Below are 49,727 nucleotides of genomic sequence, written 5' to 3'. Positions count from 1 at the left end.
CCGAGACCATGGCCACGGAACTCAGACCATTGCTCGTTGGGCTGGCGACGCTCTGCCAGCTCCCCTCGCTGTAGTGCAGGATCACACCACCGTATCCCACGGCCCAGCCCTCAGCGGCCGAGACCATGGCCACGGAATACAGCGTGTTGCCCGTTAGGCTGAGGACACTCCCCCAGCTCCCGCTGCTGTAGTGCAGGATCACGCCACCGTATCCCACAGCCCAGCCCTCAGCAGCCGAGACCATGGCCACGGCATGCAAATAACTGCGCGTTGGGCTGGGGACACTCCGCCACCTTCTATTACTGTAGTGCAGGATCCTGTCGCCGCTTGGATCACTCTGCCACGCGCCACCCTGGGCATCGTGCCCGCTGGCAGGCATCCCCCGAGGCAGGCCCCAGATAGGGCCTGCACCTGGGGGCGTGCCAGCCGGAGAAAGAGGGGGCGATTGGGCCACAGCGGATGGGGCACTGTTCGGCAGGAGAAGCGGCAAAGCGATGGTGATAACCAGCAGGGCTACGAGGGTCAACCGCGTCTTCATCATTGCGCTCCTTTAACCCCGGATAGCTTGGCGACATATTAGCACTCGGCGGCCATAGAATCAACACGTCGATATGACTCGGTTGCTGCTGGTGCCACACGCATCGAGACGAGCAGCACGGCGGCCTTCCTGGAGTAAGCCGCTCAGCGGGGATTTCCAGCACTCTGAGGGAGGTTCTCCCCGGCTATCCTGCCTGTTTGCTTTCACAGGCAGGGTCTGGGGTATCGCCAGCCTCCCTTTCCTCCTTCTCCTAAGCGTAGGGAGGTCAAGGAGAGGGCAAGAGGGGATGAGGGCCACCATCGACAGATACATAATTTATATGTTATATTCAACCCATACTACTATGACCGAGGTGGAAAATGAGTATCTTCGACCTTTTCTGGCTATTTATCATCATCGTCAGCCTGACGCCTATGCTCCAGCAACGCCTGCTCGCTATGGCCCGCATACGCCTGATGCAGAGGATAGAGCGGCAGAGACAAAGTCGGTTGATCACCCTGATTCACCGCCAGGAGTCCATCGCCTTTTTGGGCATCCCTCTTACCCGCTTCATCGACATCGATGATTCGGAGCAGCTACTGAGGGCTATCCGCTTCACACCGCCGGATATGCCCATCGACCTCATTGTCCATACCCCTGGTGGTCTGGTCCTGGCCGCCGAGCAGATAGCCCACGCCCTCATGCGTCACCCGGCAAAGGTGACCGTGTTCGTGCCCCATTACGCTATGTCCGGCGGCACCCTTATCGCTCTGGCCGCCGATGAGATCATTATGGATGAGAATGCTGTTTTGGGGCCAGTCGACCCCCAGCTCGGCGAATACCCGGCCGTCTCCCTGCTGGAGGTCCTGGCCAAAAAGCCGATCAAGGAGATAGAAGATAAAACCCTGATCCTGGCCGACGTGGCCAGGAAGGCCATGACTCAGGTGCATCAAGCGGTTAAGGAGATCCTGATAAGCAACAATATGCCCGAAGAGAAGGCGAACGAGGTAGCCCAAACGCTGAGCTCTGGTAAATGGACCCATGATTATCCTATTACCCTAGAAGAGGCCAGGGCTCTAGGGCTGCCGGTGAACAACGGCCTGCCTAAAGAGGTGTACGATTTGATGGACCTGTACCCACAACCAGCGCAACGACGCCCCTCCGTACAGTATATCCCTGTACCCTATCATCGGGAGCCAATTCCTCCCAGACCACCGCGCTAAGATGAAGGATATCCTCGAAGAGGGAACAGGACCGAAGCGAGCGTACCTTTGTTAGCGGAAGGGAGACCGTAGATGCCCAAAAGAAGGATGTCGTTGACCACGCATCGTACGGTCAGAGAGATACTGAAGCTTAAGGTGCTGTCGGAGGCCAGGGTGATCGCCGGCCACGCCGGCCTGGACAATAGGGTCACCTGGGTTAATATTATGGAGGTGCCAGAGGTGGCTGACTGGCTACGGGGTGGAGAGCTCCTGCTCACCGCGGCCTACGCCATCGCCAACGACCCCCATCTGAAGGACTGCCTCATCGAACACCTGGCCAGGAAACAGGTGGCCGCCCTGGGCTTCAAGCCCAGTAAATACCTTCAATCCATGCCCCCGGAGATGATCGCTCAGTCCAATCATTTTAACCTTCCGCTCATCCAGCTGCCACCCGACTTAGCCTACGCGGACATTATGGACCCCATTTTGATGGATATCTATAATCATAAGCTCTATCTTCTCCAGCGTTCCCAGGAGATTCACGAATATTTCACCACTATCGCCTTAAACGAAGAGAAGATTGATACCATCGTCGAGACCCTGTCCGAGCTGGTCGGCAATCCGGTCTGGGTCGAGAATAAGCTCAGTCAAGCCCTGTTCTACGCCTGCACGGCCGATGGCGAGAAGGGCAAGGAATATCGCCTGGCCGCCGAGTGCCCCGCCGAGATTATCCGCAAATACCAGGAGATAAAGACCTCCCTGCCCAAATCGATAGTGCGAGAGCCACTCATTCAGGAGGCGAATAGGGAGGGAAAGATAAGCCGTTATATTGCTTCGGAGCTATCGATTGGTACGGAGCCTTATGGCTATATCATCGTCGAGGAGAAGAGGCGACCCTTCGAAGAGCTGGACCTGATCGCCGTTCAACATGGGGCTACGCTGGCCTGCTTCGAGCTGCTGAAGCAGCGGGCCGTGGCCCAAGCCACCAGTAAGATAGAAGGGGACCTTCTCGAGGACCTGCTCATCGGCCGTTTCTCAGCCGCCCAGATGACCCATCGGGCCTCCCTTTTACAGTACGACCTCACCCAGCCCGGGGCCATTCTTATTATAGATATCGACGATCTGCAGCTACACCCCTGGCAGATGCAAAGCGAGAAAAGTATCCAACGGATGAAGGAGAGACTGTTCGCCCTCACCCGAAGATATTTCCGCTGGCGACGCCTACCCCATCTATCCCTCCAGAAAAGCGATAGCGTGATCATCCTGCTCCAGCTCTCTGGCCCAGACCCCGAGGATGAATTGCAGAAGACCACTAGGCAGCTTTTCCAGGAGATAAATAGTGACCTCCAGGAGATCTCCGTCTCCATCGGTGTAGGCCGGGTGTATAGGGAGCCCGAGCAACTGCTCAAGAGCTACCAGGAGGCCCAGATCGCCTTACACGCCAGCCAGAACATTTACGGCAATAATCGGCTCACCTTCTACGCCAATCTGGGCATAAACAGGATTCTCTGCGAGATCCCCTCCGTGGAGGCGATTGATGCCTTCGTCGAAGAGGTATTAGGCCCGCTCATACGTTACGATCAGGGAAGGGATAAGGATCTTCTCTGCACTCTGCAAAGCTACCTGGAGATGAACGGACATAAGGAAGCGACGGCCAAGAAGATGCATATCCATAGAAGTAGTCTCCTCTACCGGCTCAAACGCATCCAGGAGATCCTCGGCGTGAACCTGGAAGATCCAGAGGTGAGACTCAACCTGAGCCTCGCCCTAAGGATCAAACAGATGCTCGACCTGCGAGTGTCTTAATACATTATGTACTAAAATTACCCTCCTAAATCATCTATAATATCGATATATTTCCCCACAATTCTCTGCTATGCTTCTCTTTGCAGAACTCAATCAGCGTATCGTAGCACAGTCTATTTTTCGATGAACTCATAGGTGCAGTTGCGTGACTGGGATGGGGCACCGAAAATTTGAGGTGGTGGGCAAATCCCTCACCAGGAAAGATGGCCTGGCCAAGGTGAGTGGTAGGGAGATCTACACCTCCGATGTAATCTTGCCTGACATGATGTATGCCGCTGTTTTGCGCTCTCCTTACCCACACGCCGAAATCAGAAGCATCGACGTCAGCGCAGCTGAGGCGATGGGCGCTGTCTGTCTGACCTTCGACGACGTTCCGATGCTCACGTACAACGAGCGGACCGTCAGTATACCAGAAAAAACCTATAGGGACAGAACAGTCCTTCCCAAGAGGGTGCGACACGTGGGAGAGGCTGTGGCCGCAGCGGCCGCTGAGACCGAAGAAGAGGCTTTCGAGGCCTTACAGAGGATTCGGGTTGAGTATGAGGAGCTCCCCGCAGTATATGATCCAGTGGCAGCGATGCGACCTGATTCGGTCGACTTATATAAAACGGTGTTCCTAGGGGATGAAGAGATTGAGATCTTCGGTAACGTCGCTTGCACCAGAGACATCGCCAGAGGCGATGTAGACAAAGGTTTTGCCGAAGCCGATGTGACCGTGGAAAGAGATTTCAGCCTGCAACGAGTATATCATTTTCAAATGGAAACTAAATCGGCTGTCTGCTCCCCAGAGCCTGATGGGGGTATCACGGTCTGGACTACTACCCAAACAATCCACAACGTTCGCCAGCTGTTAGGTTGGCTTTTTGGGATTCCGCTACACAAGGTGAACGTTAAGCGAATTGCTATTGGAGGGTCATTCGGTTCTAGCATTCAAATGAATTCGATTACACCGATCTGTGTCGGTCTAGCCTTAAAAGCACGGCGTCCGGTCAAACTGGTCAGCAGTAGAGAAGATGATCTGTATGACCATGCCAAATATCCGGCCAGGATCAGGTTAAAATTGGGGGCACAGAAAGATGGCCGGCTTGTAGCTGGTCATATGAAGGTAATCATTGACATTGGTGCCCATAATGTTCAGGCTTATCCTCTCTTGGGGTGTATGGCCGGCTGGTTTGCCTCGTTATACAAGTACACCAACCTCAAGTTCGAAGGTAAAGCAGTTTACACCAACAAAGTGCCATCTTGTGCTATGCAGGGATATGGGAATCCCCAGGTCAATTTCGCCGTCGAGTGTCTGATGGATGAGTTGGCCGAAAAGCTTCACTTGGATCCCATAGAACTGAGACTAAGAAACTACGTTGGGGTGGGCGATGAATTCTGGGGGCAGGGGCCAACGGTTAGATCGATAATAAGAAGTTGCGGCGTTGAAGAGATGTTGAGCAGGGGAGCGGAGATCTTCGAGTGGGGCAAAAGGCCTGAGGCGAATTCCAGGGACACCTATATCAAACGAGGCGTTGGAGTGGCCAGGGGATTTCACACCTCCGGGACCGGAGGCCCCGAACCGGGTGAGGTGATCGACTATTCCGGCGCAACGGTCAAGATAAATGAGGATGGCTCAGTCGACCTCCTCACACCGCTTATGGACCACGGCGGTGGTACATGGGACGCTGCGGCGAAGATCGTGGCAGAGGTATTAAAAGTTCCTTACGATATGGTCGGTATCTCTCCGGCAGATACGCGCTCAACCCTTTACGATGTATGTACGCATGCTACCAGGGGCGTATACTGTGGGGGCGGAGCCATCTACCACGTGGCTCAGCAGGTTAAACAAAAGTTGCTCGAAGTTGCAGCCAGAATCTTTGAAGAGGCTCCGGAGAATTTGACCCTGGAGCGCAACGATGAGCTCGGCCAAGGAGTTATTTATCCTACGGGATTACCGCAAAAATACCTGACCATTGGTGAAGTGGCCAAGACTGCTCAAATTAAGAGTTGGGGAACTATAGCCTCAACAGACAGTTACCGGCAAAAGAATTGCCCACCCTGCTTTGTAACCCACTTTGTTGAAGTGGAGATAAATATAAAGACGGGTCATATCGACGTGGTGAGAGCCGCCCTTTTAGGTGATTGCGGCACCCCGATCAATCCAGACCTTATTGAAGGGCAGCTGATTGGCGGTCTGAGCCGAGGGCTGGGCTACGCTCTCTTGGAAGAAACGGCCTATGATAGCGACACAGGGATGCTGAAATGCGATGGGTTTATAACGGACTATAAGGTACCAACAGCGTGCGAGATGCCAAAGATGGGGAACATCAAGGTCTATCTGGCCGATACCTTTGAACCCACGGGGCCGCTGGGGGCGAAGGGTATAGGAGAAGCGGCCCTAAATTCTGTGGCCGCGGCGATAGCCAATGCCATCTATGATGCCATAGGGGTAAGATTTATGGAGCTTCCGATAACTCCCGAAAAGGTCCTCGAGGCACTAAGCGAAAAGGGAGTAGGGGCGAGGTGACCTCGCCCCTACCGAGGTTCTAGGGCTCTGCCCAAGCCAGATGAACTTCGGGAGGATCGACCAAAACAATGGGGGTTCCAAGGGGGCGCAGCCCCTTTGGCAAGGGTCTTTCAAATCCCCCTCTCGCCGGAGGGAGGGAGGAGGGGCGAGGCGACCTCGCCCCTACCTAGGTTCTAGGGCTCTGCCCGCCGCAGGCGGGGGTTTGAAGAAGATATTGAACACTTGTTATCTGGTGAGGCGAGGAGAGTTGCCAACAAATACAAGAATCCTTGCTAATGGGTTCGACTATTTTGCGCCGGCGTCGCTTGCGCAGACACTTCAATTATTGGATGAGTATCCCCAAATGAGAGTCCTGGCCGGTGGGACAGACCTTTTGGTTAAAATGAAAGCTGGGAAATTGGATGCCGCATATCTCATGGATATCAAAAGAGTAGAGGGGATGAGCGGGATCTTCGACGAAGGCAGTTTGGTGATCGCCGCAGCAACGCCTCTTTCAGCAATCGAGAAATCAACGAAGGTCAAGGAAGAATACGTGGCCCTCTTTGAAGCCGTGCGGTCGATGGCTGCACCGGCGATCAAGAACATGGGCACCATCGGGGGAAACATTTGCAACGCCTCACCCGCCGCCGATACAGCGCCACCACTCATCGCCTTCGGTGCCGAGTTCACACTGAGGAGCATTAACGGAGAGAGGTCCGTTCCGGCAGAAGAGTTCTTCATCGGGCCGGGAGTAACAGTTCTATCGCCAAAGGAATTGCTGATAGAGATCAATATACCCCCTTTGTCGACCAATACAGGAAGCAGCTTCCTGAAAATCGGCCGGGTGAGCGCTGATATAGCCAAGATTAACGTGGCTGTTGTCCTAAGACGGCAAGGGGATATGTGCCAATCTTGCCGGATAGTATTTGGTTCGGTTGCGGCGAAGCCCATCAAAGTTAAAGGGGCAGAGGAGGTTCTTGAGGGAAAGAAGTTAAATAGCCATACTCTCAAAGAAACAGCCGACAGGGCCTCAGAAGAGATCGATCCCATTACAGATATCCGGTCTAGCGCTGAGTACAGAAGGGAGCTTTGCCGGTACTTAACGGAAGAAGCTGTGCAGCTAGCCTGGGAAAGAGCAGGGGCAGGCCGATAGGATGAAGGAACACCTTATCGAGCTTACAGTCAATGGCAAGGGGCGAAGGCTAAGGGTGAAGCCCAATGAGTTGTTATTGAACGTTCTGAGAAACGACCTCAATCTGACCGGAACAAAATATGGTTGCGGGATCGGCGAATGTGGAGCCTGCACGGTTCTTATCGAGGGTAGGCCAATGCTGTCATGCTTGACCCTGGCCGTCTCGGTCGACGGTCAAAATATAACCACCATCGAAGGCATCGGTGGCACGAAGCTTGACCCCATTCAGGAATCTTTTCTGGAGCACGGCGCTGTCCAATGCGGATTCTGTACCCCCGGGATGATCCTCACGACCAAGGCACTATTGGAGGAAAACCCATCACCTACCGAAGACGAAATACGAGAATACATAAGAGGCAACATCTGCCGTTGCACAGGATATACCAGCATAGTCAAGGCAATCGCAGAGTGTAATCGCGAGAAATGCTAGGCGCAAGCAGGTGCTTCGAACCAGGGGGAACTCGAGTGAGCCAATTTAGATACCTGGCTCCACAAACAAAGCAGAAGGCCCTTGAAATTTTAGGAGAGGGAAGGGCTGGGGTGCACATCGTTGCCGGCGGTACGAACGTAATTCCAGATATGAGAACGAAAAAGATTAGCGGCGGGTTCCTGTTGGACATCAGCAACTTAAAGGAGCTAAGCTACATCGCTGAAGATGAGCACAGCGTTCTAGTCGGAGCAGTCACGACTATTGCAGAGATTGCCGGATCCGATGTAGTAAGGAAATCCGCTGGGATTTTATTTCAAGCCTGCAATCAGATGGCCGGCCCTTTGATTCGCAATCGGGCGACTATCGGAGGGAACCTAGCTGACGCCTCCCCGGCGGCTGATACAGCTGTCCCACTACTGGCGTTAGAGGCGATCTTGAGGTTGGAAAGCATCTATGGGGAAAGGGAGATCCCTATCCGGGAGTTCTTCGTTGGACCGAACGCTACAGTCCTGAAAGAATACGAGCTTATCTCCGCCATAGAATTTAAAAAATCTCCAATCAATGCCGACGGATCCTTTATCAAACTGGGTTTGCGAAAGGCGATGGCCGTATCGGTGGCAAGTGTTGCACTTACACTGGAAAAGAGAGGTTCGAAACTATATGACATCAGGATTGCGCTGGGTTCAGTTGCACCCAAGCCGATAAGAGCCACTACGGTAGAGCAATTCCTGATCATGAAGGATCTTACTGATGAACTGGTTGAAGAGGCAGCAAGAAAGGTATCAGAAACGGTTAGCCCGATTAGCGATATTCGGGCTTCAGCCGACTATCGTCGGCATGTAGCGGGGGTTTTATTTAAGAGGGCGCTGAGGCAGACTCTATCAGCCTAAGCCCCTTTTTGACGTGACGAGGTTCCTGGGTGGCTACTTATAGAGTGAGGCTTGTTGTCAACGGAGAGACAGTCAGAGCAAACGTAGAACCGCAAGAGACCCTCCTGAGGTTCTTGCGCAACCGTCTGGGGCTGACTGAGGTCAAAAGCGGGTGTGAACAGGGGGATTGTGGTACGTGCGCTGTTATTCTAGAGGGCAAAGCCGTTAATTCCTGCTTGACGCTGGCTGTGCAGGCCGATGGCAAACAGGTTCTTACTTTGAAGGGCATAGAAAAACAAGAGATAGGGAAACTCCTCCAGGAAAGCTTTGTTGCTCATGGTGCGGTGCAGTGTGGTTTTTGCACACCGGGTATGATTGTATCAGCAGCCAATTTCTTAGAAAAATACCCAAATCCCAGCCGGAATGAGATAAGGAAAGCTATCTCTGGGAATCTGTGCCGCTGCACCGGGTACAAGAAAATTGTGGATGCGATAGCTGATGTGGCTTCCAGAGTCAGCAAGAATCAATGAGGATGCTTCGATTCAAGACGCTGTAGATGTCGAGGGGGTATCACTACGTCGGCCTATGAAAGTAGTCGGGAAACCTGTGCCACGGCATGACGCCTGGGAAAAGGTTCGAGGAAACACACTATACGCCGCTGATTTTTCGATGCCCGGAATGCTATATGGGAAGGTTCTCAGAAGTAGCCATCCAGCGGCAAGGATATTGTCGATTGATACAAGCAAAGCGGAGGCGTTAGCGGGGGTGAGGGCTGTCATCACGGCCAAGGACGTACCACGGAACGAAAGCGTGATTAGGTTTGGCCAAAGTCGCGATTTGGGCAGCGGGTTTGAAGGCCTGTATCGGGTTTTGGCCAGCAATAAGGTCAGATCTATGGGCGAAGCGGTGGCTTTGGTGGCTGCGGAAACGGAGGAGCTGGCCGAAATGGCCCTGAGGTTGATCCGAGTTGACTATGAGCCACTACCGGGTGTATTCGATCCGTTGGAGGGCATGAAGCCAGGAGCCTATCTGGTGGGCGAAAGCGAAAGCAACATTGTGGCCCAATATAAAGTTAGTAAAGGGGATGTCGATAAAGGGTTCGCTCAGGCGGATGTGATCATAGAAAATACCTACTGGGTTCCATTTGTTGATCACGCCTATTTGGAGCCAGAAGCAGGGGTGGCCTGGATTGATCAGGACGACGTTATTACGATTAGGGTGGCGACCCAGGTGGTTGAACATTTCCGAGAGATAGCCAATGTTCTGGGAGTGCCCCACAACAAGGTCAGAGTTATTGGAACGATGCTGGGTGGTGGGTTTGGTGGAAAGGAAGATATCACCGTAGAAAACTACCTTGCTTTACTCGCCTGGAAGACCAGGAGACCAGTCAAGCTCACTTATACGCGCGAGGAATCAATCCTGTCGCACAGCAAAAGACATCCCTATGTAATGAGATATAAGACTGGGGCAACCAGGGATGGGAAGCTGGTGGCCTTAGAGGTCGAACTGATCTCCGATGCAGGAGCGTACACGTATCTGACACCGTGGGTACTGTTATACTCAACAGTCGGCGCCACAGGTCCCTACGATATTCCGAACGTGAAGGTGGATGCGATTGCGGTCCTGACCAACAATACCTTCACCAGCGCCAATCGTGGGTTTGGTGCCCCTCAGGTTAACTTTGCCTATGAATCTCAAATGGACGAGTTAGCTCACAAGCTAGGTATAGATCCCCTTGAAATAAGGAGGATGAACTGCCTCAAGCAAGGCGAAGCGTTGGCTACGGGGCAAGTCCTGGAACAGTATGTTGCCCTCCCTGAGGTAGTCGAAGGGGCATGGGAGGCTCTCGGAGCACCTACCCTGTCTTCAGACCCAAATAAGAAAATTGGCCGCGGTCTGGCTATAAGTATGACGAGCTATGGCCGGCTGGTCTTTCTCCATGACACTTCATCTTCGTATGTCAAGGTGGAAATGGATGGAAGTGCGATAATCAAGTGTGGTGTTCCGGATCTCGGCGGTGGTCAAGCCTCCTCTCTCTGTCAGATCGTGTCTGAGGTATTGGGTATTCCTCTGTCAAAAATAAAAATCTACATTAGCGACACAGCATTCACTCCTTTGGCCGGAACTACTACGGCCACACGGCAGCTCTATATGTCCGGAAACGCCACACTCAAGGCATCAAGGGAATTGAGGTCCACGCTTATAGCCAAAGCAGCCGAGATTATGGGGGCGCGTCCTCAAGCCCTGGACCTTGAAAATGAAATGGTCGTTGAACGTACATCGGCAAAACGTTCCCTGCCTTTAGCGGAGGTCATAGCAAAGTGTGCCGCTGACGGTGCCCCACTGTATGCTGAGGCCCAATTCAATGCTCCTTTTGGTGAGGTACCGGTTCTGTCGGATATAAAGGGGCAGGTTCTACCCGACTTCACTTTTGGGGCCCACGCTGTTGAGGTTTCCGTTGATGTAGAAACGGGAGAAGTTGAAGTGTCGAAGATTTTTTCTTCGTATGACGTAGGGAAAGCTATTAATCCGCTAAGTGTTGAGGGACAAATGGAAGGGGGAGCTATTTATAACCTGGGTTATGCCCTCAATGAGGAGATAATTCTAGAAAAGGGCATCACCAAAACCCCTTCGCTTACTGAGTATATATTGCCCACATCTCTGGATGTTCCAGACGTAGAGACCATAATCCTGGAATCTGGGGGCGGGCTGGGCCCGTTTGGCGCAAAAGGCATAGGAGAACCTGCTTGCAATTCTATCGCACCGGCTATCACCAATGCTATCTACGATGCCGTAGGAGTACGAATTCGCAGTCTGCCGGCTACGCCGGAAAAGATATCGGGCTTCACGAATTAGGGAGGGATTTTCAACATTTATAAACATAATCCATCGAACAAATGAGACACACTACTATTGCAAGGGATAAGGAGAAACGAATGGTTCAAGAAATAGCCGAGGTGAAGACTGTGGAGCGTAAACTTAAGGATGAAAGATTGAAGGTAAACTTTGGCGGTGTCATCCTGGATAACCCGATCATCGTTGGTTCAGCGACGCCTAGCTGGGATGGGGAGACCGCACAACGGGCCATCGCCGCTGGCGCGGCCGCCGTAGTGCCCAAATCAATTGGGGCGCCCCAACGCTTCGCCCAGCACCCCCGTTGTGGGCGGATGCGTCTGGTACGTCTGGACAAGGGGCGACCCTTCGGGATGATCAACCTGGAGCTATACACGACAATGGACACTGTGGCCTGGCTCAGCAAAGAGCTCGAGGTGGCCGCAGCGGGAGGGGCCAAAATAATATGCAGCATCGTCGCTCAGCCAGATCCGGCCGATACGGCCAAACTGGCTCGTCTCCTAGAATCCACCGGACTTATAGCTTTGATCGAAATCAATGCCTCTTGCCCAATGCCAGATGCCCAGGTTGGCTTCCGTATGGGGCAAGACCCCCAACTGGTGCACAACGAGGTGTTAGCCGTCAAAGAAGAGATTGAAACCATCCCTGTGGGCATAAAGCTCACCCCCAATGTGGGTGATCTGGTACCTGTAGCGAAGGCCGCTAAGAGTGCCGGCGCCGACTTCCTCACCATCAGCAACTCTGTGCGTTCCTTCGCCGGCGTAGATATCGAAACGGGGCTACCAAAATTACCCGCCTATGGTGGCTACACCGGCCCGGCCATCAAGCCCATCATTCAGCGCCACGTCTCCGAGGTGGCCAGAGCTGTTGATATACCCATCTCGGCCGTCGGTGGAGTGATGAATTGGAGCGATGTAGTGGAGTACATCATGCTCGGGGCCACCACAGTGCAGACGGTCACCGCCGTCATGTGGAATGGCTATGAGAAGCTGGGGCAGCTCGTCGCTGGTCTGCGGGACTTTATGGTGCGCAAGGGCTACCAGAGCATCGAGGAGTTCCGGGGCATCGCCCTTCCGCACATCATGACCATTGATGAGTACGCCAAACGACTGCCAAAGCGCGTCGCCATCGACCGCGACCTCTGTACCAAATGTCTGTTATGCGTCAGATCGTGCTTCTACAGCGCCCTGGCCTTCACCACTGAGATGGTACTGACCCCAGAGAACTGCGATGGGTGCGGGCTCTGCGTGGAAGTATGCCCGCCTAAGGCCTTGAGATTGGAGTGATTCAAGTGTCACTAATAAGCATCCGAGGGGCCATTGACCTGCATATGCACCCTTATCCCGACCTCTTCCCTCGCCTGGCGGATGACCGAGAGGTAGCCCAGGCAGCTGTGCAAGCTGGATTAAGGGCCATTTTGCTCAAGTGCCACGTGGAAAGCACGGCCAGCCGAGCCTACCTGTTGCGAGCCGAGTTTCCGGACATCAGTATCTTTGGGGGCATCGTCCTCAACACCTATGTGGGTGGCATCAACCCTGCCGCCGTAGAGGCATGTTTGCAGCTTGGCGGCAAAGAGGTCTGGATGCCGACCATCGATTCCCATTATCATGCCCAAATTCACGGCTCCACCGGTCGCTACGACGTCCAGGCAGGAGCCTCCACCTCTAAAGAGGGTATAACCATTCTGTACGATGGGCGACTCGTACCAGAAGTCCATGAGGTGCTGGAGCTGATCGCCCAACACGAGGCTATTCTTGGCACAGCCCACCTCTCCCCGGCTGAGATCCAGGCCCTGGTGAGGGCAGCCAGAGAACACAAGGTCGAACGGATCTTAATCACCCACCCCTATTTCAAGGTACCCAATCTTGACCTTCCTTTCCTGCAAGAGATGGTCAGGTTGGGGGCCAAGGCGGAGTTCGGCTATTGCACCGTCTCCAGCATGTGGGCCTATGCCTCGGTGGATAAGATAAAGAGCTCGATTCAAGCCCTGGGGGCAAGCAACTGTGTGTTGATGAGCGACGCCGGTCAGACGCACAATCCGCTGCCTCCAGAGGCCCTGCGCCTATTCGCCCAAATGCTTTATGAAAAGGGCATCGCTGAAGCCGAGCTGGAGACTATGCTGATCAAAAATCCCAGCTGGCTGCTTAATCTACGATAGGAGCGAAGATGCTCTGGGAACGATACCTTCTGCCCCAATCTGTGGAGGAGGCCCTAGCCATCCTGGCCGAATATCGAGGCCAGGCCAGGATTGTGGCCGGTGGCACCGATCTCATCGTCGAGCTCAAACAACGCCAACGCCGCCTGCGGGCCCTGGTCGATATCACCCATATTCGCTCCCTACACTATCTGGAAGCGAACAATGGGCTGGTAAGGATAGGGGCCACGATCACTCACGCCGAGGCAGCCGCTTCCCAGATGCTGCAAGAGTACGCTCCAGTGCTTTCGCAAGCATGCGCCCAGGTTGGCGGACCTCAAATTCGTAATATGGGGACGCTGGTGGGTAACGTGGTAAACGCCCAACCAGCGGCCGATGGGGCTTTAGCCCTGGTGGCTCTCGAGGCGATGGCTTCTATCTCCTCCCTGGAGGGGGAGCGCAAGGTGCCCATACGGGAGCTCTACCGGGGAGTAGGGCTCTCAGCCGTGGACCCCAGCCGTGAAATAGTCACCGCATTGGAGTTCCACCTTCCCGAACCAGCCAGGGGGAGCGCCTTCCAGCGTTTGGCCAGGCGCCGTGCCCTGGCCCTACCCATCCTGAACGCGGCTGTGGTGCTCTCGGCTGACCTGGCCGCACAACGATTCCGCTGGGTGCGCATCGCCCTGGGTCCGGTAGCTGTAGTGCCATTCCGCCCAGAACAAACAGAGAGGCTACTCCATGGTGGCCGCCTCGGCGATGAGGCGTTGATTAATGAGGTCGCCGAGCTCATTTCTCTCGAATCTAATCCCCGAGACAGCATCAGAGGCGGAAGGGAATACCGCAAAGAGATGGTGAAGGTGCTGGTGAAGCGGGCTATCAAAGGGGCTTTGCATGTAGCGGGGGTCGGGCATGACTAAAGAGAGGATCAAAATGATACTGAACGGCTCCCCAACGGTGATTGAGGTAGAGCCGGATATGCTTTTGGTGGATGTACTGCGCGATCATTTGGGGCTGAAGGGAACCAAGATTGGCTGTGGCAAGGGCGATTGTGGCGCCTGTACGGTCATCATGGACGGCAAGGCCGTTGCCTCCTGCCTGATACCGGTCGGCAAAGCGAAGGGAACTCATATAATGACCGTAGAAGGGCTAGGGACAGCGGAAAGGCTGCATCCCCTCCAGAAGGCCTTCATCGAGGAGGGGGCGGTCCAGTGTGGCTTCTGCACGCCGGGGATGTTGATGACGGCGAAGGCGCTTCTCGATGAGAACTCTCGCCCCACGCGGCCGGAGATCAGGCTGGCCATCTCCGGTAACCTCTGCCGTTGTACCGGCTACCAGAAGATCATCAAGGCCATAGAGGCAGCCGCAGAGGTGCTGTCTGTTCAGGCGAAGAAGGAGTGAGGAAGGGGATGAGTGGTGCTGGATCAGCCAAAATCGAGCAAGGCATTCCCGAGTTTCACGTAATCGGTCAACCCCTCCCTCGGGTCGATGCCTTAGAAAAGGTCCTGGGCAAACCGGTCTATGCTGGCGACCTCACCTTTCCCCATATGCTCCACGCCAAAGTGTTGCGGAGCAAATATCCCCATGCCCTGATCCACGGCCTAGATACCAGTAGGGCCAAGGCCCTGCCTGGGGTGGCCGCCGTCCTCACGGCCGCTGATATCCCAGGGGTGAATCGCTATGGACTGGCCGTCGAGGATCAGGAGGCTCTGTCCACCACCAAGGTCCGCTCCATCGGCGACGCGGTGGCCCTGGTCGCTGCTGAGACGGAGGAGATAGCCCTGAAGGCTTTGGACCTGATCCAGGTGGATTACGAAGAGCTGCCAGGCGTTTTCTCGGCAAAGGAGGCCCTGCAGCCGAATGCCCCTAAGGTGCACGAGAAGGGGAACCTGCTCCAACATACCAAGATACGCAAAGGTGACGTCGAGGCTGGCTTCCGCGCCGCCGACGTCATCGTCGAGAACACCTACCAAACCCAACACGTCGATCATTGTTATCTGGAGACCGAATCTGGTGTGGCCGCTCTGGACGAGAGGGGCTATCTGACCATCTGGTCAGCCAATCAATACCCCTTCCGCGACCGGCGCCAGGTCGCCCCAGTGGTTGGCCTGGACATAAATAAAGTACGCGTTATCCAAGCCGTCACAGGCGGGGCCTTCGGCGGCAAGGATGATGTCACCGTGGAGATACACCTGGCCCTACTGGCAGTCCATACTAAACGTCCCGTGCGTTTGGTATGGAGTCGAGAGGAATCGTTCCTCGCTCATACCAAGCGCCACCCCATCACTATCGAATATAAGAGCGGAGCCAAGAAAGATGGGAAACTGACAGCGGTCGAGGTGAGGGTCTACGGTGATACCGGAGCCTACGCCTCCCTGGGACCGTACATCGTCAAGAAGTGTGGCATCCACGCTCCTGGGCCGTATTACATACCCAACATCAAGGTAGATACCTACTGCGTCTACACTAACAATATCTTCAGCGGTCCGATGCGGGGCTTCGGCGTTGTCCAGGCGGCCCTCGCCCATGAGTCACAAATGGATATCCTGGCTGAGCGTTTGGGCATGTCACCCCCGGCCATCCGTATGGTCAACGCCCTTGACGTCGGTCTAACCACGTCCACAGCCCAGGTGCTCCACCATAGTATCGGAGTGAAACCGACTCTGCGGGCGATCCAAGAATACATGGAGAAGAACGGCTACACCTGGAGACGACCATGAAGAAGCGTGGAATAGGCATAGGCACGATGCTCTATGCCATTGGCTTCGGCTTCAACCGCCCAGACATCGCCTCGGCCTTGGTGGAGATAGCTGAGGATGGTACAGCCACAGTCATCACCGGTTGTGCCGAGCTGGGTCAGGGTTCCAACACGGTGCTTTGCCAAATAGTGGCCGAGGAGCTGGGTATACGCTACGAAGATGTGCGCATCGTTCACGCTGATACAGCCGCCACCCCCGATGCTGGGCCGACCACCGCCAGCCGACAGACCTACGTATCTGGTAACGCTGTCAAGCTGGCGACGGCTGATGCGAAGAAGGAGATCCTCAATCTGGCGGCCGAGATGCTGGAGACCTCAGCGGATATCCTCGTCGTCAAGGACCGCACCATCTATGTCAAGGAGAAACCAGCACTATCGTTACCCTTCGCTAAGGCAGCTAATGAGGCCCATCGGCGAGGCAGGCGCTTTATCGGCTTCGGCTGGTACAATAACACGACGAAGGATGTGGATCCGGAGACCGGCCTGGGAGATGCCTATGCTACCTACCTATACGCTACTCATTTTGCCGAAGTAGAGGTGGATACTGAAACAGGCGAGGTCACCGTGCTCAACTTCGCCACAGCCCACGACGTCGGCAAGGCCATCAACCCACTGAACATCGAGGGACAGGTAGAGGGCTCCGTTGCGATGGGGCTTGGCTATGCTCTCCAGGAAGAGATCATGCTCGAGCACGGACAGATCCTTACACCCTCACTCTCCGAATATTATATTCCCACCGCCCTGGATATGCCCGATGACATTACCACCTTCATTGTGGAGGAGGAGGAACCAACCGGGCCTTTTGGGGCCAAGGGATTGGGCGAGGCTGGAGCCATCCCCACCGCCCCAGCCATCATCAATGCCATCTACGATGCCGTCGGCGTGAGGGTCACCAAGTTGCCGGCGACAGCCGAGCACATTCGCTCTCTGCTACGTCACAAGGAGGCTCAGGGACATGTTGCGGGGGAGGCGCGTTAGTTTTCATACAGGTCGAACATGGGGTTCCAAGGGGGCATCCGCCGAAGGCGGACCTGCGGCGGATCTGGGGATGTGCCCCAGAACACAAAAAGCCCGCAGGGCTACCTTGAATTCGCCGAAGGCGGATTTGGGGGAGACATTCAAGACCCTCAGTTAAGAGGAGAAAACACATGCGTTTACTGGAATTCCCTCTTGAGGAAATACAAGCTCGTATCCAGCGTCTCCAACAAAGCATGGAGAACGCGGAATTGGCAGGCACAGTGATCACTGCCGAGAGCAACTTCTACTACTTTAGCGGCTACAGGACGCACACGCCCTGGTCTACCTTTGCCAGGGCAGTCTGGCTCTTCGTACCAGCGAAGGGTTCAGCAGTGTTGCTTGTCCATCGCTTCGTCGAGCCCGAAGCGCAGGCTCGTTCTGCCGTTACTGATGTCCGTTGCTATGATAGCCTGACCGGGACCCCACTGGATCAAGTGGTGGAGATTATAGCGGAACTTGGTATGGACCGTGGCCGCATTGGGTGGGAGCTAGGGTACGAGCAAAGGCTGGGGGTCGCCCCCCAAGAATTCGAAGGTCTGCGCAGGATGCTGCCATTAGCCAGGTTCGAGGATGCGTCCGCTCTGATCTGGAGCCTGCGGATGATTAAGTCTGTGGCGGAAATTGCCTGCCTTCGCCAGGCTTGCCAAGCCACCGACTGGGCCCTCAGCCACATCTTTGCCGAAATCCGCGAGGGGATGACAGAGAAGGAGATCTCCAGGCGAGCCTCTGCCCTGATGTTGGGGGCAGGCGCCGAGGCTCCTGGCTTTGTGATCATCGTTTCCGGTGAGGGAAACTACGAGCGCATCAGTGGCATAGCCACAAACCGCCGCATAGAAAGAGGGGATATGGTCTGGCTTGATCTCAGCGCCGTCGTTGGGGGGTACTGGACCGATTACTGCCGTGCTGGGGTGGTTGGCGGGCCGACGGATGAGCAACGGAAACTGCAAGCCATTGTCCATGAGGTGACGATGAAGGCGGTGGCGAAAATCGCTCCTGGCGTTCCGGTTGCTGAAATTGCCCGGGAATGCGCCCGCGGGATGCAGGAGTACGGGTTCGATCCCAGCTTTGATTGCGGGCGTATGGGCCACGGCATTGGACTGAACAGCACCGAGCCACCGCACGTTGCTACCTATGATAACACTATCCTGCAGCCCGGCATGACCATCACCGTGGAACCGGGTATTGTAAACGAGCGGGGCGTTTTCGACATTGAAGAGAACGTAGCGGTTACCGAAAGGGGCTATGAAATATTGTCTAAGGCTAGTCGGGAGTTACACACTATTAGTGGGAGCTAGGCGGAAAGGTTATGTTAGATATCGAACATCTTGCTGATGAAATATTCGTCTGTGACATCCTGATTGTGGGTAGTGAGGGGGCTGGGGCCAGAGCCGCTCTAGGTGCAGCCAGGAAAGGGCTACGAGTAGTGGTAGCAACCAAGGGTGTCCTGGGCAAGTCAGGGGCTACACTCACAGCAGACGCGGATATTGATATCGACAGCCGAAGTGCGGCGGAACTGTTCGGCCTACCCGGGGACCTGAGGGACAGTCCGCTGAAGTTTGCCAAAGACATGGTTAAAGAGGCCGAGTACATTAACAATCAGCATCTAGTTAAGATTCACTGCGAAGAAGCGCCAGAACGTGTGCGCGAGATTGTGGACTGGGGAGCCCGTATTGATAAGCTGACCCATGCGCCAGGGCACACCTACCCCCGCGGCATCTGGATCCCCGGTATAGATATCGCCCGTGTACTAAGCAAGGAGATCCGTAAACAGGATAACATCAGTGTGATTGAGCACATGATGGTCACTGATCTCTTGCAGAAAGATGGGCGGGTAGTGGGCGCCTGCGGTATCAACATTGCCACTGGCCAGTTCTATGTGTTTAAGGCCAAGGCGGTGATCCTGTGTACCGGCGGGGCCATGCGGATATACCCGCACACCACTGCACCAGAAGAACTGACAGGGGACGGTCTGGCTGCGGCCTACCGCACCGGAGCAGAGCTTATTGATATGGAATTCCCCATGTTCCTTCCTTACACATTAATCAAGCCCGATTCTCTGGATGGGGTGGATTTTCCGTACCTGCTCAGTGCTTACCTGGAGGTACACGCTCTAAATCGGATGGGCGAGCGTTACATGAAGAGATGGGATCCCGAGCGCATGGAGCATAGTACCCGCGACGTGAATTCTATTGCGGCCATAGTCGAAGTTCTGGAGGGACGGGGTAGCCCGAACAATGGTACTTACCTTTCCCTGCACCACTTACCCAAGAATGTTCTGGACTACTCAGCAGAATGGTTCCCCGAAAATATTTCCCACTGGCGCTATGGTGGATTCAATATGAAACAGTTCCTGCCTGATCTCGCCCAGGACGCGCTGGAAACTGCGCCAGCGTGCCACTTCTGGAACGGTGGGGTTCGAATCAATGAGCAATGCGAAACCACAGTTCCCGGTCTATACGCGGCTGGCGAGGGTACAGGAAGTATCATGGGAGCCAACCGAGTCTCCGGGAATGCGCTCACCATGACCCAGGTTTGGGGCCAGCGGGCCGGCTGTTTTGCCGCGGATTACGCGGTACAGGTGGGCGAGGTCGACGTAGATGTTGACCAGGTGGCCGCAATCAAGGCCCGCCTGTTCCACAGCCTGGAGGCTTCACACGGTGAAGATCCGGTCAAGACCCGCAAGGAATTGCAGAACATTGCCTGGATGAACGTTGGCGTTGTCCGTGACAAGGAAGGGTTGGAAGGGGGACTCTCACGTATTGAGGTTTTGCGGCGCGATATAATCCCCGACCTTTCTGTGAGCACCAAGACGAGACGGTACAACAAAGAATGGATAGAAGCCATTCAGTTAGAGAACATGGCCCTCGTCCTAGAGATGGTGGCCCGCAGCAGTTTGACCCGCGAGGAAAGCCGGGGAGCACTCTATCGGCGTGACTTCCCAAAGACGGATAATGTGAACTGGCTCAAGAATGTGGTGCTACGCCGGGAGAAGGAGGGGATGGCTGTTGAAGTCAGGGAAGTTGATCTTACTCACTTCCAGCCCAAGAGAGTTATCAGGGACTACGGCCTAAAGGAGTGAAACGGGTTGAGTGTGGAAAAAGCGAACAGCAAAATTGTAGTGCAGCGATTTGATCCCTCCGCAGATAAGGAGCCTTATTATCAAGAATATGAGATTCCGTATTCCAAGGGCACAACAGTCCTGAGTGCGCTGCGCTACATCTATGAGAACCTGGATCGCAGCCTGGCGTTTTACTCCTCGTGTCGAATCGGTAAGTGTGCTGGCTGTCATATTAAGGTGGATGGTCGCACCAGGTTGGCCTGCACGGCCGTCATTGAAGACGACGTTACCCTGGAACCAAAGAAGGGAACGGTCATCCGGGATCTGGTGGTAGAAACTTTACCTGGTGATAAGTGAGAAGCAAGGGGGTAGTCCAGAAGGGGGATGACCCTTTCTGGGAGTCCTTCGAAGGGGCAACCACGAGGGTTGCCCCAGATGGGGCAGGGGCAAGCCCCGCTCCTACATTTTCTGTTCCCCCCCTTCTTCCACAGGAATAAGGGGGTAGTCCAGAAGGGGGATGCCCCCCTTCTGGGAGGGTCCTAGGGCTCCGCCCTAGCCCATACCCCCCCTTCTCCCTTCCAGGGAGAAGGGGGCAGGGGGATGAGGGCTTAATACTAGATAGGAAGGTTCTATGCTAACCGAACTACCACAGCATATTGTCAACGGACTGATCATCGGTGGCATCTACGCCTTGATGGGCGTCGGTCTGACCCTGATCTTCGGTATCATGAACGTGGTCAATTTCGCTCATGGCGAGCTCTATATGCTCGGCGCGTACGCTATCTTCCTCTTCAACATTATGTCAGGCATAAATTTCTTTCTGGCCCTTCCCTTGGCCATCCTGGCCCTGATGATCCTGGGAGCAGTGAGCGAGAGGCTGGTTCTGCGGCCGCTGCGGGCGCAGGTGATCTTCATCCCGATGCTGGCTACAATCGGACTATCGGTTTTCTTTCAGAATCTGGCCCTCCTGATCTGGGGTGGTACGCCCAAACCGATCCCCGATCCCTTCTCCCCTTCGCCGATCGTTCTTGGTCCCATCTACGTCACGCCAATCCGCTTATTCATCATGGTCGTTACTTTCGCTCTTATCTTGGGAGTACATCTATTCCTCCAGAAAACCAGGATGGGCAAGGCCATGCGGGCGACGTTCCAGGACCGAGAGACAGCGGCCCTATTGGGAGTGAACATTGATGTGATCTATGGGCTCACCTTCGCCATCGGAGCCGGGCTGGCCGCTGCCGCTGGGGCCCTCTTGGGACCCCTTTTCTTGGTCTTTCCTACTATGGGAGAACTGGCTGCAATGAAGGCCTTCGCCGTAGTTATCATGGCCGGACTGGGTAACTTTCCTGGGGCCATTGCGGCCGGGCTGATCCTGGGCGTAGCCGAGAGCCTTGGAGCGGGCTACATTTCCTCAGGCTATAAAGATGCTATCGGTTTTATCGCCATCATCCTGGTGCTCACATTCAGGCCAGCCGGGCTATTTGGAAGGGTGAGTCGAGTCGGATGAGCTATTTAAAGAATTGGCCCCTAGGCGTCATCTTAGCCATCCTTATCCTGGCTCCTCTCATAGTCAAGGACGAGTACTTTATCCACATACTGGTTATGTCTGGCATCTTCGTCATCCTGGCTTCCAGTTTGAACATCATTCTCGCTGTGGGGCAACTAAACCTTGGCCATACGGCCTTCTTTGGGCTGGGGGCCTTCACCTCCGGTTTGCTATCGGTCAAATTGGGGATACCCTTCTGGATCGGACTGCCGGCCGCTGGTTTAGTCTCTGCCTCAGTGGGTTACGCCATTGGCCTGATCAGCCTCAAGATGAGAGGCGCCTACTTTGTCCTGGTAACTATCGGGTTCGCCGAGGTCATGCATCTGATTTGCCTCAACTGGATTGATTTGACTGGTGGGCCGATGGGACTGGCTGGAGTGGCGCCGCCGAGCCTACATATTCCTTACTTACTGGATACACATTTCCGAGGGAGAACCCCTTACTACTATCTAATCCTGGCCCTGGTCTTGATCACCCTCTACGTTGCCCACCGCATGTTCAACTCGCGCCTGGGCCGGGCGTTTGCGGCCATCAACCAGAATGAGAGCCTGGCTGAGTCTATCGGCATCAGTGCTTTCCAATACTCTCTTTTATCCGTCGTTGTAGCCACCTTCTTTGCTGGTTTGGCCGGTAGCTTCTACGCTCATTACGTGACCTTCCTCAGCCCGGATCTCTTCAGTTTTCCCTACACGGTCACGATAGTGATTATGACCATCGTCGGTGGGGCGGGCACGCTCCTGGGGCCAGTCGTCGGTGCGGTAGCCTTCACCATTTTGCCGGAACTGCTGCGGGCCGTAGCCGCCTACCGCATGATATCCTACGGTCTCCTCCTAATTTTAGCGATCATTTTCATGCCCCAAGGGATCGTCCCCGCCCTTGGTGGGCTTCTAAAACGAGGGCGCCTGGCCGTCCGGAATGTGACGGCTGGTCTGGATTATAGAAAGAGTTCAAGCCGCAGAAAGGAAGAAATTGATCTCTCTGAAAGTCGATAATTTAACCGTTTACTTTGGGGGACTGGCGGCGGTCGATGGGGTGAGCTTCGAAGTAGGCGATAGGGAGATCCTGAGCATGATCGGCCCTAACGGTGCCGGTAAGACGACAGCTTTCAACCTCATAACTGGCTTCCTGACACCGACAAGCGGCCGGGTATTCTATAAGGACCGAGACATAACCGGGATGAAGCCTCATCAGATTGCGAATATGGGCATTGTCCGTACCTTCCAAAGGACCTCCGTATTCGCCGAGGCCACTGTTCTGGAGAACGTGATCATTGGATGTCACCGCAAACTGACCTGTGGCTTCTGGGGTGCTCTGTGTAACACGAGGGCTATCCAGGCGGAAGAGCAGCGTGCCAGGCGGAAAGCGCTGGAGGTGCTGGAGTTTACCCAATTGACTCATCATCAGAATGAACTGGCCAAGAATCTGCCCTACGGTGAGCAGCGGTTACTGGAGCTGTCCATCGCCCTGGCCGCGGAGCCAGAAATGTTACTGCTCGATGAGCCAGGAGCAGGCATGAACCCGGTGGAGAAGGAACGATTGACAGGGCTCGTGAGCCGGATTCGCGACAGTGGTATAAATGTACTCCTTGTGGAACACGATATGAAATTCGTTATGGGCATATCAGATCGCATCATTGTATTGAACTATGGCAAGAAGATCGCCGACGGAACCCCTAAAGAGATACAGAGGAACGAAGCTGTGATCGAGGCCTATCTAGGCAGGGGGACCTACAGTGCTTAAGGTAGACAGCATCGATACCTACTATGGACACGTCCAGGCGTTGCGCGGACTCTCCCTCGAGGTACAGCAGGGTGAATTGGTCACCCTAGTCGGGGCCAATGGCGCGGGCAAAACGACAACCTTAAAGACCATTTCCGGGCTCATCACCCCAGCTACAGGCAACATAGAGTTCCTCAGAAAGCGCATAGATGGACTATCACCTAACGCTATCCTTCGTCTGGGCATCGCCCATTGCCCGGAGGGGAGAAGGGTCTTCCCAGATATGACTGTGCTGGAGAATCTGGAGATGGGTGCTTACGTTCGCCATGATAGGCAGGAGATAAGGCAGGATTTGGAGCGGGTCTTCACTCTCTTCCCTCGTCTGGCCGAGCGCAGAAGTCAGCTGGCCGGTACCTTGAGTGGCGGTGAACAGCAGATGCTGGCTATTGGACGGGCTCTCATGTCCAGGCCGAAGCTCATGATGTTTGACGAGCCATCGCTGGGGCTGGCCCCTTTCTTGGTGGAAACAGTGGCCAAAATCATCCTAGATATTCACCGGCAGGGGACAACAGTTCTGCTGGTGGAACAGAACGCCCGCCTGGCCCTTAGCATGGCCGATCGGGGTTATGTGTTGGAGACAGGGACCGTCGCCTTGCATGGCCAGGCTAAAGATCTCCTAGAGAACGAGCACGTTAAAAAAGCTTACCTGGGGGGATAAGGCTGGCTAGCGCCCCCTCTCCCGCCGGGAGGTCAAGGAGATTGTAGAGGCGATGGGGTGTGCAGAGAGGGACAGAGCCCCCTCTGCTGGGGTTTGGGGTGTCCCCAAACCTCTATCCCCCTCTCCTGCCAGATATGGGGAGGTCAAGGAGGGACCACCCTTCTGGGGGTCCTTCGAAGAAGGATAGGGCTCCGCCTCGAAGAGTCTTCGACCTAGCCCATAACCCTCCTGGAGCAGGGGGTAGTCCAGAAGGGGGATGACCCCCTTCTGGGAGGGTCCTAGGGCTCCGCCCTAGGACCCAATTCCCCCCTTCTCCCGCTTTGGGAGAAGGGGGAAGGGGGGATGAGGGCATCAATCCAAATGGAAGGAGGTGGTTCAAAGCAAAGGCTAAGTGGACTTCCAATCGAGCAGAGGTACCCGTAGGTTAGGCGAATTTCTTGGACAGAGATGGAGTGCAGTTAGACAAGATCAGCCCGTTGGGCTAAATTCTTCAAGGAGGTATGGTGGAGATGAAAAGGTTACACCTGTTTCTGAGTCTGATGACGATAATCGCCTTAGTTAGCGCCTTCATCGTTGGTTGTGCACCGGCAGCGCCACCAACACCCACTCCCACTAAGCCCGCTCCGACCCCTACGGTGGCTGCGGCGGTGCCTACGCCAACCAAGGCGGCCCCCACACCGGCGCCCGCTCCCACACCAACCAAGGCGGCCGCTGAACCAATCAAGATAGGCGTCCTTGAACCACTGAGTGGACCTGTAGCCGCCTCCGGCAACTATGTGGCCACCGGCGCTAAGATCGCCGCGGCGAAGATCAACGCTACCGGTGGTGTACTGGGGCGCCCAATCCAGTTGGTCATCGAGGATACCAAGAACGACCCTGCTGAGGGCGTCAATGCCGCTGAGAAGATCATCACCAGGGATAAGGTACCGGTGATCATGGGCTGTTGGGGCAGCTCGGTGACGCTTGCCGTGATGCCCGTCCTGAAAAAGTACGGCATCCCTATGCTGGTGGAGACCTCAAGCTCGATCAAGATCACTCAACCGGCCACGCCGGGGAGCGATTGGGTATCCCGCATCAGCCCCACGAGTGAGCTGGAGGCATTGGGCGTCGAAAACGCTCTGGTGAAGAAGCTCGGCTTCAAGAAGGTATACTTCCTGGCCGTCAATAACGACTGGGGTCGTGGCGCCGTCACCGCTTTCTCCGAGGTGGTTAAGCGCCAGGGCGGTGAGGTAGTAGGGGCTGAGTATATGGACCAGGCCGCCGTTGACATTTATCCCCAGCTGACCAAGATCAAGGGCTCCGCGGCTGATTCTATGATTGTGACCACCGATGCCGGACAGATGGCCAAGATCGCCCAGCAGCGCACCGAACTTGGCTTGAAGATCCCCATCATAGTCACAGGGGGAAGCGCTCCCGTGGAGTCCATCATCGAGCTGGCTGGGGCGAAGGCGGCCGAAGGGATCTATGTTATTCAGTTCTTCCTGCCCTTCGCCCCCCAAACGGCCGGCAATGTTGAGGATGCGAAGTACTTCATCGAGGAGTACAAGAAATCAGGACAGGCCTGGATCGGTGCTGCGGAGAGTAGCCGTGGTTGGGATGGCATCAAGGTGATCGCTAAAGCCATCGAAAAGGCTGGTAGCCTGGACCCGCTGAAGATCCGCGATGCGATGCGTCAGGTTGAGTTAGATGGCATCACTGGGCACGTCAAATTCGACCAGAACGGTCAGAGCAAACCAAACATCTTAGTGGCCCAGGTCAAGGATGGCAAGCCAACCTACGTGGAACTGAAGTAGACTGGAGATTAGGTTCGCGGGTGTCATTCAGGGCCTCGTCTTGGGTGGGGGGCGCTCTGCGCCCCCCACCCAAGACCTACTCAATGATAACGCTTGACCTCAAAGCGATAGAGCTGCACTGGCTCAGCCGCAGCTATGCCCGCCTTACGGCGGGCAATATCTAGCTGTTGCTCAACAGTGTTTACCCCCTCTAAATCAGGCAGAAGGAGCCCACGTCGCCGTCCGGCCTGAACGATAACCCCATATCTCTTAGGATCCAGCTCCTGCAGACCCTTTACCCGCTCCGGCTTGGTCAGGACATCGACACTATAGACGACATCTCCCAGCTCCGCAGGTTCTACTGGCAGAAAGCGAGGATCCCGCGTGGCCGAACTGATCGCATTGTGAATGATCTCCATGGCCACGTTGGGCTGGGTCGGCTCAAAGGTGCCGATGCAACCCCGCAGCTCACCAAACTTCTTGAGCGACACAAAGACGCCGGCTCTCTCTTGCATCTCCGGCGTCAACCCCTTCGGCGGTGGGATGACCCGCCCCTCTCGAACGTAAGCCTCCACGGCCTGTTTAGCCAATCGAACCAAAGGGTGCACTGTCACTGCTCCAGAGGCACCGCCAGGGGTAGGCTGCCCTTGCTGCTCATTTTGATCCCCCTGGCCAGCTATCTCTTTACCATCAACCGTGTATGCAGCCACCATATAGCCAACCCCGAAGGGCCCTTCGTAAGAGAGAAGGCGTGATTTCACCCTTAATCCATCCAAACTGCCCATCAGAATGATAAACGAACGCAGCCCACACTCCCCAGCGCGTTCTACCAGCTCCCCCTCCAGGTGCATCAAGGTCTGGGCATCGGCTTTCTCCATCGCCTCAACTACTTTCTGGTCGAAGACCTTCCCCATTGGATCATAGCCAGCCGGCGCACTGGGCAAAAGACGATGAGATAGATCACCACTGGCCACCAGAGCGACCCGCTTTCCCGTCCTCTCTGCTGCCTTCTGAATAGCCTGACCGAAGAGGAAGTGTTTTTCATAAGAGAGCCAGGAGAAGGTGAGTGGGACGACCGGTAGGTCGGGAAGGCCCTCCCTCAGGTAGTACATGGGGACGAGCACGCCCCAGTCTGCACTGTAGGCGAAACGCCCTTCGCTGATCAAAACAACCGGTACTCCGGCTGCCTCAGCTTCCTCTTTAATAGCCGTGGCCAGGGGTAGATCATTCTGGAAAGAAAGAGCGACCGAGCTGACCCCAAAGTGACTGAAATCACCCTCGAACGAGGGCGCCGCGACTATACCCATACCGCGCTGTTGAGTCGGACCGTGCGGGCTGATGATGACGATGGATTGCGGTGTGGCCCCCGCCATGTCACGGGCTAACTCTTTCAACGCCTTCGTCGTTGCTTCCACCCGACGCAGCTCCCCCCGCCCAATCTCCGGAATGATAATCGGTGGATGAGGCACGGCACAACCAAAAACGATACCAGACATGTTACCACCTCCATTCCAGGGAGGCCATTAAACCCCCCTCACGTTCAAATCAGCTCCGCAATAGCGACATTTGCCCCCCTTCTCCACCGCCAGCACCTGCGTATGATAACCCGACCGTTGGATAACCAGATTTTGGCAACTGTAACAATGCGTACTTTCACCCTCCGCCCCCGGGACATTACCCAGGTAGACAAAATGCAAGCCCGCCTCCAGCCCGATGCGGCGCGCCCGTTGGAGAGTGGCCAGGGGCGTTGGTGGCACGTGCGTCATCCTGGCGTGAGGATAGAAACGAGTGACGTGCCAAGGGGTATTCGCGCCCAGGTTATCCTTTACCCAAACGGCCAGCGCCCTCAGCTGCTCAGCATCATCGTTGTAACCGGGGATAACATTAGTTATTACCTCGATATGCATGTTCCACTTATCCTTAGCCCGCAAGGTGACTTCAAGGATGCCCCGCCAGCGGCGGAGATGGCAAACCTGGCGGTAAAAATCATCGGTGAAACCCTTGAAATCAGCCCGAAAAGCATCCAGGTAGGGGCCAATGGTATCCAGCGCCTCAGGCGTTATGTAACCATTCGTCACATAAACGGTATATAACCCATCGGCTTTAGCCAGTTTAGCCCCCTCAAGGGTATATTCAAACCAGATGGTCGGCTCGTTATACGTCCAGGAGATACCACCACAGCGATGGCGCTTGGCCAAGGCCACGGATCGAGACGCCGATAGCTCCTCGCCTTGTATCCGCCGCCCCTCAAGAAGCGGACTGAGCCCGTTATGCTCGGCATAAGAGATGTGCCAATTCTGGCAGTGCTCACAACGGAAGTTACAACCCCACGTTCCCAGGGAGAGCGCCTGGCTGGCTGGATAGAAATGAAAAAGCGGCTTTTTTTCGATGGGGTCGATGGCGATGGAGGAGGTTTGGTTATAGATTAGGGTATAGAGGACACCATCACGATTCAACCGCGTTTTACAATAGCCAACCTTGCCAGGAGCGACCTTACAGCGCCACTGGCAGATGTGACATTGCACCCACCCGTTCGCCAGCTTGTCGTACAGCATCGCTTCCTGCACGTCGTCCCCCTCAAGATACCTTGGCTCAATGAACAACCTTACTTACATTGTACCACCGCAGGGCGCGATATTAAAGGCAACCGTATTCACTCATCTAATTGCGATCATCGTCGATGCCTATACCCCCGTGAGATCATCGAAGGAGATGAGTTCCGGCATCAGTCTCGTCGATCCGACCTTGCCCGCTCGAGGACGGATCCTCCGGCGTTGGAACTTACGCGTGAATGCCGCGCTAAGAGCTGAAGGAGTTGCCAGTTGATAAGCCGGGCCGATCTGAACGAAAGAGTACTGGAGTGGGGCCTCCATGAGGATGTGGTAGAGAAAGACTACGTCATCGGGTAGGTGCTGGGGGGCCTCGGCTCAGACCCCAGGTGGGGACAGGGCATACCCCTGGAATCGGTTTGGTTTGCGGCCGCCAACCATCTTTGCGTGGAACTCGGCTATCCAGGGAGCATCAGGCTAATAGAGCCGTACAGTTTGCGGCGAACCGGAAGTGGTCGCCCAGGTCAGCCTGCTGCCCTTGGAGGACCAGAAGGAGCTCTTCCAGCTACTGGTGCGGGAGGTGGTGGTCTGGCCCTTCGAGCCGGAGCGGGAGGCGTCCCAGGAGCCGCCGGTCGAGGCGGCCAAGATGGCCGGAGCGAGGGCCTTCACAACAAGAATCCGCACCCGGTGGTACCGCGTGCGGATCGCCCTCTACCAACTCCCGAATGTGCCGAACCCCGCGAGTGTTAACCACTCCACGAAAAGTTCGGGATTTGGGGGAAATGGCTCCCCGAGCAGGATTCGAACCTACAGCCTAGCGGTTAACAGCCGCCCGCTCTACCGTTGAGCTATCGGGGAAGATGAATCACAATTTTAGCTCGAAGACACGCCCCACGCCAATCAGGGCCAGGAATAAAACCAGCCAGGCCACCGTCAAGGCTAAAATCTTCAATCCCTGCCCTACCCGCTTGGCCCACACGAGATAGCCGGGGTACCCCAGGACAAGAGAGGCGCTGATGATGGCCGAGATCACAAAGAGCAACAGAAAGAAAATCATCCCCACCGTCGGACCCATCTGGGCTAGCGCTGCTCCCTGGCTGAACAGCAACCAGGCCACCGCCCAACAGTATAGGGCCAGGGCTAAGGCCTGAACAAAGCTGATAGCACCTATGCGCAGAATGCCCACTGCCTACTGATTACCTCCTCTAGCCGATAGGGGACTTCTCACCCTTTCTGGCTGCCGAGCCAGGACTCGAACCTGGAACAACAGATCCAAAGTCTGGCGTGTTACCATTACACCACTCGGCAGAGCTTCTAACCTAACTTAACACCCCTAGCTTGCGTCCCAGAGCGTGGAGGTTGATTGACCAACCCCAGCCACAGATATGGGGCGTGAGGATGTGGGGGTCTGCCGGGTTCCACATGCGCTCTTTAATTACGCTCCAGGTGGGGCAGCGCAAGTCGTAGGGTAGGCCCAAAAAGGTCCCTACAGCCTTCACCTTGCCCTGTTTGATCAGCCACCTCAAGCCCACCAGCCAAGCTATGGCTACTAAGCCGGTCAGTATACCCCTCAAAAAGGAACCCTTCTTCATTTTGCCCTCCTCTTCCTCCGAGCGCCTGGTGCCGAAGGTCGGGATCGAACCGACACGGAGGTCGCCCTCCATCAGTTTTTGAGACTGACGCGTCTGCCTGTTCCGCCACTTCGGCGCGCCCCTTGGAGGCGACGAGCGGATTCGAACCGCTGGATAGAGGTTTTGCAGACCTCCGCCTTAACCACTTGGCCACGTCGCCGCTGGACCGAGGGCTAGCCCTCGGCACTCGGTGCGGGTGAGAGGACTTGAACCTCCACGGGAGTTGGCTCCCAACAGCCCCTCAAGCTGGCGCGTCTGCCTAATTCCGCCACACCCGCATATCCTTCCTGGCAGGAGTGGAGGGACTCGAACCCCCGACCAACGGTTTTGGAGACCGTCGCTCTACCATACTGAGCTACACTCCTATCCCAGGGACCGCTCTCTGCCCCAATCCCCAGGCTGGTGCCGAGGGGCAGAATCGAACTGCCGACACCGTGATTTTCAGTCACGTGCTCTACCAACTGAGCTACCTCGGCAACTCTACTTGCCAACGTACCCCTTATCTCCGCCACCGTGATTTTACCATATTTGCTGCTTCTAACGCAAGCGTTAGGAGAAGACGCCCTCACCACCTGACCCCCTCTCCAGCAAGGCGGGAAAGGGGGGATTGGGTTCTAGGGCTCCGCCCTAGAACCCTCGTTTGGATACCCTCATCCCCCTGCCCCCTTCTCCCTCCAGGAGAAGGGGGATATATAGGCTAGGGCAGGTCCCTAGAACCCTCTCAGAAGGGGGTTTGCCCCCTTCCGGACTATCCCTATTCCCCTTGCGGTAGCGGGAGAAGGGGGAAATAGGGCCTAGGTCGAAGACTCTTCGAGGCGGAGCCCCAGGAGGGGACCACCTCCTGGACTATTCCCTGCGGGAGGGGAGATTTTGTCTTGTTGGGGCGTTCAATTGAACGCCCCTGCTCAATCGTACTGGCGTATAGCCTCAAAGAGCATGCGCAAGAAAGCCTCTCTATCCAGGTCTACACCCACATCTACGTTGGGCTCCTTCTCTGTGACCCGCCGGAGGTCTACAACAGTGCGTCCGGCCGTAAATTCACCCCTGGTCTCCACATCCACGTGATATTTCTCAGTCCTCACTATCCCCGGCCGAATCACCTGCGCCACGGCCACCGCATCGTGAATGGGTGAGCCACCAAAATTGTAGACCTTATCGTGAAAACGACCGTAAAAGTCCAGCAGATCAGCGACCATCGTCGCCACCTTCTTGCCCATGGCCCTCATATCCTGCGCATGCTGGTGGGTGACGATGGCTTTATGTGTAACATCCAACCCTACCATGGTGAGAGGAAGCCCGCAGTTGAAGACGACGCTGGCCGCCTCTGGGTCAACAAAGATGTTGAACTCTGCCGCCGGAGTGATGTTGCCTTCCATGATGGCCCCGCCCATGAGCACGATCTCTTTTACGTTATCCTTGATTTTGGGTTCTTGGAGGAGGGCCATAGCTACATTGGTCAGTGGCCCGGTGGGGATCAGGGTGACCTTCTCCTGACTCTCTAGGATGGTCTTGATGATAAGGTCAACGGCATGCAGGGGCGACGGCTCTATGGTTGGTGTGGGGAGGATAGGACCCTCCAGTCCACTCTCGCCATGGACGTGCGGGGCGGTGACCAGAGGGCGTACGAGGGGACGGTCCATACCACGGGCCACCGGAACATTGCGGATCCCAGCGTAACTGAGAACCTTAAGGGCGTTCATGAAGGTTTTGTCCACGGTCTGATTGCCGGCCACAGTGGTGACGGCGGCCACGGCCAGCTCCGGGCGGGCAAAGGCCAGAAGGAGAGCGAGGGCATCGTCGTGGCCTGGATCACAGTCAATGATAACTTTCTGGGGCATAGTTTGTCCTCCTTTCGCTATTTTCGGCTCCCAGCAGTTGTACAGAATCGTAAGGCTGGAGCCTGCATCTGGCGCGCCATATGTAGGCTCCAGCAATAAGTAAACCTCGCTGAAGATCAGCCCACTTTATAATACTCTCGAATGAGGTGGGCCGGGAAGATACCTCTATTGGTAACTATTCCACTGATCAATCTGGGGGGTGTGACGTCGAAGGCTGGGTAGTAGCCCGCGACGCCATCGGCAGCGATCCTTTCCCCACCAAACGACAGCACCTCCTCCGGGTCCCTCTCTTCAATCGGGATGTCCTCTCCCCTGGGTGTATCACGGGCCGGTCCGCGGTAGCCCAGGATGTAGAACGGTATGCCGTGAAAGTGAGCGGCCAGGGCCAGCTGGAAGGTACCCACCTTGTTGGCCACTGAACCATCCATGGCGATGCGATCGGCTGCGGCGAAGACCTTCTGCACCATACCCCGGGACATGCAATACGCCGCCATACCGTCGGTGATGAGGGTCACCGGGATGCCCAGCTGGTTGATGGAGAACGAGGTCAGACGCTGACCCTGGAGGTAGGGACGGGTCTCCGTAGCTATCGCCTTAAGGCTTTTGCCCTTTTCTTGGGCAAACTTCAGCATGTAGAGCAGACCGGCTCCAGCGAAGCAGTGAGTCATAAGCAAATCCCCATCCTCTAAGAGGGTTTCGGCATGCTCTCCTGTCTTGCGGGCGAGCTCGTCCTTGCTATTGATAGCCTGGCGCAGAGCAGACTGGATGGCCTCAGCGGCCTCCTGGCCGCGCTCTAAGGCCTCCAGTCCCTGACCCAGGAGATTATCCAACATATCGAAGAGGTAGGAACCGGTTGGTCTCGTCTGTCTGAGTCGGGAAGCGGCCTGGCGCAGGGCTTGGCCCTGCGACTCCTTACGGCACTCTCGGGCTTGCATGGCTGTCAGGAGCAGTCCATAGCCGGCCGTTATGGCCAGGTCTCCTGCTCCCTGGACGACCATATCCTCGATGGCCTTGGACACCTCCTCATAGTCTCGGCAGCGGAGGAAGGTGACCTTGCGGGGCAGCTGTCGTCTATCCAGCAGGGCCACGCCATTTTGTTCCAGGCGAATCCAGTTGTCCGGATGTAAGAGGAGGGGTATCCCCTCTTTGGCTACACTCATCTTTGCTCCTTTTTCTTGTAATCAGTCTGCTTAAGGACCACCGAACCTGGCCTAAGCCTTGTCCTGCTTAGCGAGGGTGCAGATGGCCTCGATGGCAATATCGATCTCTCTATCGACGGCCTCCCAAACGACTGGTCGGTGGGGATTGTAGGCCTCTGGATCGGAGCGGCCGATGGCCATACCGTCGATGGCCAGGATAGCTCCGGCGCGGGCGCGGTGTAGGCTAGCGATGATGAAGAGGGCCGCGCATTCCATCTCTGTGGCCACCGCGCCGGCCTGGGACATCAACTGGTTTTGGAAGGGCAAAACCCCAGGGAAGAATGGCCCACGGGTTTGCACGATGCCCACCGCGTGTTTGACCTTTCTTGCCTTGGCTGCCTGTTGGAGGGCTTTGACGACGTCGATATCGGCCACGGCGGGATAGGAGAGGGGCACCAGTTGGGGGGTGACTCCCTCCTCGCGTACGGCTGCCGTAGCGATGACCAGGTCGCCATCAACGATATCTTCCCTTAGGGAGCCGGCCGTGCCCACCCGAATGAGCGTCTTCACGCCGCAACGAATGAGCGATTCGAAGACGCCAGCGGCCCCTGCTGCTCCCACGCCGTGGGCAGCGACGGTAATAGGCGCTCCAGAGGCTGTGCCATTGAAGACGAGATAGCCTCGGTAGTCGAGGACCAGCTGATGCTCGTCGAATTTCTGGGCGATCTTCTCTGCCCTGGCCGGGTCACCACAGACGAGGGCATAGGGATGAATAGGGATAGGTCTTAGTTTTTCTAGCATTGTAATCACCTCAAATTAAGATTTTGAACCCTCATTCCCCCTCCTCCCGCCTTCGGGAGAAGAGGGAATTGGGGACTAGGTCGAAGACTCTTCGAGGTGGAGCCCTGTCCTTCTTCGAAGGATTCCAAGAAGGGGCGATCCCTTTCTGGATTGTGATCACCGAAAACCGTAGGGGCGAGGTCGCCTCGCCCTCTGGTATGGACTTGTCCATTAATGAGGGCACGGGAACCGTGCCCCTACTCCCCCACAGGCAAGGATGGAGGTGCAGGCTTCCAGCCTGCGCCTCCCTTAGAGGACAGGTAAGATGCCTGTGCCCCTATCTTACTTGGCGTACTTCTTCAGCTCAGCGTCGATCTTAGTCGCTGCTGTTTTGATCGTCCGCTCCACCGGCATCCCCTTGATGATGTCAGCCAAAGCCTCTTTTAGTAAAGTGGCATACTCAGTGTAGCCAGGCGTCTCTGGACGCGCGTGTCCCCACTTGACCAGCTCCAGATAGGAGATGTTGATGGGGAAGGTCTGATACTCAGATATCTGGGCATACACCGATTTGCGCGCCGGCGGGGTCTTCAACATGTTGTACTTCTGGACGGCCAGCTCCTTGCTGGTCAGAAACTTGATGAACTCCTTGGCCTCCTTCTGATGCTTGCTCCCCGCAGTGACCGTGTACATAAAGGCGCCCGTATGGGTGATGGGGGTCTTGAAGTAGGGCAAGGGTGTGATCGACCATTTCAGGTCTGGATACTTCCCGAAGGTCGCTCGGATGACCTCAGGAACCATAAAGGTGGCTGCCTTGCCGGTCTCGAAGGCCTCAGGAACTGTCGCCTGAGGGGAGAGCTTCCACTTGTTGTGGAAGTCGGACATGAACTGGAAGGCCTCCAGCGCCTGCGGCGTGTCTATGTAGCCAGTCACCTTGGTGCCATCAGGGCTCATCCCCAGAAAGGTGGGCGTGCCCGGCTTATCGTTGGAACGAACCATGGGTATCCAGTCATAGTCCGTCCCCAGGCTGCGTGTTACCAACCCCCAGACCTTGGGGACGCCATCAGGAGGGATAGGACCGACGACCTTGCGCAGGGCCTCAGCGAACTGGGGCCAGGTCCAGGCCTCCTCCAGGGTCTTCGGTGGCTTAATGCCCGCCTCATCGAACATCTTGGTATTGTAGAAGATGAGGATGGAGGACTGGATGTACGGCCCAGCGTATAATTTGCCCTGCCAGGATCCCTCCCTCACCGAGGCCTCGACGAAGTCAGCCATATCCTCCTTGGTGTAGATGTCGTCCAGGGGGATGATGGAGCCAGCATAGGCATAGCCCTTGATGTTCGGTCCATCGGCGTCGATCACATCGTGGGGGGTTCCGGAAGCCAGGGAGACGGCGATCTTGCGGAAGAACTCCATGAAGGGCACCGTCTCGTACTCCACCTTGATGTTCGGATGTTTCTCCTCGAACATCTTGATAAAGGCCTTATGAGTGGTATTCCTTGGTTCCCCGGTCACGGCCAGGAAGCGGAGGGTAACAGGCGCCGCTGGCTTGGTGGGCGTCGGTGGCACTGGCGTAGGGGTGGCGACGGCCAGCGGAGTTGGCGTCGCCGCTGGTGAGGCAGGTGGCTTGGTCGGCGTTGGCGTCGGGGCAGCGGCCGGGGCACAAGCGCTCCCCAGTAAACCAAGAAGAAGGACGAGTGTCACAGCCATGGCTACTACCTTGTTTCGCATTGGAACCTCCTTGTTTCGTTCTCTACCATACATAAACTGCCAACAGTCTTACCCCAGGGGGCTACTTCGGGCCCATTTACCTCATAGCCTCACCTACCTTTCGGCACCTATTTGGCGCTGGGTCTGGTCACCCGTCGCCGCCGCCACTCTCGCCAGCCGAGCCAGGAGGGCAAACCGATAAGGAGGCCGAGGGGCAAGACCACAATAAGCAGCCAAATTACCACATAGCTGACGACCTGGAGGGCCAGCAAAAGTGCCCTCAGGGCCGTGCGTACGGTCGTAAGGGGATGCCAGCCAGCTACTTCCAGCGATACCTCAGCCGCCTTAGGCAGCAGTGCGATGGTGATAGCCGACATCTCCACGGTTCTCTCCAGGAAGAGCTTGCGCCCCTTCACCCGCTCGATTTGCCCGCGCACCTCTGAGAGTCTCTGCTGGACCTTCAAAATGTCATCCACAGTCGTGGCCTGCTTCAGCAGCTGCCGATATTGTTCCTCAGTCGCTTCCAGGTTGCGTAACTGAGACTCCAGGTCAGTGTACTCCTCAGTCACGTCCTGACTCCTGACGTCATCAGCCTTGACCGTGCTGGCCATCCCCCGTAGGGCTCGTCTGACCTCATCGAAGGCGCTGGCTGGCACACGGATGGTGATGGTAACAGAGGGCCTATCCTCATTCGTTTTTGTCGAAGAGGAGGAGACGTAACCGCCAACGCTCTTGGCCAGATCGGTTACCTTGTCGGCTATCTCGGTGGGATCAGTAACGATCAGGGTCATATTAGCCGTGCGGACAATCATGCGCTCGCCGAATAAGGGAAGCTCACCCGGCTTCGCTTGGGCCGGTGGGGCCGGAGCGACCTTCGCCCCAGATGGAGCGTACCCTTCCGTCTGGGACACCTCTGGCTTAGGAGCTGCGGGTGCGCAGGCTCCTGACACAACTAACAGGGCCAGAACGAGGATACCCAGTACTTTTGACATCGTTTCCTCCTTTACCCCTCAGTATTTGGGGGGAATCCCTTCTTCACCCCGCAAGGCTTATAGGGCACGCTGAAAGTAGCGATGCCTCTCGCCATATAGACGAACACTGGCCCTGGTTTGTTCCTTTGTATTATAGAAGCTTTATTATTTAGTCGCAATATCACTAATACAGGAGGCTCTACACTTTTTTAGCGTGATAGTTTTTAGGGGGTGCTAGAAGGGGAGATGATCTCTTGAAGGGCACCTGCCACCCCCTGTAGCTTTAGTGGTTGAGTAAACCAAGTAAAGGAGGCGAAGCAGGTTCAAGATGATTGTATCGCAGTAGCCTTAGGATTGCCAGAGCTGATGATCCTGAGCTCTTGTATCTCCTTGCTTTTCTCCGCTTATGAGTGCGCTGAGCTGGGTTGGGGTGTCCTTATCTCTTACCCATAGGCGCCAAGTTTGAGCGCTTTAGGTTTTCTTGGCCCATTATATCTAACTGCCTTACTCAATAAGCGTAGAGCCTGCCATAGGGTCTGAGCCAACGAGGAAATAGCTTGATAAACTGGTGTTTCAGTATTTCTTCAGCGTTGTAGCCAAAATGAGCTGCAAACTCACCAACAAATTGCCGAAGAATCTTGTAATCCTCGTCTTCCAGCTTATTAGCGATGCCTACCTCTTTGCCCAACTGGAAATCAGCGATGGTGCCTCTCAAATAGATAACGCCGCCGTGCATCCCAGTGCCAATGAAACTGGCCCGATGCGACTCGCCTGCCTTCAGGCTAAGGCCAAGAATGATTATGGTGCCACCCGCCATATATTCGCCCAGGAAGTCCTGGGCGGTACCTCCGATAACCACGGTCGGCCTCTTTTCTCCATATTCCTTCATGTGGATGCCCGCTCTGTAGCCCACGTCTTCGCGGACAAAAATCTTGCCTCCCCGGGCTGATAGGCCGATAATATCTCCCGCATGACCGTGAACGATTATCTCGCCGCTGTTCATCGTATTCCCGCAACCATCCTGGGCGTTGCCGTGGACAACAATCCTGGGCCCGTCCATAAACGCCCCCAGGTCGTTGCCCGGGGTGCCAAATATCTCGATCTCCACTGGTTTGTCCAAGCCTGTGCCAATGTATCTCTGGCCGTATACGTTACGAAGCACAATCCTTTGAGTCCCATCCGAAGCGGCGCTTCTTAGTTTGGCGTTCAGTTGGCAATGGAACACGCTGCTGGCGTCTATGGCCACTGTATGGTCAGTTTTTATCCCATAAATATGCCATTTCATCTCAGTTACCCGCTATCTTTACCCCCAAGATTTCCAGCTCCGTGTCGGTAAGCCCAACACCCCTCAAGTGCAGACGGTTGCCACGCAGGCTCTCCAGGGCATTGATGCCCATGCCACCCAAAATGTCTTTCAACTCTAGGCTCCAGCCACGGAGCAGGTTAGCCAGTCGTCTGGCTCCGAGGTCGGGATTCACCCTCTTAGTCAAGTCCAGGTCGGTGGTGCAGATACCCCAAGCGCATTTCCCTGTGTGACACTGCTGACACAGGGTACAGCCCAGGGCGACGAGGGCGGCAGTCCCGATATAGACAGCATCAGCGCCAAGGGCGATAGCCTTGGCTACATCGCCGCTGTTTCTGATCCCGCCTGAGACCACCACAGAGGCCTGGTTGCGAATGCCTTCCTGCCTCAGACGGGTGTCCACCGATGCTAGAGCCATCTCAATGGGGATGCCAACGTTATCGCGGATGATCTTAGGCGCAGCTCCAGTAGCTCCCCGCAGCCCATCGATTACTATGATATCTGCCCCTGCTCGTACCATACCACTGGCAATGGCCGCCGAGTTGTGGACAGCGGCTATCTTTACCGCTACTGGTTTGGTATAATTCGTGGCCTCTTTTAGGGCATAGATCAGCTGTGCCAGATCCTCAATGGAGTAAATATCGTGCTGAGGTGCCGGGGATAAGGCATCCGTCCCCTTGGGAATCATCCGGATCGTGGCAACCTCAGCACTTACCTTCTCTCCGGGTAGATGCCCCCCAATGCCCGGCTTTGCTCCCTGTCCGATCTTGATCTCGATCACCCTGGCTACATCGAGGTACTCCGGATGAACGCCAAACCGCCCCGATGCTACCTGAACAATGGTATTGCTCCCATACTTATATAATTTGGGATGAAGGCCCCCTTCGCCGGTGTTCCATAAGGTTCCAGCCTCGGTGGCCGCCCTGGCCAGGGATTCGTGCACATTGATGCTCACCGCACCATAGCTCATAGCGGCGAACATCACCGGCACCTCGATCTTGACCTGAGGAGCAATCTCAGTTTTCAGATTGAGGGAATTGGGGTCAATTTCTACCTTGTCTGGCTTTCGTCCGAGATGGGTGGCGAGCTCCATGGGCTCACGCAGTGGGTCAATGGAGGGGTTGGTCACTTGGCTGGCATTGAGCACCAGATAGTCCCAGTAGATGCGGTAACCCTTGTCGTTGCCCATGCCGGTGAGAAGGACACCCCCGGCCTCGGCTTGCTTAATGATGTCCTCGATGACTTCAGGGCGCCAATTATAGTTTTCCCTGTAGTCCAGGGGGTTTCTCCTGATGGTTAAAGCTCTGGTCGGACAGAAAAGGACACAGCGGTGACAGCAGACGCAGTTCTCCTCGCGGCTTCTTACCTGGCCATCCTCAGCAGCATAGTAATGCGTGTCGAAGGTGCACTGGTTGACACACACCTGACACTGGATGCAGCGCTCAGGGTCTCTCTCAACGGTAAACTTTGGCGGCAGATAAGTCTTCAACCCGCTCTCCTACCTGGCAATAGCCACCTCTTTAGGCACGGGAGGACTCTGCAAACGGCCCACTATGGGTTCACCGCCCATCGGAATCCAGGCCTGGTCTAAGTCAGGGCAGATGAGGCGAATAGCCGACTCTTCGGACGAAAGATATAACACTGGCCCTTTTATTCCTACGGTGAGAGGACGAAGCCTTATCCTGTCGGTAAGCCCGATCATTTCACCATGATGAGCTATGATTACCGTGAAAGGTCCGTTCAGTAGCAGACTACCATACACCTGGCGCAGGGCACGAAGCAGCTTTTGTTCAGGCAGCGGACGGCGCTTTATCTGGCTCCAGAAGGGAGGAGCCAGTATCTTCGCCACGATCTCTACGGGAAGGTAGTGCTTCCGCATCAGGAGATCAACGGCGTAGGCTACTACCTCAGTGTCAGTCTGCATGGTGCAATAGTAACCGAATTGCTCTAAGTACCGCCGGTTTATCCCATAGGAAGAGATCTCTCCATTGTGAACTACTGTCCAATCTAGGATGTTGAAAGGGTGCGCCCCACCCCACCACCCTGGGGTATTCGTGGGAAACCTACCATGGGCCGTCCACAAGTAACCTTCGTACTGCTCCAGGCAGAAGTACTTGGCTACGTCTTCGGGGTAGCCAACTCCCTTGAAGACGGCCATATTCTTCCCGCTGGAGAAGACAAATGCGTCCTGGAGCCAGTTGTTGATCTCCATAGCCCTATCTACGAGATAATCGTCTGGCGACTGCCCATCACATGCTTGTGGATCTACTTCAAGAAAGTAGCGCCATACACGAGGTGGGTTTACGATGGCTGGTATCAGCTGGGTGGGCACCTCCTCAGCAGCTACGAGCCGAAATCGCTGCTTGAGGAAAGATTCGACCTCCGACCTTCCCCCTTGGCTGAGGTACATTATGTGGAAAGCATAGTAATCGGCGTACTTCGGGTAGAGCCCGTAGACGGCGAATCCGCCGCCAAGGCCATTGCCACGAAGGTGCATGTTGGCGATGGCTTCTATGACCCCTTTGCCAGAAAACCGCTTCCCCGTGGTATCCATCACCCCAAACAGAGAGCAGGCATCGATCACTTTATCGTCAGCATAGGGGTTGTTCATCTTGCTGAGGTCGTTCATTTACAAACATCCCCCCTCACATAGAGCCCGTGAAGTCGGCATACGGCAACCGCTTTCCGTATGCCATCTTAACATCTTTTCTCCAAGTTGTCAAGCTCCCATATCTGGATAATTGCTTCAAATTGCGTGGAGCGCCCAGCAGGAGCACTATATGCCCTGCGAAGAAGCTGCGATTTCAAGGGGAGGCTGGGGCTGTTAAACCCAATCTGACGAGTTCAGAGCCAACCCCACAACCTTTGAAGCAATTGCAAATTGTGGATGTGTTCATTTCGTAGAGTAGAGTGGTATAATTGTGTTAGGTTATCTTCGAATTATAGAGTGGATTTCTATGGTACAAGGGGCTGCCTCCGACGCGGAAAGGAAAATCATAGCCATTCTCAAGGTCTTGAGTGAGTCCTCTGAGCCACTTGGTTCAATCACCATCGCTCGGGAACTAGAACGCCACGGAATTTTATTGAGCGAGAGGGCCGTTAGATACCACCTCAAAATAACGGACGAGCGAGGCTATACGCAGCCTCTGGGCCGAGATGGCCGAATGATCACATCCCTGGGGCTTGAGGAACTGCGGATGGCGCTGGCGCCCGATCACGTCGGCTTCATTCTAGAGAGGCTTGAGCTCTTGGCGTTTCGTACTACATTTGACCCAGCTAAGCGAACCGGGCAGGTGGCCATCAACACTTCGCTCTTTGACAAGGATAGGTTCAAGACAGCTCTATTAGCTATGAGGGAGGCGTTTAAGGCTGGGCTATGCATCAGCGACCTTGTAGCAGTAGCGTCGGAAGGTGAGAAGCTGGGCGATGTGATCATACCCAGCGGGAAAGTGGGCTTCGCTACCGTATGTAGCGTGACCATAAATGGGGTCCTGCTCAAGACAGGCGTCCCGATAGAGTCCAGATTTGGCGGGGTGCTCGAGATTAGGGATGCGAAGCCGAGGCGCTTTGTGGCCATAATAAACTATGGAGGAACGTCCCTCGATCCCTCTGAGCAGTACATCCGCGCCAGAATGACGAGCGTAGGCGAAGCCGCCAGAACAGGCAATGGCAAGATACTAGCCAATTTCCGAGAAATACCAGCAGCGTCGAGGTCAATTGTCGAGGGGGTCACTGCCAAGCTAAAAGAGGCTGGCATCGGTGGATTATACGTCTTGGGCAACACCAGCCAGCCCGTTTGCCAGATTGCGGTGGGTGTGAATCGAGTTGGTATGGTGCTGCTTGGTGGGCTGAATCCGGTGGCCACAGCAGTGGAGGCAGGAATCGAGATCGACAACATCGCTGAAAGCGGAATGATTGATTTTCAGCGGCTCGTGAGTTTTTGGCAGCTATAAGGTGAGCATCCTATGAAGGACCTTGACTGGCCGACTGTGGGGGGTTTGAAGGCTTCTGGTACATCTCCTGACCTGGCCTGGGGGGTTAAGCTGCCTGTGATTCCTGTTGTCTGAGTCCGGTTAGATTCCGGGTGCACTATTTCTGGGGCTTATCGACTTCGCTATCTCATTGATGATCGTGGGGACAGCCTCCTGCAAGGAGGGCGTGAGTTCCTCACCAAAGGTGTAGGGGTCCTCTACTTCGACGGCGTAGATCTTCAGGTCTGTGGGTATGACTGTGCCCAAGGCGCGCCCCATCTCTAAAGCGAGGGCTAAGTCTACATCATGAGGCGATGCTAGCCTGGGTGTTGACCTGAGGTCATCAAGACCAAGCTGGTAGAGGCTACCGACCTTTCCTCCTGCGGTCTTGATGGCATCGATAAGGATCACCCGGTCGTAACCCTCCATCAGGTCGAGAAGCCCTAGCCCTGCCGCGCTAGATTCCACCAGATCGATCCCTTCCCCCTTGACTGCTTCGTAGACCCCACGGGCCACACGCCAGCCAACCCCATCATCGCTGAGGAGAGGATTACCAAGTCCTAGAATGAGGGTACGCATAGCTAATCCCTTTTTAAGCGCTGAATCAGCTCTCTGTGGTGATTGTAGATGCTGACCTCTAAGGGCATCTGGCCGGGCAGGGCATGGGTAGCGCAGGCGAGACATGGATCGTAGGGTCGGAAGGCCATCTCAATCATGTTGAGCAGCCCCTCGGTGACGATAGTTCCGGCCTTGATCAGCGCCTGGGCTGCCTTCTTCACTGATATACAGATAGCCGCATTGTTGTTCACTGTGGCTACGATCAGGTTAACCTCTTTGGTTATGCCCCGCGCGTCAGTCTTATAGTGGTGGAACAGTGTTCCGCGGGGAGCTTCGACCACGCCAACACCCTCGGTTGGTGTGGCTGTGGGCAGCGTCCTGATTTGCGTGCTGGTAATCTCAGGATCGTGGGCTAAAGTACGTAGCCTTTCAGCCGCATAGAGCAGCTCGATCAGGCGAGCCCAATGGTTAGCCAGGTTGGCGTGTACTGGCTTGCCTCCTAAGGTGCTGTACATGCGCTCGTACTCGGCCTGGGCCAGGGGCGTGGCCATGCCCTCAGCCGCGTTGAGTCTGGCTAACGGCCCGACACGGTAAATGCCGCTCTCCTTGCCTCCACTGAGCCCCCTCCAGCCAACCTGCTTAAGGTAAGGAAATTTCAGATAGCTCCAGGGTTCCACGTGTTCGCTTATGTGGGAGAGGTAGTCGGCCGGCTTGAACTTGGCCTTTTCCTTCCCCTCCGGATCGACCACGCGGATGTCGCCTTCGTAGAAATTCACCTTGTTGTTGCCGTCAACCAGCCCCATATAGTAACTGACCATATGGAAAGCCTCGCTCAGGATGAGGTCAAGGTATTCCCTATTTTGGAGGACAATGTCATCAAATATTTTAAGCGAGAGATTGGCAAATGCCACGCAAGATGCGGCCTTCTCCTCGATCTCACGGCGCTCCTCCTCGCTCAGTCCCTTACTCACACCACCTGGTAATCCCCAGGTAGGATGGGTGGCCTTGCCGGCCAGTAGGGCCTGTATCTGCTGGGCATAGGCGCGATGTTTGATCACCTCGCGGCCGGTCTCCAACCCGACTTTGGAGATCACCCCCAGGATGTTACGCTGGGTCGGATCAGCCTGGGGCCCAACCACGAAATCGGGGGCGGCCAGGGCATAGAAATGGGCGATGTGGCTGTGAATATAGTGAGCGGAGTAAAACAGCTCTCTTAGTTTCTTGGCCGCCGGCGGTGGCTCCACGTGGTAAACAGCGTCTGTGGCCTTACACGAGGCCATATGATGTGCCCCTGGTCAGACACCACAGATACGAGGGGTGATACGTGGCAGCTCTTCTACTGGCCGGTCCTGGCAAAATCGCTCGAAGCCACGTAGCTCAGGTACCTGAAAGTAGGCCTCAGCTACATCTCCGGCCTCGTCCAGAAAAATTTCAATCTTGCCGTGTCCCTCAAGCCTGGTTATGGGATCGATGGTGATCGTTCTCATACCCTTGCCCTCCTTAAGGTGGAGCTTGGTAGTCCAAAACGATAAAAGGTTCCCAGAGGGTCCTCGATTTGATCCACAATCTTGGCGATCTCCTCGGGATCGTTGCTGTCAATGATGGAAGCTACCGCACTGAGGAGCTTACTTCCTTGATCCACTGCGCCAGGTGGTGGCCCATAACACCCTCGGCAGGGTAGATTGGCATTCAAGCATCTGGTCCCACAGCCACCACGCGTGGCTGGCCCACAACAAACGATTCCCTGTTCCAGAAGACATCTTTCGGGATCAGGGACGACCAGGTGCGGGCGCACAAAAGATCTAACCTTCTTTTCTTCCTTGAGCCGTTTGCACTCATCGCAGACTGTTTTGTCCGAAGCGCCGATAACGGCTGGTGGTGGGGGCAACCGTCCCTCGACGATAGCCGCTATCACTGCCTCAATCTGGTGGACGGCCGGAGGACACCCCGGCAGGTAATATTCGACCGGAATGATCTGAGGTAAAGTTTTAACCGTATCGTAGAATTGGGGGAGCGTTAATTCCCCGGCGGGGATCGGCCAGCGCACTTGAGGGAATACCCCCTCTTTATTATCGGTAGAGGGGGTATCCTTATATACCAACTGAAAGATGCTTTGGCGGCCGGCCACGTTAGCCAGTCCGGGAATACCTCCCAGCCAGGCGCAGGAACCGAAGGCGACCATCACTTTTGACTTCGCGCGCAGGAGCGCGGCAAGGTGTTCGTGTTCGGAGAAGCGAATCGCTCCGTTGTAGAAGCAGATATCTATCCCTTTATCCTCGATGGCCTCCACATCGGTATACTTGAAGTCCATAGCGATCGGCCAGAGAAGGATGTCGGCTACAGCAGCCACATCGAGGATCTTTTCATTCAGATCGAGTACGGCTACGTCGCAGCCGCCACAGCTAGCGGCCCAGTAAAACGCCAACTTGAGCTTGCTCATGATGCTCCTCAACTATCAGGTTTTGGCCCCAATCCAGTGGGCCTAAGGACCTTATGGCCTCGGTCATCTCGCCGACTACCTTAGCCCATTTCGCCCCCTCACCAGCTGAGACCCACTCCAGGCGCAGGCGCTCTGGCTCGAGTCCGAATTGAGCCAGCATCTTCTTCATCAGAAAGAAGCGACGCATGGCCTTGTAGTTGCCCTCACTGTAGTGACAATCACCGGGATGGCATCCGGCGATTATGATGCCATCGGCGCCTGCGGCGAAGGCTCTCACCACGAAGGTCGAATCAATCCTCCCTGTACACATCATGCGCACAACGCGCACATTGGGAGCATGAACCATCCGCGATGTCCCAGCCAGGTCCGCCCCACTATAGGCGCACCAATTACATAAGAAACCGATGATCCTGGGTTCAAAGTTCGTGGACATAAGGGCACACCTCCTCTAAGTGGCGATCGAAACCGGTTCACTTTCCATCAACAAGGCCTCTATCTCGGCCAGAATCTGTTGATCGGTGAAATGGCTAGCCGTGATGGCCCCGGATGGGCAAGCTGCTGCACACGTGCCGCAACCTCTACATAAGGCCGTATTGACTTGAGAGATCCTCTTTTCCTCGTCGAAGGTGATGGCCGAATAAGCACACAGTTCCAGACAGGTCTTGCAACCACTGCAAATCTCGGCGTTGATCTCGGCCACTAGTGGCTCGATAAGCACCCGACCACGACCCAGGAGGGAAAGGGCTTCCGCCGCAGCGGCGTTGGCGTGAGCTACAGTATCGGGTATATCCTTTGGGCTTTGGCAGGTGCCAGCGAGGAAGATACCGTCGGTATTGGTGTGGAAGGGGCGCAATTTGGGATGTGCTTCCATGAAGAAGCCATCCTTATCACGCGACACACGGAAGATCCTGGCCACCTGCGCTGTATCAGCCCGATGGATCAGACCAACTACTAAGACTACCAGATCAACGCGCAGAATCAATGGTCGTCCTAGGCCGGTATCTTCGGCTTTCACTACCAGGTGTCCATCCTGCTGGACTACTTCAGCTCCTCTGCCGCGGATGAAAATCACTCCCTCCCGCTGCACCCGTTCATAAAACTCCTCATATCCCTTACCCCCAGCCCGGATGTCTATGTACAGCTCATAGACATCGGCGCCTGTCTTTTCTTTCACCAGATGGGCCTGCTTCATGGCATGCATGCAGCAGAGCCTGGAACAGTAGGGGAGAGCGTGGGAGTCACGACATCCCACGCAGTGGATGAAGGCCACACTCTTGGGTACTTCGCCGTTGGACAGGACAATGTTCCCTCCGGTGGGGCCGGAGGCACTGCACATTCGCTCAAAGGCCATGCTATCGATGATGTTAGGGAAACGCCCATAGTTGTATTGAGGTAGGACGCGTGGATCGAAGAAGTCATGGCCGGTAGCCAGGATGATCGTTCCCACTTTCAGGTCAACATACTCTTCCTTCATATCGTGGGCTATCGCCTTCGGACCGCAAACGGCCTCACACTGGAGACACTCTGCGCATACAGCACAATTCAGGCATCGTCCGGCCTCCTTGAGGGCCACCTCCTGACTGAGCCCCAGGGTGGTTTCCTGGAAATTATGGACTCTCTCTTTGAGGCTCAGCTCGGCTATCTGGGCTCTTGGCTTACACTCGATCTCCTCTGTTACCTTCTTCTTGACGATCTTCTCAGCTGGGATCTCAAAGACCCGCCCTTCTATTAGATCTTCCAGACTCAGGTATCTGTCTATAGACTCTGCGGCCCTCTTCCCAGCAGCGATGGCCTCGATCACCGTCGCCGGGCCGCTCACCACGTCACCACCGGCGAAGATGCCAGGCACATTGGTGGCCAGGGTCTGGGGATCCACGGTGATGGTCCCCTGTGGGGTAGTGGCCAGGTCCATATCCAGGAAGGATAGGTCAGGCGATTGACCGATGGCTATAATGAGGGTATCCATTCCCAGGGTGAACTCAGAACCTGGGATGGGTATCGGCCGTCGCCGGCCGCTTTCGTCTATCTCGCCCAGGGCCATGCGGAGGCATTCTATCCCCACCACCTTCCCGTTCTGCCCCAACACCTTCGTTGGGGCAGCTAGAATATGAAATTGTACCCCCTCTTTTACTGCCTCCACAACCTCTTCTCTGAGCGCTGGCATCTCCTCTTGGGTGCGGCGGTAGATGATGGCCACCTCCTTCGCCCCCAGGCGAAGGGCAGAACGAGCAGCATCTATAGCCGTATTGCCCCCGCCGATAACGCCCACCCTCTGCCCGGTCAGATCAATCTGTTTCCCCAGATTCACCTCCCTGAGAAAGGTTAGGCCGTCAAAGACCCCGTTCAGGTTCTCGCCAGCGATAGCGAGGCGCTGGCTTCTCTGGGCACCGACAGCGATGAAGATCGCACTATAGCCCTGTTCGAAGAGACTGGAAAGCTTCACCTCCCGGCCGATAGGGCTGTTGGTCCTGATCTCTGCCCCTAAGCCCTCGATATAGGCGATCTCTTTCGCCAATATCTCCTTAGGCAGACGATAGGGCGGGATGCTCGTAGCCAGCATGCCTCCCGCCAGGGGCAGGGCTTCAAAGACAGTGACGCCATAGCCCTTTTGGAGGAGATGATAGGCGGCCGATAGTCCTGCTGGTCCTGCCCCGATGACGGCCACCCTCTCTGCCTTAGTCCTCTCTAAGGGGACGGAACGTCCATCGGTATGGTCGGTGACGAAGCGTTTGAGGGCACAGATGGCAATGGGTTCATCCGCCTCTCTCCTGGTACATTTATCCTCACAGGGATGATGGCACACCCGCCCGCAGACGGCTGGAAAGGGATTGTCCCGCCGGATCAGATCGAGGGCCTCCTTAATCTTGCCCTGACCGATAAGAGCCACATAGCCCTGGGCATTCACCTCTGCCGGGCAAGCAGCGCGACAGGGTGGTATACCCTCCTTTTGAATGATATAGGCGCCGGGTACAGCTTGGGGGAACAGACGGTAGATGGCTTTCCTTTGCCCCAAACCGTGGTCAAAATGGTGTGGCACCTCTACCGGACAAGGCGAGACGCACTCTCCACAGCCAGTACATTTCTCCAGGTCCACATAGCGAGGGTTCTTTTTGACCTTGACCTCGAAGTTTCCCACGTATCCTGTCACCGCTACGACCTCGCTACAGGTCAGGAGCTCGATATTTTTCTCTCTGGCCAGGTTCACCATCTTCGGGGTCAGGATACAGGCGGAGCAATCAAGGGTGGGGAAGGTCTTGTCTAGCTGGGCCATGCGCCCTCCGATGGAGGACTCTTGCTCCACCAGATACACTTTATAGCCAGGCGTAGCAATGCTCAGGGCGGCCTGGATGCCAGCGATGCCACCCCCTACCACCAGCGCGGCCGGTTCTACCTCGACCTCTCTCTCCTCTAGCGGTTCCTGCCAGACCACGCGTGCTACAGCGGCACGAATCAGTTGCTTGGCCTTTTGTGTGGCCATGCCCACGTCGTGCGTGATCCAGGAACACTGTTCCCGAATATTAGCGATGCCCAGGAAATAGGGGTTAAGCCCGGCTTCGGCGATGACGGCCCTGAAGGTGAACTCATGCATCAGGGGAGAACAGGCAGCGACAACGACTCGTTCTAGCCCTAAATCTTTAATGTCTTGCTTAATTATCTCCTGTCCAGTGCTCGAGCACATATATCTATAGTCACGAGCCACCACGACGTTGTCCAACCTAGCAGCGAACTGGGCTGCGTCAGTTACAGCGACCGTCCCGGCAATATTGGTGCCGCAGTGACAGATATAAACGCCTACCTTTGCCTTACGCATAACCGTCTATACCTCCTCTTTAAGGACTGGCGGCGAGATCGGCTCCCTGGAAGGCGGGGGAGCGGCTCGCTTTCAGCTTGGTCAACAGCCTGTCCACAGAGACGATGTTATGGGCAAGTTGCAGATCCTCCTCTCCCAGGCCGAAGGCCAAACCGATGAGCTGGGTGAAGTATAGGATGGGGATGTTGAATGAGACCTTGAGCTTGGCCGCTGCTTGAGACTGGAAGGCATCCAGATTCAATTGACAAAGAGGACAGACCGTGATGACACAGTCGGTGCCTACGGCCGGAAGCAGAAGGTCGCCGATCAACTTCAAACCGATCTCCTTGCGCGTCGTGGTCAAGGCGCCGCCGCAACACTTCGTTTTTAAGAGGTAAGGCACAACTTCCGCCCCCAGGGCGATGATAAGCCGATCCATTGTCACCGGAAGATCAGGGCCATCGAATTCGGCATAAGGGCGGACGATCTGGCAGCCATAATAAGGGACTACTCTTAGTCCCGTAAGCTTTCGTCGCATCCTTTTGGCTATCTTTTCCAGTCCTATGTCGTTAACCAGGACATCCAGCAGATGACGCACCCGTACCGTCCCGGCATAGTGCAGTTTCATAGCGCCCAGGATAATATCCAGTTTCTGCTGCAAAGTGGGATCACGCCGAATGTGCTCCTTGACCCGAAAGAGATTCAGAAAGCAGGAGCTGCACGTGGCCACCAGTTCATACCCCTTCGCCTCAGCCAGAGCCAGGTTGCGGGCGGGCAGGGCGATGGAAAGCAGATAACTGACAGCCTCAACGTTGGTGGCTCCGCAGCAGTTCCAATCCTCCAGCTCCTTCAGTTCAACATCCAGTTCGCGCATCACCGCTCTAGCCGAAGTGTTGTACTCGCTGGCCATAACCTGTAGCGAGCAGCCAGGAAAGTAGGAGTATTTCATTTTTGTCCCTCCAGCTCGGCGACCT

41 protein-coding genes, 7 tRNA genes and 2 pseudogenes (1 of these 50 only partly in view) are annotated in these 49,727 nt (G+C 55.7%); 23 read left to right on the top strand and 27 right to left on the bottom strand.

Annotated elements, in window-relative coordinates; genetic code table 11:
- A partial coding sequence (locus tag M1136_06225) for a hypothetical protein (protein ID MCL5075227.1) occupies positions 1–541 on the bottom strand: 541 nt, incomplete at its 3' end.
- 356 nt (positions 542–897) lie between these two features.
- Between M1136_06225 and M1136_06220 the strand changes: the two genes are divergently transcribed.
- From M1136_06220 to M1136_06115, 22 genes and pseudogenes are all read left to right on the top strand, one after another.
- Positions 898–1,740, top strand: a complete 843-nt coding sequence (locus tag M1136_06220; GenBank protein ID MCL5075226.1) for an ATP-dependent Clp protease proteolytic subunit — start codon at positions 898–900, stop codon at positions 1,738–1,740.
- Between the two features lie 72 nt (positions 1,741–1,812).
- Positions 1,813–3,525, top strand: a complete 1,713-nt coding sequence (locus M1136_06215) for a PucR family transcriptional regulator ligand-binding domain-containing protein (GenBank protein MCL5075225.1) — start codon at positions 1,813–1,815, stop codon at positions 3,523–3,525.
- Between the two features lie 154 nt (positions 3,526–3,679).
- Entirely contained in the window at positions 3,680–6,034 is a 2,355-nt protein-coding gene (locus M1136_06210; protein ID MCL5075224.1) for a molybdopterin-dependent oxidoreductase, read from the top strand.
- 247 nt (positions 6,035–6,281) lie between these two features.
- Complete coding sequence (locus M1136_06205; GenBank protein ID MCL5075223.1) at positions 6,282–7,166, top strand: xanthine dehydrogenase family protein subunit M; 885 nt, start codon at positions 6,282–6,284, stop codon at positions 7,164–7,166.
- Position 7,167: 1 nt separating this feature from the next.
- On the top strand, positions 7,168–7,635 hold the full coding sequence (locus tag M1136_06200; GenBank protein MCL5075222.1) for a (2Fe-2S)-binding protein: 468 nt from the start codon (positions 7,168–7,170) through the stop codon (positions 7,633–7,635).
- 35 nt (positions 7,636–7,670) lie between these two features.
- On the top strand, positions 7,671–8,525 hold the full coding sequence (locus M1136_06195; GenBank protein MCL5075221.1) for a xanthine dehydrogenase family protein subunit M: 855 nt from the start codon (positions 7,671–7,673) through the stop codon (positions 8,523–8,525).
- 29 nt (positions 8,526–8,554) lie between these two features.
- A complete protein-coding gene (locus tag M1136_06190) occupies positions 8,555–9,034 on the top strand; it encodes a (2Fe-2S)-binding protein (GenBank protein MCL5075220.1) in 480 nt (159 codons plus the stop codon).
- Entirely contained in the window at positions 9,003–11,360 is a 2,358-nt protein-coding gene (locus tag M1136_06185; protein ID MCL5075219.1) for a xanthine dehydrogenase family protein molybdopterin-binding subunit, read from the top strand. The genes M1136_06190 and M1136_06185 overlap by 32 nt, the downstream gene beginning before the upstream one ends.
- A gap of 80 nt (positions 11,361–11,440) precedes the next feature.
- Entirely contained in the window at positions 11,441–12,643 is a 1,203-nt protein-coding gene (locus M1136_06180) for a 4Fe-4S binding protein (GenBank protein ID MCL5075218.1), read from the top strand.
- 5 nt (positions 12,644–12,648) lie between these two features.
- A complete protein-coding gene (locus tag M1136_06175) occupies positions 12,649–13,515 on the top strand; it encodes a phosphotriesterase-related protein (GenBank protein MCL5075217.1) in 867 nt (288 codons plus the stop codon).
- An 8-nt stretch (positions 13,516–13,523) separates the two neighbouring features.
- A complete protein-coding gene (locus M1136_06170; GenBank protein MCL5075216.1) occupies positions 13,524–14,408 on the top strand; it encodes a xanthine dehydrogenase family protein subunit M in 885 nt (294 codons plus the stop codon).
- Positions 14,401–14,889 (top strand): (2Fe-2S)-binding protein, encoded by a 489-nt coding sequence (locus M1136_06165; protein MCL5075215.1) that lies wholly within the window; start codon positions 14,401–14,403, stop codon positions 14,887–14,889. Before M1136_06170 ends, M1136_06165 begins: the two co-directional genes overlap by 8 nt.
- Before the next feature lie 146 nt (positions 14,890–15,035).
- A pseudogene (locus tag M1136_06160) lies at positions 15,036–15,254 on the top strand (xanthine dehydrogenase).
- Positions 15,234–17,224 (top strand): annotated as a pseudogene (locus M1136_06155) (molybdopterin-dependent oxidoreductase). The pseudogenes M1136_06160 and M1136_06155 overlap by 21 nt, the downstream one beginning before the upstream one ends.
- A gap of 170 nt (positions 17,225–17,394) precedes the next feature.
- The gene (locus M1136_06150) at positions 17,395–18,558 is read left to right on the top strand and encodes a Xaa-Pro peptidase family protein (GenBank protein MCL5075214.1); all 1,164 of its coding nucleotides are present in this window, start codon (positions 17,395–17,397) and stop codon (positions 18,556–18,558) included.
- Positions 18,559–18,569: 11 nt separating this feature from the next.
- The gene (locus M1136_06145) at positions 18,570–20,342 is read left to right on the top strand and encodes an FAD-binding protein (protein MCL5075213.1); all 1,773 of its coding nucleotides are present in this window, start codon (positions 18,570–18,572) and stop codon (positions 20,340–20,342) included.
- Positions 20,343–20,354: 12 nt separating this feature from the next.
- Complete coding sequence (locus tag M1136_06140) at positions 20,355–20,678, top strand: 2Fe-2S iron-sulfur cluster-binding protein (protein MCL5075212.1); 324 nt, start codon at positions 20,355–20,357, stop codon at positions 20,676–20,678.
- A 274-nt stretch (positions 20,679–20,952) separates the two neighbouring features.
- Positions 20,953–21,828, top strand: coding sequence for a branched-chain amino acid ABC transporter permease (locus M1136_06135; GenBank protein MCL5075211.1), 876 nt, complete (start codon positions 20,953–20,955; stop codon positions 21,826–21,828).
- Positions 21,825–22,859, top strand: coding sequence for a branched-chain amino acid ABC transporter permease (locus M1136_06130; GenBank protein MCL5075210.1), 1,035 nt, complete (start codon positions 21,825–21,827; stop codon positions 22,857–22,859). Before M1136_06135 ends, M1136_06130 begins: the two co-directional genes overlap by 4 nt.
- Positions 22,837–23,607, top strand: a complete 771-nt coding sequence (locus M1136_06125) for an ABC transporter ATP-binding protein (GenBank protein MCL5075209.1) — start codon at positions 22,837–22,839, stop codon at positions 23,605–23,607. The genes M1136_06130 and M1136_06125 overlap by 23 nt, the downstream gene beginning before the upstream one ends.
- Complete coding sequence (locus tag M1136_06120; protein ID MCL5075208.1) at positions 23,600–24,304, top strand: ABC transporter ATP-binding protein; 705 nt, start codon at positions 23,600–23,602, stop codon at positions 24,302–24,304. Before M1136_06125 ends, M1136_06120 begins: the two co-directional genes overlap by 8 nt.
- A gap of 509 nt (positions 24,305–24,813) precedes the next feature.
- Complete coding sequence (locus M1136_06115) at positions 24,814–26,097, top strand: penicillin-binding protein activator (protein ID MCL5075207.1); 1,284 nt, start codon at positions 24,814–24,816, stop codon at positions 26,095–26,097.
- 80 nt (positions 26,098–26,177) lie between these two features.
- Here M1136_06115 and amrA read toward each other — a convergent pair whose 3' ends face one another.
- The 19 genes from amrA to M1136_06020 all read right to left on the bottom strand — a co-directional run bounded on the left by amrA (position 26,178) and on the right by M1136_06020 (position 40,623).
- Positions 26,178–27,572 carry an AmmeMemoRadiSam system protein A gene (gene amrA, locus M1136_06110; GenBank protein ID MCL5075206.1) on the bottom strand — a complete coding sequence of 465 codons (1,395 nt, stop codon included), beginning with the start codon at positions 27,570–27,572 and terminating at the stop codon, positions 26,178–26,180.
- A 27-nt stretch (positions 27,573–27,599) separates the two neighbouring features.
- On the bottom strand, positions 27,600–28,643 hold the full coding sequence (gene amrS / locus M1136_06105; GenBank protein ID MCL5075205.1) for an AmmeMemoRadiSam system radical SAM enzyme: 1,044 nt from the start codon (positions 28,641–28,643) through the stop codon (positions 27,600–27,602).
- Positions 28,644–29,408: 765 nt separating this feature from the next.
- Positions 29,409–29,483, bottom strand: a tRNA-Asn gene (locus M1136_06100).
- 7 nt (positions 29,484–29,490) lie between these two features.
- Positions 29,491–29,811, bottom strand: coding sequence for a hypothetical protein (locus tag M1136_06095; GenBank protein ID MCL5075204.1), 321 nt, complete (start codon positions 29,809–29,811; stop codon positions 29,491–29,493).
- Positions 29,812–29,859: 48 nt separating this feature from the next.
- Positions 29,860–29,933 (bottom strand) — tRNA-Gln (locus M1136_06090).
- 11 nt (positions 29,934–29,944) lie between these two features.
- A complete protein-coding gene (locus tag M1136_06085) occupies positions 29,945–30,217 on the bottom strand; it encodes a hypothetical protein (GenBank protein ID MCL5075203.1) in 273 nt (90 codons plus the stop codon).
- Between the two features lie 26 nt (positions 30,218–30,243).
- Positions 30,244–30,332: transfer RNA gene (locus M1136_06080), tRNA-Leu, on the bottom strand.
- A gap of 8 nt (positions 30,333–30,340) precedes the next feature.
- A tRNA-Cys gene (locus M1136_06075) sits at positions 30,341–30,416 on the bottom strand.
- A 31-nt stretch (positions 30,417–30,447) separates the two neighbouring features.
- Positions 30,448–30,534, bottom strand: a tRNA-Leu gene (locus M1136_06070).
- A 10-nt stretch (positions 30,535–30,544) separates the two neighbouring features.
- A tRNA-Trp gene (locus M1136_06065) sits at positions 30,545–30,621 on the bottom strand.
- Between the two features lie 35 nt (positions 30,622–30,656).
- Positions 30,657–30,732: transfer RNA gene (locus tag M1136_06060), tRNA-Phe, on the bottom strand.
- A gap of 429 nt (positions 30,733–31,161) precedes the next feature.
- Positions 31,162–32,094, bottom strand: coding sequence for a nucleoside hydrolase (locus M1136_06055; protein ID MCL5075202.1), 933 nt, complete (start codon positions 32,092–32,094; stop codon positions 31,162–31,164).
- 116 nt (positions 32,095–32,210) lie between these two features.
- Positions 32,211–33,254, bottom strand: a complete 1,044-nt coding sequence (locus M1136_06050; GenBank protein ID MCL5075201.1) for a s-methyl-5-thioribose-1-phosphate isomerase — start codon at positions 33,252–33,254, stop codon at positions 32,211–32,213.
- A 51-nt stretch (positions 33,255–33,305) separates the two neighbouring features.
- A complete protein-coding gene (locus tag M1136_06045) occupies positions 33,306–34,034 on the bottom strand; it encodes a nucleoside phosphorylase (protein MCL5075200.1) in 729 nt (242 codons plus the stop codon).
- 321 nt (positions 34,035–34,355) lie between these two features.
- On the bottom strand, positions 34,356–35,741 hold the full coding sequence (locus tag M1136_06040) for a sugar ABC transporter substrate-binding protein (protein ID MCL5075199.1): 1,386 nt from the start codon (positions 35,739–35,741) through the stop codon (positions 34,356–34,358).
- A gap of 107 nt (positions 35,742–35,848) precedes the next feature.
- Positions 35,849–36,712, bottom strand: a complete 864-nt coding sequence (locus M1136_06035; protein MCL5075198.1) for a DUF4349 domain-containing protein — start codon at positions 36,710–36,712, stop codon at positions 35,849–35,851.
- Between the two features lie 487 nt (positions 36,713–37,199).
- Positions 37,200–37,976, bottom strand: a complete 777-nt coding sequence (locus M1136_06030; protein MCL5075197.1) for a hypothetical protein — start codon at positions 37,974–37,976, stop codon at positions 37,200–37,202.
- 1 nt (position 37,977) lies between these two features.
- On the bottom strand, positions 37,978–39,483 hold the full coding sequence (locus M1136_06025) for a glutamate synthase-related protein (GenBank protein MCL5075196.1): 1,506 nt from the start codon (positions 39,481–39,483) through the stop codon (positions 37,978–37,980).
- Positions 39,484–39,492: 9 nt separating this feature from the next.
- Complete coding sequence (locus M1136_06020; GenBank protein MCL5075195.1) at positions 39,493–40,623, bottom strand: hypothetical protein; 1,131 nt, start codon at positions 40,621–40,623, stop codon at positions 39,493–39,495.
- A 328-nt stretch (positions 40,624–40,951) separates the two neighbouring features.
- Between M1136_06020 and M1136_06015 the strand changes: the two genes are divergently transcribed.
- Positions 40,952–41,947: an NrpR regulatory domain-containing protein gene (locus M1136_06015; GenBank protein MCL5075194.1), complete on the top strand. Its 996-nt coding sequence runs from the start codon at positions 40,952–40,954 to the stop codon at positions 41,945–41,947.
- A 120-nt stretch (positions 41,948–42,067) separates the two neighbouring features.
- Here the strand turns inward: M1136_06015 and M1136_06010 are convergent, their stop codons facing one another.
- The 7 genes in view from M1136_06010 to M1136_05980 are tightly spaced (at most 19 nt apart) and all read right to left on the bottom strand, a layout consistent with a single transcriptional unit that may run on beyond the window.
- Positions 42,068–42,544, bottom strand: coding sequence for a hydrogenase maturation protease (locus M1136_06010; GenBank protein ID MCL5075193.1), 477 nt, complete (start codon positions 42,542–42,544; stop codon positions 42,068–42,070).
- Positions 42,545–42,546: 2 nt separating this feature from the next.
- Entirely contained in the window at positions 42,547–44,010 is a 1,464-nt protein-coding gene (locus tag M1136_06005) for a Ni/Fe hydrogenase subunit alpha (GenBank protein ID MCL5075192.1), read from the bottom strand.
- The gene (locus tag M1136_06000; GenBank protein ID MCL5075191.1) at positions 44,007–44,963 is read right to left on the bottom strand and encodes an oxidoreductase; all 957 of its coding nucleotides are present in this window, start codon (positions 44,961–44,963) and stop codon (positions 44,007–44,009) included. Before M1136_06000 ends, M1136_06005 begins: the two co-directional genes overlap by 4 nt.
- The gene (locus tag M1136_05995; GenBank protein ID MCL5075190.1) at positions 44,926–45,396 is read right to left on the bottom strand and encodes a hydrogenase iron-sulfur subunit; all 471 of its coding nucleotides are present in this window, start codon (positions 45,394–45,396) and stop codon (positions 44,926–44,928) included. The genes M1136_06000 and M1136_05995 overlap by 38 nt, the downstream gene beginning before the upstream one ends.
- Before the next feature lie 15 nt (positions 45,397–45,411).
- The gene (locus M1136_05990) at positions 45,412–48,774 is read right to left on the bottom strand and encodes an NAD(P)-binding protein (protein ID MCL5075189.1); all 3,363 of its coding nucleotides are present in this window, start codon (positions 48,772–48,774) and stop codon (positions 45,412–45,414) included.
- Between the two features lie 19 nt (positions 48,775–48,793).
- Positions 48,794–49,702 (bottom strand): CoB--CoM heterodisulfide reductase iron-sulfur subunit B family protein, encoded by a 909-nt coding sequence (locus tag M1136_05985; protein MCL5075188.1) that lies wholly within the window; start codon positions 49,700–49,702, stop codon positions 48,794–48,796.
- On the bottom strand, positions 49,699–49,727 hold the final stretch of the coding sequence (locus M1136_05980) for a 4Fe-4S dicluster domain-containing protein (GenBank protein MCL5075187.1). The gene runs 547 nt beyond the window's last position; the window shows 29 of its 576 coding nt (coding positions 548–576); the start codon falls outside the window, past its right edge; the stop codon is at positions 49,699–49,701. Before M1136_05980 ends, M1136_05985 begins: the two co-directional genes overlap by 4 nt.

Source organism: Chloroflexota bacterium (assembly GCA_023475225.1).
In the GTDB taxonomy this organism is placed as follows: Bacteria; Chloroflexota; UBA6077; order FW602-bin22; family JAMCVK01; genus JAMCVK01.
The sequence above is the reverse complement of the archived record's forward strand: the minus strand, read 5'-3'. Positions and strand labels throughout refer to the sequence as shown.

Coding starts and splice junctions, on each gene's coding strand:
- M1136_06000 (MCL5075191.1), bottom strand. CDS start 44,963: ATGAGCAAGCTCAAGTTGGCGTTTTACTGGGCCGCTAGCTGTGGCGGC.
- M1136_06055 (MCL5075202.1), bottom strand. CDS start 32,094: ATGCCCCAGAAAGTTATCATTGACTGTGATCCAGGCCACGACGATGCC.
- M1136_06035 (MCL5075198.1), bottom strand. CDS start 36,712: ATGTCAAAAGTACTGGGTATCCTCGTTCTGGCCCTGTTAGTTGTGTCA.
- M1136_06220 (MCL5075226.1), top strand. CDS start 898: ATGAGTATCTTCGACCTTTTCTGGCTATTTATCATCATCGTCAGCCTG.
- M1136_06165 (MCL5075215.1), top strand. CDS start 14,401: ATGACTAAAGAGAGGATCAAAATGATACTGAACGGCTCCCCAACGGTG.
- M1136_06030 (MCL5075197.1), bottom strand. CDS start 37,976: ATGAAATGGCATATTTATGGGATAAAAACTGACCATACAGTGGCCATA.
- M1136_05985 (MCL5075188.1), bottom strand. CDS start 49,702: ATGAAATACTCCTACTTTCCTGGCTGCTCGCTACAGGTTATGGCCAGC.
- M1136_06020 (MCL5075195.1), bottom strand. CDS start 40,623: ATGAACGACCTCAGCAAGATGAACAACCCCTATGCTGACGATAAAGTG.
- M1136_06210 (MCL5075224.1), top strand. CDS start 3,680: ATGGGGCACCGAAAATTTGAGGTGGTGGGCAAATCCCTCACCAGGAAA.
- M1136_06050 (MCL5075201.1), bottom strand. CDS start 33,254: ATGAGTGTAGCCAAAGAGGGGATACCCCTCCTCTTACATCCGGACAAC.
- amrA (MCL5075206.1), bottom strand. CDS start 27,572: ATGTCTGGTATCGTTTTTGGTTGTGCCGTGCCTCATCCACCGATTATC.
- M1136_06185 (MCL5075219.1), top strand. CDS start 9,003: ATGTGGCTTCCAGAGTCAGCAAGAATCAATGAGGATGCTTCGATTCAA.
- M1136_05990 (MCL5075189.1), bottom strand. CDS start 48,774: ATGCGTAAGGCAAAGGTAGGCGTTTATATCTGTCACTGCGGCACCAAT.
- M1136_06170 (MCL5075216.1), top strand. CDS start 13,524: ATGCTCTGGGAACGATACCTTCTGCCCCAATCTGTGGAGGAGGCCCTA.
- M1136_06010 (MCL5075193.1), bottom strand. CDS start 42,544: ATGCGTACCCTCATTCTAGGACTTGGTAATCCTCTCCTCAGCGATGAT.
- M1136_06015 (MCL5075194.1), top strand. CDS start 40,952: ATGGTACAAGGGGCTGCCTCCGACGCGGAAAGGAAAATCATAGCCATT.
- M1136_06200 (MCL5075222.1), top strand. CDS start 7,168: ATGAAGGAACACCTTATCGAGCTTACAGTCAATGGCAAGGGGCGAAGG.
- M1136_06150 (MCL5075214.1), top strand. CDS start 17,395: ATGCGTTTACTGGAATTCCCTCTTGAGGAAATACAAGCTCGTATCCAG.
- M1136_06115 (MCL5075207.1), top strand. CDS start 24,814: ATGAAAAGGTTACACCTGTTTCTGAGTCTGATGACGATAATCGCCTTA.
- M1136_06045 (MCL5075200.1), bottom strand. CDS start 34,034: ATGCTAGAAAAACTAAGACCTATCCCTATTCATCCCTATGCCCTCGTC.
- M1136_05995 (MCL5075190.1), bottom strand. CDS start 45,396: ATGTCCACGAACTTTGAACCCAGGATCATCGGTTTCTTATGTAATTGG.
- M1136_06215 (MCL5075225.1), top strand. CDS start 1,813: ATGCCCAAAAGAAGGATGTCGTTGACCACGCATCGTACGGTCAGAGAG.
- M1136_06180 (MCL5075218.1), top strand. CDS start 11,441: ATGGTTCAAGAAATAGCCGAGGTGAAGACTGTGGAGCGTAAACTTAAG.
- M1136_06145 (MCL5075213.1), top strand. CDS start 18,570: ATGTTAGATATCGAACATCTTGCTGATGAAATATTCGTCTGTGACATC.
- M1136_06040 (MCL5075199.1), bottom strand. CDS start 35,741: ATGCGAAACAAGGTAGTAGCCATGGCTGTGACACTCGTCCTTCTTCTT.
- M1136_06135 (MCL5075211.1), top strand. CDS start 20,953: ATGCTAACCGAACTACCACAGCATATTGTCAACGGACTGATCATCGGT.
- M1136_06130 (MCL5075210.1), top strand. CDS start 21,825: ATGAGCTATTTAAAGAATTGGCCCCTAGGCGTCATCTTAGCCATCCTT.
- M1136_06085 (MCL5075203.1), bottom strand. CDS start 30,217: ATGAAGAAGGGTTCCTTTTTGAGGGGTATACTGACCGGCTTAGTAGCC.